This is a genomic window from Psychrobacter sp. Ps6, from assembly GCF_022129235.1.
Lineage (GTDB): Bacteria > Pseudomonadota > Gammaproteobacteria > Pseudomonadales > Moraxellaceae > Psychrobacter.
Genome location: NZ_JADQAI010000004.1, coordinates 230687 through 288357, shown reverse-complemented (window position 1 = coordinate 288357; position 57671 = coordinate 230687). Strand labels below are relative to the sequence as shown.

The following is a 57671-nucleotide window of genomic DNA, read 5'->3' as shown; positions in this document are numbered from 1 at the left end:
GCGTACTTTCCTATACTCGTATAAACCTGTACTTATATAAATAGATACCACCGAGTCATTTATATTTTATTATTTCTACAAAATAATGGATATGGTAAAGCTTAAACTATTTTGATTAGCATGGACGCTATAAGGAATATGACATGGAATCTGACACACTATTTGATTACGTCATCGTCGGCGGTGGGTCTGCAGGTTGTGTATTGGCGAGCCGCCTCACCGAGAACCCAAACATCAGCGTTTGCCTATTAGAATACGGCGGCGATGGTAAGGATCTTGCGATACGCGTGCCTGCTGGACTGATTCTGTTAGTTCCTGGCAAGCCGCTCAAATTGAATAACTGGTGCTTTCATACTACCCCTCAGACGCATCTCAATAATCGTCGCGGTTTTCAGCCACGCGGGCAATGCTTGGGTGGCTCATCGGCAATCAATGCCATGGTGTATACGCGGGGCAGTAAGCTAGATTATGAGCGCTGGGTGGAACAAGGCTGCACCGGCTGGGGATTTGATGATGTGCTGCCTTACTTTATCAAAGCTGAAAACAATATTCACGGTAGTGATGCCTTGCATGGTGATAGTGGACCGCTGCATGTTAGCGACTTACTGAGTCCGCGAGACATCTCAAAAGCCTTTGTAGAAGCTGCCGTCGCCAATGGTCTCGACCATAACACCGATTTTAATAGCGAAAAACAAGACGGTGCAGGGTTATATCAAGTTACCCATTTTCATGGTGAAAAACAAGGCCAACGCTGCTCTGCTGCTGCGGCTTACTTGCACCCTGTGCAAAACCGTCCGAACCTCACCGTGATTACCCATGCGCAAGCCAACCGCGTCATTATCGAAGACCATCAAGCCACTGGTGTCATCTACGAAAAAGATGGTGTGAAGCATACCGTTCAGGCGCGTCATGAAGTCCTCTTATCAGGTGGTGCGTTTGGCTCGCCCAAAGTCCTGATGCTGTCTGGTATCGGACCGGCTGAGCATCTAAAGTCGCATGGCATTGATGTCGTGGTAGACGCACCTGACGTCGGTGGCAATCTACAAGATCATTTGGATGTCGTTTTTGATTACGAGGTCAATACCACTGATGTCATCGGCATCGGTCTGGCAGCCATGGCGACATTACCCAAGAGCATTCGGCAGTGGAGAAAAGACGGTACAGGGATACTATCTACCAATTATGCAGAAGCGGGTGCCTTCTTTAGTGTGGGCGACGCGCCAAAAGAGTGGCCAAATACCCAGTTGCATTTCGTCATCTCGCGCGTGATAGAGCATGGTCGCGATTTGAGACGTGGCTATGCCATTTCTTGCCACAGCTGCTACCTGCGTCCTGAGAGCCGCGGCACCGTGAGACTAGGCTCAGCTGATCCTTCTGACGCCGTACTGATTGATCCCAACTACCTCTCACATCCAAAAGACGTCGAGCATATGGTGGCAGGTGCCGAGCGTACTCGCGCTATTATGCAAGAGTCCGCACTCGCCAAGTACATCACCGAAGACTACCCCGCCCCTTATATCGAAAAAGACGGCATGCTCGGTTATATCCGCAATAAGTCAGACACTATTTATCACCCCGTGGGCACTTGCCGTATGGGTGCGGATGATAAGTCAGTGGTTGATTTAGAATTAAAAGTACGCGGTGTGAGTGGGTTACGGGTTATTGACGCTTCAATCATACCGACACTCATTAGTGCCAATACCAATGCGCCAACCATCATGATTGCTGAAAAAATAGCAGATCTTATTAAGGCAAAACACAGTGATGCTGAGGTAGTCACTACGTAGATTATGTATCCTCTCAATATCTCATAACCTCAATTTCTCATAAATTGACATACACAAAATGTAACCAATTTATTTCTGATTGTTTTTATTGAGTAAAATTATAATTAAGGATTAATACATTATTGCGTCTCATTCCTATTGGTATCACAGGGATAGAATGAAACAATGGTTGATATTATTGATCAAAATAATATCAAAACGAGCAGAAACCCATGTTTTTTATAAAAATTAGTTCAAATATTTCTTGCATTACGGCTATTTATGAGAGTATATTCGAACAACTATTCATATCGTTATGTTTTTAACTACATCAATTAAAGTTATATCAACTTTAATTTTGTATTTTTTTGTAAAAATATATCGTTAGAATAAATACTCAAAGTCAGTTTAGTGCTTGCTCATTATATTTCTCGCACATTGTATTCATGGTCGAATACAAACTAGGTAAATATATGAGTGACTACCTATCATTACATGGGACGTAATAATGCAAAAATCACTCTTTAAACTTACGATGTTGGCCACGCTTATCTTGGGTGTAAGCGCCTGTAGCGGCGACAACAAAACCACTGATGAATCTGCTGTCAGCTCAGATGCCAAAGCTGCCAAGACCTTGCTTTATTGTTCAGAAGGTAGCCCTGCTGGTTTCGATCCAGCACAGTACACCGCAGGTACAGATTTTGATGCGAGCGCCTACCCTATTTATAACGGTTTGGTACAATTTAAAAGAGACGGTACTGAGATTCAGCCAGGACTGGCTGAAAGCTGGGATATTAGCGAAGATGGCAAGACTTACACCTTTAATCTACGTAAAGGTGTCAAGTTCGGTAAAACCGATTATTTCACGCCAAGCCGTGACTTTAACGCAGACGACCTTATTTTTACCCTAGAACGTCTTACCAACCCAGACTATGAATTCAACAAAGCCTATCCCGCTGAGTTCCCGTATTCAGTTGGCATGGGACTGCCTGATATTATTTCTAACATTGAAAAAGTTGACGATTACACGGTAAAAGTTACTCTAAGCGAGACCAACGCACCATTTTTACAGAACTTAGCGATGCCGTTTGCTTATATCAATTCTGCTGAATATGCAGACAAATTGATGGCTTCTGGTAATGCCGCTGACCTTAATACCAAACCAGTTGGTACTGGTCCTTTCGTCTTCACTTCTTATCAAAAAGACGCGCAAATTCGTTATACCAAAAACCCAGACTATTGGGACAAAGATAACATCTACATCGATAACCTCGTATTTGTTATCACCAAGGATTCAGCGGTTCGTGCGCAAAAAGTTCAAGCGGGTGAATGTCATGTATCGGCATATCCAAAACCTGCCGAAATTGAATCGGTCAAAAAATCTGGTAAAGCCACCGTTCTTGATCAACCAGGTTTTAACGTCGGCTATGTAGGCTACAACGTCGAAAAACCGAAGCTTAGTGATCTTAAAGTCCGTCAAGCGTTAGATATGGCGATTAATAAAGACGCGATTATCAATGCCGTCTATCAAAGCGAAGGTCTTAAAGCAACCAACCCAATGCCTCCAACGCAGTGGGGGTATGATAAATCGCTTAAAGATGCGCCTTATGATGTCGAAAAAGCAAAAGCGCTGATTAAAGAAGCAGGTGCTGATAACATGAGCATCGACCTGTGGTATATGCCTGTCCAACGTCCGTACAACCCCAATGCCAAGCTAATGGCTGAAATGCTGCAAGCCGATTGGGCGAAGATTGGCGTTAATACCAAACTGGTAACCTATGAGTGGGGCGAGTATTTAAAACGCGCTGCCAAAGGTGAGCCTGATGTGATCTTGGCAGGTTGGACTGGCGACAATGGTGATCCAGATAACTGGCTAGGTTCATTATTGTCTTGCGACGCTGTCGGTGGTAACAACTACTCACGCTGGTGTAATAAAGACTTTGATAATTTAGTCATGAAGGCGCGTCAGGTGACCAATCAAGATGAGCGTGTGGATGACTACATACAAGCTCAGCAAATATTCAAAGAGCAACTGCCTTGGACGACAATGGCGCATTCGGTAGTCACCGTATTCACTGCACCAAACGTTGTGGATTTCAAAATCAGTCCACTTGGTGCTGTACGCTTCGATGGCGTGAAGGTCGAATAGCCTTAGCTAATTAAGTCCGGTACGACATGCACTATTATTTAATTTGTATTCGGCTGGCTCAGAATCTCTGTTCCAGCCGTATTTATATGCGTTAAATACTTTTCATTTAAGTGCTCATTATTTAAGTATTTGTCATTTAATTGCCTTTCACTCAAGTGCCTTATGACTTAAATGCATGGTCACGGACGACTTCATTCATCGCTACCACTCCACTCATTGAATCACAACTACTGAGCAGCCCATGCTACTTTATATTCTGCGCCGTATTGCCATTCTCATTCCTGTCTATCTTGGCCTCACGCTATCGACCTTTACGTTGATTCGTCTCGTACCGGGCGATGCTGTCGAGATCATGATGGGTGAGCGTATGGTCGATCCAGAGCTACATGCCCGCGCCTTAGAAAGACTCGGATTAGATAAACCACTCGTTGTCCAATATTGGGACTATTTGACGGGTATATTGACCGGTAATTTTGGTCAATCTTTTCGTACTCGTTCTCCCGTATTACAAGACTTTTTTGCTCACTTCGTACCAACCTTAGAGTTGGCGTTGTGCGCGATTGTCATTGCTAGTGTCATTGGTGTGAGCTTAGGTATTTTTGCCGCCTTACGCCGTGGTACTTGGATTGACTATACCCTGATGTCAGGAGCGCTGGCAGGATACTCAATGCCGATCTATCTATTGGGACCTATCCTAACTGGTATATTCGCTCACTATCTTGGCCTTTTACCCGTTGCTGGGGTAATTTCTGTCGCACAGTTCTTAGATGTCCAGCCACTATACGGTTCATGGTTACTCGGCTCTCTCACATCAGGAGAACCGGGCGCATTCTGGAATGTGGTCAAACACTTTATCTTGCCTTCAATTGCCTTATCGACTATCCCACTCGCCATGATCGCGCGGATGACACGCTCTGCGATGCTGGAAGTGTTGGATGAAGACTATGTGCGTACTGCCAGAGCCAAAGGCTTATCGCCACGCCGCGTGATAATGATACACGTGATGCGTAATGCGTTGATTACCGTGGTCACTGTGGTTGGCTTGCAAATGGCGACGCTGCTTGCGGGCGCGATTATCACTGAAACTATCTTTAGCTGGCCAGGTGTTGGTAATTGGCTCCTCGATGGCTTTTTCACTCGTGATTACCCCATTGTGCAAAACGGTATTTTACTAGTCGCCACTGCCTTGATTTTGGTCAGTTTATTTATTGATATTTTGTATGGTCTGATCAATCCACGTATTCGACATACCTCTTAATGTCACATTGATAAATACTCATATTATAAATAGTGAGGATTGGCGCTGAAGTGATATTTTAGCAATGCTTAGTACTTTTTTAGGAACAAAATTCTAAAAACTGTCACTGCGCTAGCCACTATAGGAACTGCTCATGAAGCCTTCTGTTCTCCCCTCTGATGTCAAACTCATGGCCGCCACACCACCATCATCTTGGCAGCTATTTTTATCGACATTTTGTCGCAATAAAGGCGCAGTACTTGGTTTTATTGTATTGGCATTGATGGTCATCATTGCCATACTCGCGCCCACTATTGCACCCCACGACCCTTATGAATTGTTTACCGGCCAAGAGCAGTTGCCGCCAGCCTTTTTGAGTGGCGGCGATGCGATGTTTTGGTTGGGTACTGATGATGCTGGACGAGATACCTTGTCTCGGGTGATGTATGGCGCGCGTTATTCTTTATTTATCGGTCTGAGCGCAACCACCCTCGCGATGCTAGTCGGTATTTCATTAGGACTTAGTGCCGCATTTTGGCCCAAGGTTTGGGGCAAAGCGGTCATGCTGGTCAATGATATTTTGATGTCATACCCCAGCTTACTACTAGCGATTATCATTGCCGCTATCTTAGGGCCATCTATGACCAATACGATTATTACCATCGCTTTGGTCTGTACGCCGCCTTTTATTCGTCTGACTCGCGCCACCGCGATGGTCGAATTACAACGTGAATACTTTATCGCCTCGCAAGTGATGGGTGCTGGCGTACTGCGTTTATTATTTATTACCATTTTGCCTAACTGTATGGCACCGCTTATCGTACAGGCGACGATGATTTTCTCGTCTGCTATTTTAGAAGCAGGTGCGATTGGTTTCTTAGGCTTTGGTGTACAGCCACCTGATGCTGAATGGGGCGCGATGCTCGGTACGGCTCGTCAATATATCCAAAGTAACGTTTGGCTCGCTATTTGGCCAGGTGTCGCTATCTTCTTGGCTGCATTGTCGATTAACTTGACGGGTGATGGCCTGCGTGACGCGCTCGATCCCAAATTAAAGCAGGTGACCTAAGATGACTGATACCTTAATTAAAACGCCTACCACTCATACTTCTATGAATGGCGCATCAACAAAAGACGCGCCGTTGCTGTTGGATATCGAAAATCTGTCGGTTACTTTTGGTCAAGGAAAGCGTGCCTTTCGCGCTGTAGATGATGTATCTTTAAAAATCACACAAGGTGAAGTCATCGCCGTCGTGGGTGAATCCGGCTCAGGTAAGTCGGTCACTATGATGGCGCTGATGGGGCTACTGCCGCCGTCTGCCACCGTCCGTGCCAAGCGAGTGATGTTTGATAATAAAGACATGATCAGTATGCCTGCCAAAGAAAAACGCGGCATCATTGGCAAAGACATCTCTATGATCTTTCAAAACGCGATGTCTTGTCTCAATCCAAGCTTTACCGTTGAGATGCAGTTGGGCGAAGTACTGCGCAAGCATCTTGGTTTACGCGGTGCAGCAGTACAGGCACGTATATTAGAGCTGTTAGAGTTGGTCGAAATGCCTGACGCCAAAAACCGACTCAAGGTCTATCCGCATCAACTCTCAGGCGGTATGAGCCAGCGCGTTATGATTGCGATGGCGCTTGCTTGCGAGCCAAAACTGCTCATCGCCGATGAACCGACTACTGCACTTGATGTCACCGTACAAGCGCAGATTATGGATTTGCTCGGTCGATTGCAACGTGAAAAACAGATGGCAATGGTACTGATCACCCATGATTTGGGCCTCGTTGCACAAAACTCGCGTGATGTCGCGGTCATGTATGCTGGGCAAGTGGTTGAAACCAGTACCGTTCCAGAGATTTTCCAACATCCTGCACACCCTTATACAGAGGCGCTATTACAAGCCATTCCTGAGTTGGCTATTGGTCAAGATCGATTGAACAGCTTACCCGGTGTCGTACCAAGCCAATATGATCGCCCAAGCGGTTGCTTATTGTCTCCCCGTTGCCCGTACAAAGAGCCAACGTGTGATGTACCACCGCCTATTTTGGATACACCGAATGGTAAGGTACGCTGTATTCATGCTGATCCCTCTTCTCGCACCCCTATCTCTCACGCTGCTATTTTGGAGTCACAAGTATGAGTAATAAAGTGGTTTTAAAAGCAGACAATCTACACAAGCATTACCCAGTATCACAAGGACTGGGTAAACCAAAAGCGTATGTCAAAGCCCTAAACGGTATCTCATTCGAGCTTGAAGCTGGGAAGACGCTCGCAGTCGTTGGTGAGTCAGGCTGCGGCAAATCTACCCTTGCCCGCCAGTTGACGCTGATCGAAGCGCCTACGCAAGGCGAGCTGTTTATCAATGATGAAGGCACCACCGGCTATAGCAGAAAGGCGCTCAAAGACTTACGTACCGAAATTCAAATGGTCTTCCAAAACCCTTATGGTAGCTTAAACCCGCGTCATACTATCGCCTATCAACTGACGGAGCCGTTGGATATTCATACCAATCTGTCTAAAGAAGAAAAGCGTGACAAAATCAACGAGATGATGAGAAATGTTGGCCTACGTCCTGAACATGCTGGTCGTTTTCCACATATGTTTTCGGGTGGTCAGCGCCAGCGGATTGCCCTCGCCCGCGCGATGATGCTCAATCCAAAAATTGTCGTCGCTGATGAGCCGACCTCCGCGCTCGACGTATCTATTCAGGCGCAGGTCTTAAATCTGTTTATGGATTTGCAAGATGAATATCGTACTGCCTACGTTTTTATCTCACACAACTTATCAGTCGTACGTCATGTCGCTGATGATGTGATGGTGATGTATTTGGGTCAAGCGGTCGAGCACGGGCCGAAAGAAGCCATTTATAATGCGCCAAAGCATCCTTATACCATCGCATTACTGGCGGCTGCACCCACAGTAAATGGCCAAAAGAAAGATTTGACGCTACAAGGTGAGCTACCAAGCCCGCTTAATCCGCCAAGCGGCTGTGCTCTACATAAACGCTGCCCATATGCGACCTCGCAGTGCAGCGAAATCGAGCCACAACTGCGCGAATGGGACGGTCGATTGGTGGCTTGTCTGCGTTTGGAAGAGATATATGGTTAAGGTGACTAACGGCTAAGTAATATTCACCACACCTCGGCACTTAGGAAACTGCGCGCACCCATAAAAGGATTGTCCTTGGCGTGCGCCTTTTTTTGCGATGCGTTCAACCATCTCGCCGTTACATCTTGGGCAGATTGGCGCTTGATCGATATTAGCGTCATGGTCTGTCGCTTTAAGTATCGCAGGCTCATCCACCTGTGGCTCAAATTCTACAACCTCAAACGGCGTCATAAACACTTTATTGGCCATATCATGCGACATACTGTTATGCGGTGTGATTGTCTGCTGAGTATTTAAACTATCAATCGGTAACTCGCTAGATTCAATCTCAGTTTGACCAGACCATCCATGTACTTCCCTACTTTTTAGAGGAGTTCTTTTTACAGTTTCTTTAACTATTGGTTCAAGTGTAGGATTATCAGTATTCTTGCTTGGGTTACTATGCTTATCTTTTAGATAGGCTTTGTGCTGCCGATTGGTACGCCATGATTTGCTAAACCTATTGCTATTAATCTGCTCAACGATGGATGTAACCTCGTCTTCGGTGAGTAGCTTATCTTTTTTCTTCTTAACATAAGAGACCATACCACTCGTCAATACATGCTCGGGTAGCTCATCACGGGTTTTCAACTCGCACTCACCAATGAACGCAATCATCGAATGAAAATAGCTCAGCTCCAAGCCTAATAAATCTGCCAGCGTCTTAATGTGCAAGTAGTTTTGGCGCAATGGATTTTGGAATTTGAATTTACTTCCATTAGGAAAGGCTTGCGTCCACTGTCTTTGATTCTCGCTACCGTATATCCAGCCTTTATAGTTTTTGGTCTCAATCACGAAAATACCGTAAACAGAGACAATAATATGATCGATTTGCGTACTGCCACCATTAGCTAATGGCAAGGTAATACCGTTTAATCTATGGTAAACATCTTTTTCAAGCTTAAGCCACATGGCAACATTGATGACGGTTTCACCTAGGAAACCTTTAAAACTGGATTTTAGGGACATTGTAGATTTCTCGAGAAATAACTCATTAGGTTGATACCCGTTAAATGAAAATCTTTAGCCCATATAAAATAGCTATAAATACCATTACGCTAATTACAATCTTCATTAGATTAATTCGTCCACTTCCTCCTTCAAGTTCAATACTACTCAAAATACTTAGAGAGTCATTCAATTGCTCATTCCAATTACTCTGTTCTTTATCAACATGATATAAACCTGGCTTATATGGCTTCTCTAATTCTAATAAATATTTTTCCAACTCCTCCCACTGTTCGTTCGAATAACTTTGCATAGCTAACTTTATTATCTTTGCATCATTAGTTGCGTAGGATAAAGGAATAGGGTTGAAGTCTAGCCAATGTGCTAAATCGTCATTAGTTGAGGCAGTATAGAGCGCAACTGTTGGTACTCTATCGCCAACAGACACATTTTCTAATGAAGTACATTTCATTATTTTGACTACTGGGAAATGACCGTAACCTTTAGTTAAATTTGTATTAACTGCAATGAGAGTAGGATAAGTATCTACAACAATACCTCCATTTGAATCTCCACTTAGAAAATGCTCCTTTTTATTTACCCAGTAATAAAGGTTCATCACTACTGCAATAACAGTAACTAAGAAATACATAACATCGATGACCATCGTAGCTAATAATGAGCAAATTAGAAATAGTGTCAATAAGCTTACGAACATTTTATTATGACAAAACCATACCCATTTATTTAGCTCTGTATTACCGGGATTTGAAGCAATGCTATTGTCATCGACTGTATAATTATTGCTCATTTAATATCTCGCTCATCAAACTTGGTGTGCAACTAAAAAGAACTATTAGACTACTCTAACGGCTCTCTCATAAACTAAAAATTTAGTTTATGCTTAAATTACAGTAAACTCTTTATAGACATAACAATCTCAGATATATAGTTAGTCATAATAAGACTCTTTAATCATATCTGCGGTATATCTAGCATTCACTTTATTCAATAAACTAGTCGCAGTAGGAGCTCTATTATTAGATAATCCAAAATCTATAAATGTTGGCATATTAAACTTTAGTGGGACGCTTCCTTCATAGCTGTAAGTAATCTCTTGGTTGATTTTTCCATTTTGACTAACATCTACTAGAGTTTTAGTTAAGTATCCTGCATTATTATATTCAGCTTTATTAGTAACATTCTGAACGTTAGCTCTAAACCCTTCATATGTTTCCGTAGCACTAGTCGCTAAGCCTAAATTATTATAAGAAACTTCAATATCGATAACAGATGGTTCGTCATTAGTTGTCTTTCTAATAATATTTTTTTGATTATCATAGCTATAGGTAACAGCTCGAACACTTCCATAATCGATTGAGCTATCAACAACTTTTGTAACATTACCTTGATTATCGTAGCTGAGCTCTAAAGTATTACGCAATTCTCTAACATCATTATTAGTATTTTCATCAACTCTTACAAAAGATAGAGCAGACTTAGCTAGGTAATTATTAATATTAAAAGTTATATCTTCAACTCTGTCTATACTACCGTCGTTATATTCATCCGTCTCAATTTTTTCTAACTGATTAGAGCTATTATAAGTATATGTTCTTGTTGAATTATAGAAAAACCTCGAATCACTTGAATCCTTTTCTACTATCTGTTCGATATTACCGTTTGAATTATATTGATAAGTTACTGTTCTCTCAAAAATACTATCTCCATCAGAATTAGTATTGAACTCAGTTAGCTGACCTTTTTGATCATATACCCATACTTCGATACCATCACTTCGCTTATCGAGACCACGGGTTTGTTCGCGGCGAATTAGGCGATCTTTATTGTCGTAAGTAAACTGCGTTGAGGTATTAGCTCGATCAGGATTGCTAGATGATAGGTATTCTTGCTCAACCAGCTGATTTTTGCCATTAAAGTAAAAACTTTCAGTTGCATTTATATAGCCAAAACCGTCTCCTTTATAAGATTTAGTGCTGATGCCAGCAATAGTGGCATCCAAAGGTCTTGCGTCTTTTGCATTCACAACGCCGTCACCATCGATGTCATCGTCGCAGTCGTCAATGATTCCATCTTCGTCTAAGTCAGCCTGCCCTGAATTACTAGCAGTTTTATCTTTGCATTTATCGGTGGACGTAGGAGTATTAGGCTTAACAATGTCATCATTATTTTCACTTCCAGAGCCATCCCCAGAACCCCCACACGCAGCTAAAGAGATAGTAAAAAGAATAGTGAAAAGGGTTAAACCAAGGTTTTTATTTACGCGAGGATATGGCATATGAGTACTCACTCAAAGGAGCTGTTTAAAGGTTCGTGCTACGCATCAAACCATGAATATTTGTTACATAACAAAAACTTAAAATAACTTTTTACTACAAACTGAATTATAGATTCTTATAAAAATTAGTCAACATATTTTCATCTTTCCATCATAAAAAAAGAGCCACTAGATTTCTCTAATGGCTCTTTTTTAGACTTCAACTAAGTTAGGTTTATTACACCAAACTATTTACCGCTTCAACCACAGCATTAGTGGTAATACCAAACTCTTTATATAGATCGCTAGCTGGGGCAGATTCGCCATAAGTGGTCATACCGATGACTTTGCCATCTAGACCAACGAACTTATACCAGTAATCTACATGAGCGGCTTCTACTGCGACGCGGGCACGGATATTGGCAGGCAATACGGCTTCACGATAGCTAGCATCTTGCTCGACGAAAATCTCAGCACACGGCATAGACACCACACGGACGCCAACACCGTTTGCACTTAACGTCTCGTACGCTTCCATCGCTAGGCCAACTTCTGAACCAGTTGCGATGATGATGGCTTGTAGCTCGCCTTGCTCTTTTGCCAATACATAACCACCTTTGGTGATGTTCGCTACTTGCTCGCTATCGCGCGCTTGATGTGGCAAGCTTTGACGGCTAAAGATCAATGCTGATGGGTTGTTTTCTGATTTGATTGCTTCTACCCAAGCGCTGGCAGATTCAGTCGCATCACACGGACGCCATGTACGTAGATTCGGCGTGGTACGTAGGCTCGTCAATTGCTCAACTGGCTGATGCGTCGGGCCGTCTTCACCCAGACCGATAGAGTCATGCGTATAGACGTGGATGACGCGCTGCTTCATGAGTGCGCCCATGCGTACGGCGTTACGTGCGTATTCCATAAACATTAGGAAAGTCGCTACGTAAGGGATAAAGCCGCCATGTAGTGCGATACCATTGGCAATCGCGGTCATACCGAACTCGCGCACACCGTAATAGATATAGTTGCCGTCAGCGTCTTTTTCGATGCCTTTCGCGCCTTTGAATAGCGTAAGGTTCGAGCCAGCTAGATCCGCTGAACCGCCTAGCAATTCTGGCAATAACGGCTGCAAGCTGTTGATAGCATTTTGGCTAGCTTTACGACTAGCAACATCACCGCCCGCTTCTTGCGTTTGCTGAATATAAGCTTGCGCTTGGCTAGCAAAGTCAGCGGGCAACTCGCCATTTAGACGGCGTGATAGTTCTGCGGCAAGCTCTGGATAGGCTTTTTTATACGCTTCAAAGTCTGCATCCCAGTTCTTTTGCTGTACGTCGCCTTTGGCTTTAGCATCCCATGCTTCATAGATTTCGTCAGCTAATTCAAACGGTGCATGTTTCCAAGACAATGCATCACGCGTCAGGGCAATTTCGTCATCACCGAGTGGCGCGCCATGACTGGCTGCAAGACCTTGTTTGTTCGGGCTACCAGCACCGATGGTGGTTTTACAAATGATCAAGCTTGGCTTAGCAGTCTCTGCAATCGCTTGCTCAGTTGCTTGCGTGATCGCATCAGTATCGTGACCATCGACTTTGATAACTTGCCAGCCGTACGACTCAAAGCGCGCTTCGGTATCATCAGTGAACCAACCTTCGACATTACCATCGATTGAGATACCATTATCATCATAGAAGAATACCAATTTGCCCAGGCCTAATGTGCCAGCGAGTGAGCATACTTCATGACTGATACCTTCCATCAAGCAACCATCGCCTAAGAATGCATAGGTATGGTGATCAACGATATTATGACCGTCACGGTTGAACTGTGCGGCGAGCGTTTTTTCTGCAATCGCAAAACCAACGGCATTGGCAATACCTTGTCCTAGTGGACCAGTAGTCGTTTCTACACCAGGCGTGTAGCCAAGTTCAGGATGACCTGGGGTCTTTGAATGCAGCTGACGGAAACCTTTTAGGTCATCAACACTCACATCATAACCTGATAAATGTAACAATGAATAAATAAGCATCGAGCCGTGACCGTTTGACAGTACAAAGCGGTCACGGTTGTGCCAATTAGGATCTGCTGGATTGTGCTTCAAAAATTTGCGCCACAAAACTTCGGCAATATCAGCCATACCCATTGGCGCACCCGGATGTCCAGAGTTGGCTTTTTGAACCGCGTCAAACGACAGTACACGGATGGCATTGGCTAGTTTACGTTCGCTAATTGGAGCTGGCATAGAGTGTCCTAATATTCGAATGAGTCGTATAAAGATAAGAGGAGAGTTTACTCAAAGGATAATCCACCAAAAACGCGGCAGGCGTCCTCAGTGGATAGGCTATAAAATAAAAATGCAATTTTAACATATTTGCTATGAGCCTAGCCAAAAATGCGGTGACAAGACCGTTTATATTTAGCAATGACTCACATCAGTTTTGTTAAATAACAAATAGTGGCAAAACCAAATAGCATGCTGCCAGAAACTTAAACAACTGACAGCTCCCTATTGATGGATTACTTATACTACTGAGATTGTCTCAGCACCGCCCATAAACGGACGCAATACTTCTGGAATCGTGATGCTACCATCCGCGTTTTGATGGTTTTCCATCACGGCGAGCAGCGTACGACCCACGGCCAAACCTGAACCATTTAAAGTATGAGCTAAGCTGGTTTGTTTGCCATCTTTGACACGCGTACCCATACGGCGCGCTTGGAAATCACCACAGTTAGAGCAGCTAGAGATTTCACGGTACGTGTCTTGGCTTGGTAACCATACTTCGATGTCATAAGTTTTTTGTGCGGCGAAACCCATATCGCCCGTACATAGTTGTACTGTACGGTATGGCAACTCAAGCTGCTGCAAGATATATTCGGCCTGCCCTGTCATCGCCTCTAGCAAATCATCAGATTGCTCTGCGGTGCCAACATTGACCATTTCCACTTTTTCAAACTGATGCTGACGAATCAAGCCACGCGTATCACGCCCGTGCGAACCTGCTTCACTACGGAAACATGGCGTATGCGCGGTGAATTTTAGCGGTAGCTCTTTGATATCCAAACGTTCGCCGCGTACTAAATTAGTCATTGGCACTTCAGCGGTTGGGATGAGATAAAAATCCATCTCATCGTTATTCGTGTGATTGCTTAGCTTAAACAAATCATCTTCAAACTTAGGCAACTGACCCGTCCCTTTTAAGCTATCGCTATTGACGATATAAGGCACATAGGTCTCAAGATAACCATATTTCATCGTATGGGTGTTGAGCATAAATTGAATCAGTGCACGATGCAGCTGCGCCAATTGACCTTTTAGCACGTTAAAACGGCTACCAGTCAACTTGGTCGCGGCCTCAAAGTCGAGCATACCAAGCGTCTCACCGATATGAGTATGATCTTGAATCTCAAAATCAAACGTACGCGGCGTGCCCCATTTACGCACTTCTACGTTATCGTCTTCTGACGTACCCACTGGTACATCTGCCGCTGGAATATTTGGAATCTGTAGCGCCGCTTGAGTGAGTCGCTCTTGTAAGGTGCGTAGCTCGTCTTCCGCAGCTTTGATCTCACCGCTAACGCTTTGCATCTCAGCCAATAGCTCACTGGCATCTTCGCCTGATTTTTTTAGGGCACCGACTTGCTTAGCCCCGGTGTTACGGCGCGATTGCAACTCCTCTGTTTTGACTTGCAATGACTTACGCTCGGATTCAATCGACTGCCAAAACTCCATATCAAGCGTGTAGCCACGAGTGGCCAGCTGCTGTTGTAAATCGCTCAAATCGCCGCGTAAGAGTTTTGGATCTATCATAATCGTTGCCTGTAACACTAAGAGTGAATAAGAAGTTAAAACATTATTAGTATAATTATTGGTCAGCTTATACTTATTGCAAAGCTTGATAACTCAATAACTACCTTGCCATGCTGCCATATTTTTTATCAAACTATATGGGTGCCGCTATCATACCAAGACCCAGCAGATTTGACCATGCTTTGAGCCTTTTTGAGCGCTTTTAGCGTGATTTTGGGCTACTACTTTCATTATCCATAGCCAGTTATACTTACCCGAAATACATATCCTAAAGTTCAACTTACTTTAATAAGGCTCATCTACCTTTATTAAAGCCATTAATATCGCCGCTATCAGTGAACAGAACCGCTTATATGTTTCATTTAAGAGTACTTTTCGGTAAGATAAGCGCATACCTTTATTTACCTACAGCCAAGTAGTACATCACGACTTGGCTTTGGCGATGTAAACCCAACACTTTTAACACAAGCATCTGAGAAACCTTTATGGCCCTGTATCCTTACACGCTCCAACCTGTCGCCTTAAACCTGACTGAAGCTGAATTTCTTCAAGCCCAATATGAACTGTTTGCCAGTGCCAGCCCCTCTTTTGGTCTGTCGAGCTTTAAGACCAAAGAATGGATCATTATGGCTGTGGTTGTGGTACTTGCTGTTGCAGGACTGATCTTTGTAACAGGCTACTCAACCATCATTTTTTGGTTGATGCTCGTTGGTGTGGTGATTTATCTTTTGGCGCGTACTTTAGGCTTTAGATGGTATGTAAAAAGAGAGTTTGAAAAACAAATTGCTGATCAAGAGATGCCAGATGAAATGCGTCAAATGAAGCTTGGTGTACAAAAACATGGTCTAGTCATGGCGATGCCAAGCAACCAGCCTGAGATGATGAAAAACTCGCAAATGCGCGGTATGCAAATGCGTGCAGGTGCGACCCAGCAAGCGGTTATTCCGTGGACTGCTATCAAGAGCTGGGATGAGACTGACGACTATATCTTTATGATGTTTGAGATGAAAGGTCAGCAAGGTAGCCAAATCCTTCCGAAACGCTTGCAAGCGCAAAAATTCCCTATCGATACGGTACGTCAACATTTACAAGAAGTGGTTCCGGTTAAAGGCTTAAATCCTGAAAAATTGCAGCCGCCAGTATAACGGTTATCAGCTCTCTCTATTGTTTAGAAAATCGATAGAGAGACTCAATTATAGTTTTATAAAACCAATCGTAAAATTGCATTTATTATATTTAACTTATTAATGATAGTTTGCTATTATTATAAGCATAAAAGGAAGAGATAGAGCTTACACTGATATTAATAAAAGTTAAGATATTTTTATTTCTATATTAAGTAACTACTATTCATCTTTCTTCAATTTCGTATAACAACACTCACATTATAAGGACAACATTATGAGTAATACTAATAACGCTACTAACCAGATCGGTCTAGAAAAAGCTGACATGAGCGAAGTCATCGCTCAATTAAACAACCTGCTATCAACGTATCATGTGTTTTACTTAAACGTACGTGGCTATCACTGGAATGTAAAAGGTGAGCATTTCTTTACTTTGCATCCAAAGTTTGAGGAATTGTATACAGCGCTGCAGTTACAGATTGATGAGATCGCTGAGCGTATCTTGACTCTCGGTGGTACACCACTTCACGCTTATAGCGATTTTGTACAACACACGAGCATCAGCGAAGACAAAAACGTCAAAGATGGTACATCTTGCGTTAAAGGCGTAGTAACTGGTTTACAAGCCTTAATCGCAGAGCAGCGTCAAGTATCTTCATTAGCAGCAGAAAGCGATGATCAAGGTACCGCTGATCTGGTCGATGCATACGTACAAGAGCAAGAGAAACTGGTATGGATGTACAATGCCTTTTTGGGGTAATACTTTATTAAGCTGATTATATATCGCTTAAATTAAGCCAAATAACAGTAAAATTTAGAACCATAAAAAAGCACCCAGTTGGGTGCTTTTTTATGCTCAGCAATCTGTAACAGATTGATTTACTGTTGAATCCATTGACGCATCTTTTCACGCTCAGCAGGCGTTGCTTGTAGCCAAATCTGCATAAATGAATCTAAGGTATTGGTAGAGGTATTCACACTCGTAGTTTGCTTGATATTGGTCGTACCAACATTAGCATTGTTTGGCATTACTGCTGGTTGATCTAACGCAGCAATCGCACGTTGATTTTGTAGCTCGGCATCGCCCGCCCCACCAAACACACCCCCTAACGCCTTACCAAGTCCTGAAAACAGTCCACCTTGATTACCAGCCATACCCTGCTGACTTGCGATAACCGTGTTGTTCTGCTGGATAGCGAGTGTTGGCTGCTTAGCATAATCTTTAGCGGCTTCGTAATCTTCTGGCTGGTTCGGCATCGTCAAACGATACGTTTGGTTATCTGCCAATTCCGCCGTCACGCTGACGTTACCTGAACGCAGGTAATCATGCTCATCACGCTGCAAGTTATATAAGCGGTCATACTTAGCAGTGATAGCGTGTTGGCCCGGCTGGAGCGTGAACTTCTTGGTTAATGGCTGAAAAGCGCTCTGCTGAACTTCTTGTCCATTGATGGCAGTCACTTTGATATGGTCATCAACCAATAGCGTCACAGCGGCTTGTGACATCATAGAGACTGAGGTCGCACCCACAAACAACATACCAATAGTCAATTTTTTTAGCAAAGAAGCATTCGATTTCATAGGTTATTCCATTAATAGTGAAAGCAGGTTGGATAAAAAGTTCGTATTCTTACTGTTATTTGTATTTTTGCTGCTAAAAGTTTTACGATCAAAAGTTTTACGGCTAAAAATCAAGTGGCATCGTATGTTGGTCTTGATCCGTTATCTCGTTGTCTACTTGCGTCTCTTGGGCTATATCAGCCAGCTCTGCTGCGAGTGTTTGCTCATCAATGGTACGTAATGCATCACTTATCACCGCTTTTGATATATTACTGCGGCCAAGGTTAGAAAACATTGGCTGAATATAATTAAGCACTTCCATCATTGCACCGATACGATGCGGCCCTTCAGTCAATAAATGATTGATAATTCGATCATCAAACTGCCAGCCGCGCCGACGCAAAATGGATTGGAGCAATGCTTGACGGTCTGCTAAATCATGACCAGTAGGCACTTTAAAGGCTGGAGCTTGTGCCAAACGCGTCAATAAATCTCTGAGTTGAAACGGCAAGTCACCCGCTGGCTTATTGGCCGCAAATAAAAGCTGGCGCTGACCTTCGCGGCTACGGTTGATCAGATGAAACAGCGCTTCTTGCCACTGGCTACTTTGCTCAAGCACTTCTAAATCATCGATAGCAATCAGATCAAAGTTCTCTAAAGAAGATAACACATGGACATCGGTATGGATTAATTCATTGAGTGACAGGCAAATTGCTGATTTGTCCATTTCAATAAATGACTCACAAATAGCGGAGAGCAAGTGAGACTTACCCGTCGCAGGGCTACCAAACAGGTATAACTGACCAATCAGGCCGACATGTAATTGCCGCACTGCATCAATAATAGACATCCAACCGGGACCGGCAAAGTCGCTGAGACTTGCATCATGCTTAATGTCCAGATTGAGACTTAGCTGTGCTTCTGCCATGAATCATCAACTCGTGTTGCGTAGTGCAATATAAAAGTGCAGTAGAAAAGGAATAAATTGCTATTCAGTACTATCCATACTACCTGACAAAAATGTGTGCAGTGGATATATAGCTTTTTTATGATGGATGAATTGCCTTAATCAGGCTAATCTTGATAAAAAAATATAGCAACGGCTGATACGATCAACACTGCGACTATATATAACATATTTGCAAAATGACTGACAAGTCTTTTACCTACTAAGCCTTATCAATCATTTGCTTTGTGCTTCCCATTTGTACGCTATCCGCTCACTATATTCAATAATAGAATATTTACTTCTTCTCAAACAATAGCAGTTGTTTACGACCTTTGTAAAAATCTGTCGTACGATAATACGCATATAGGTGGCGGAACAATACATTCAAGACAGCAGAGACTGGTAGCGCGATTAACATACCCACAAAACCTAATAGACTGGCGCCTGCTAATACCGCAAATATAACCCATAATGGTGATAAACCAATCTTATCACCTAATAGTAGCGGCTGCAGAATATAACCTTCTGCAGCTTGCCCGACCAAAAACGCCCCTACGACCAATAACAAATAGGTCCAATCCAATCCAAACTGAAACAAGCAGGCGATGATAGCAGCCACAAATCCAATGCCAAAACCCAAATAAGGCACAAAGCTAGCAATACCAGCCACCATACCGATGATAAGTCCAAGCTCTAGTCCAATAAGCTGCAGCTGTACTGCATAAATAGCACCCAGTAGCACCATCACCAACAACTGGCCTTTAATAAACGCCATTAAAGCCTGATCGCACTCTTTGGCGATGCCAATGACTTGTTTGCAGTATGCTCCCGGTATCGCCATCTTCCACGTCTGTAAACGCTGATCCCAATTGAACAAAAAATAAAACGTTAAAATTGGCACCAACACGATCAGTCCTGCACTATTAATAAAGTTCATACTTGAAGTCAGTACTTGGCTCATCATGGTACTGGCATCAGCAAACTTATAATTCGTTTGCATATATTCGACCAGCGTCTCAGAAAAATCCTTAGACTCTAAGACAGGTAATTGAAAACGAGTATTGCTGTTGAACCACTCGCGTACTACTTGGTTATACCAGCCAGATATCTTAGGTAGATACTCCCAAGCGGCTTGTAGCTGATGCCACAATGTCGGTACCAACCACCAGAGCAACAGCGCCATCCCTACAGTGATAGTAGAGTAAACAATAATAATTGCGATCCAACGTCTGAGATGTTTTGACAATCGCTTTACCAAAGGATTGAACAAATAAGCCAGCATAAAAGCAAATATAAACGGCACAATGACTGGTATCATCAAGTAGAGAAGGAACAGCGCCACAACCAAAGCGACGACGATAAATAAACGTCTGAAAAAAGGGTCGATTGGTTGGTTCATCATGATAAGTAATCCTATACGTAGGCTGATTTGAGATAGTGACAAAAATTGCGGTACTTGAGCCGTCAGGAGTCGTAAATTTAGCGTTTTATTATCGCAGAGTACAACAAAAAATCAGTCATTTTTTGTTTCTTAACCGCTTATTTACCACTTAATGCAAATCTTAGCCAAATATTGGCAAGTTGCTTTGCGAGTACGGTCTGTTTTTGGGTATAATGCGCGCACTATCTTTAAACTTTGCCTTTAAACTTTCTCTCGCTGATTTTAGCGTGAGTGACTCCCTTACTTTTTAATTCCAATTATCTATCCCCAACTGTGAGATGACTATGAGTGACAAGCCTTCTTTAAGCTACAAAGACGCCGGCGTTGATATCGATGCAGGCGATGCTTTGGTTCAGCGAATCAAGTCCGTTGCAAAAGCCACTACTCGTCCTGAAGTCGTGGGTGGACTTGGCGGTTTTGGTGCGTTATGCCGTATCCCAACAGGTTACAATTCGCCGTTATTAGTGTCTGGTACTGATGGTGTGGGCACCAAACTAAAATTGGCATTACAGCTCAATCGTCACGATACCATCGGTATTGACTTGGTCGCGATGTGCGTCAATGATTTGTTAGTTTGCGGTGCAGAGCCACTATTTTTCTTAGATTACTACGCAACAGGCAAGCTTGATGTTGATGTAGCTGCGACTGTAGTCACTGGTATTGGCGATGGTTGTAAACTAGCTAACTGTGCCTTGATCGGCGGCGAAACTGCTGAAATGCCAGGTATGTATCAAGACGACGATTATGACCTCGCTGGATTTTGTGTGGGCGTGGTTGAAGAAAGCGAGGTCGTGACTGGTGACAACGTTGCCGAAGGCGATGTCCTGATTGCACTGGCTTCAAGTGGCGCACACTCAAACGGCTACTCATTAGTACGTAAAGTGATCGAAGTTAGCGGTGTGGATGTTACGAGTAGCGATGAGCAACTAGATGGTCAGCCTATTCAAGACGCCTTGATGGCCCCTACTCGTATCTATGTTAAAGCCATCAAGGCATTACAAGATACCCTTGGTAGCTCAGCGCTTCATGCGATGTCACATATCACAGGTGGCGGTCTCACTGACAACTTGCCACGTGTGCTCCCTGATGACCTAGCCGCTAGCATCGATACGAGCAGCTGGCAGTTCTCAGAGTTATTCACTTGGTTACAAACTCAAGGCAACATTGAACAAAGTGAGATGTACCGTACCTTCAACTGCGGCGTTGGTTTTGTCATTGTGGTGCCTAAAGATAAAGCTGAAGCAGCGATCGAGACATTGACTGACGCTGGCGAAAATGCTTGGCAGCTGGGCGAAATGGTCAAACGTGAAGCCGATGCCGTGGTATACCGTTAATGTCAATTGATAAAACAAGCCAACCTATCAAACCGTTACGCATTGCGGTCCTGGTATCAGGAAGTGGTAGCAACCTACAAGTGCTCATAGATGCCATGCAAGCAGGTGCGCTACCGATTGAGATCGTTGGTGTCATTAGTAATCGCGAGGACGCTTATGCGTTGACACGTGCGACCGATGCAGCCATTCCGGTTGCTGTCTTGTCGCATGTTGCGAGTGGTAAACGCATGGGCATCAAAACCTTTGAAGCTCACGCCAACGAGCAACTTATCGCATGGCAACCTGATCTGATCGTTTTGGCTGGTTTTATGCGTGTGCTCAGTGGCTCATTTATCGATAATGCGCCTGCACCAATGATTAACTTGCATCCGTCTCTCCTGCCAGTTTATAAGGGGCTAGATACGCATCAGCGAGTACTACAAGCGGGTGATCGTCATCATGGCTGTAGTATTCACAAGGTGACAGCGGAGCTAGATGCAGGTCAGGTGCTGACTCAAGCGGTACTGAGTGTTGATATCAACGATACAGCAGAGAGTTTACAGTCACGGGTACAAAAGCTTGAGCACAAGCTTCTACCGTGGACAATATTGCTGCTGGCAAAAAACGTCTTGTCACTTGAGGTAGAGAGCACCTCCTCACAGGCTACAAGCTATTTGCCGACCCTGCCATTGCAGCTGTTTATGACTTCATAGAATATGAGTAATGCCTAACATATAGACGGATAAAACCTTTGCTTGTTTGAGCCGTTCTTTATTGTGTAAAACACCAAAAAGCCCAGTTACTCGTAATGAGCAGCTGGGCTTTTCTTGTGTAGCGACCATTTATAAATAATAACTATAAATGGTCATTCATAACAGGTTTTGGTTTCTTAAAATACATGTACTGCTTTAATGTTTACAAACTCTTTGATACCAAATCCACCATGCTCGCGACCATAGCCTGAGTTCTTCACACCACCAAATGGTAATGCAGGATTGGCAAGACCATAACCATTGATATAGACCATACCAGTATCGAATTGCTCACTGGCTAGGCGAATCGCTTTTTCTTCATCTTTTGAGAAGATAGCGCCACCTAGACCATAACGGCTGTCGTTGGCAATGCGCATGGCATCGTCTTGGTCTTTGGCACGAATGAGCGAAGCTACTGGACCGAACAGCTCGTCGTCATAAGCAGGCTGACCTTTCTCAACGTTTTCTAAAATAGTCGCTGGATAATAACTGCTTTTACCTTCTGGTAGTTGACCACCAACGGCGATCGTCGCGCCTTTTTTCAAGCTTTCTTCTACTTGCTCATGCAGTTTTTCTTGCAAATCTTTGCGCGCTAATGGACCGATGTCTGAGCTGTCATCCATTGGATCGCCAGATTTTGTACCTTCAAACTTCTCTACGATACGCTTACGGAATTCATCATAGACGCTATCAACGACAATAAAGCGTTTCGCTGCTACACAAGTTTCACCGTTATTAATCAAACGGGCTTGTGTACAGGTCTCTACAGCGGTTTCGATGTCAGCGTCTTCTAGTACGATAAAGGCGTCATTTGAGCCAAGCTCTAGTACTGACTTTTTGATTGCTTTGGCCGCTTGTTGACCAACGATACGACCAGCATCATCACTACCTGTGAGTGTTACGCCGCGTACCTTGTCATTTTCGATCAATTTTTCTGATTGGTCATGATCAATCAAAATCGTACGGAACAAATCATCTGGCAATTCAGACTCATGGAATATTTTTTCAATCAATAAGCCAGAACCTGTGACGTTTGCTGCATGTTTAAGTAAAACGCTGTTACCTGCCATCAAGTTAGCAATGGCATAACGGAATACTTGATACGCTGGGAAGTTCCAAGGTTGCATACCATAGATAACGCCGATTGGCTGATAAGTCACGATACCTTTCTTCATGCTTTCGATATCTCGCTCATCATCTGCAAGCGCAGCGACACCATTTTCAGACGTATAGTCACAAATCGCTTTACAGAGATCGACTTCTTGCATGCTTTGACCATAGAGCTTACCGCGCTCTTCGGTCATAAGCTTAGATAGCTCTTCTTTATATTCCATCAGCTTGTCACCGATAGACTTGATGACACGACCACGTTCTTCGTGGCTCACAGTACGCCATTTTAAAAATGCATTGTGTGAGGCGTCAACAATCTTGTTAACTTCGTCGTTGCTCATGTAATCATAATTTTTAATGTCTTCGCCCGTTGCTGGGTTAACAGTAGTAATATCTGACATGTGGATGTCCTTATTATTTGATTTTATGTATTTAGTATTATTGTCACTTTTAATTGTTTGGTATTACGTCGATAGGATAATTCAACAAATGAATCGATAAATTATTTTCTATCTGCACCTATCATAACAAGGTATTTGGCGAAGAGTTTTACAATATATTGTGAAGTGTGTTGAAGATGTTAATAGTGTGACTGTCTTATTAAGAATAGCTAAATATTGAATAAGACTACATAGCAAGACTAAACAAAAAAACCAGCCTAGTGGCTGGTTTGGTTCGTTAAATACACCAAATATAGGTTAAACAATAACATTAAAAGTGAATTAATTACTTACTATAAGATACTTACTACTTTATAAAAATTCTCATTAGAACAAGTGATTAATGACAGGTATTTCTTGTGGTGGGTTTTCTTCCTCAGCCACCACTTGCCGTGCCACATGCATGATTAATTGACGCAACCAACGGTGAGCAGGATGGTGCTGTAGCAATGGTGACCATGCCATGGTCAGCTCAAACTCAGGAATAAAAAACGGCGGTTCTTCCATCATGATACTGTCGTTATTGGCCTGCATTCTTGCCACGCGGGTTGGCAATGTCGCTATCAAATCTTTATTCGCGGCAAGCATGGCTGGCATCTGATAGTGGCGGGTGAAGACACTAATTTGGCGTTTTTGGCCCAAACGTTGCAATGCCTGATCAATAGACCCTAGGCCGCCTGATTTTTCTGGATTAACCCCAAATCCCACGCCCATCCCTGTTTTAGATACCCATACGTGCTGTGCTTTTAGATAGTTTTTCAGATTAAAACGGTTGGCATAGGGACTTTCAGACGATAGCAAGCAACTAAACGTATCACGCCATACCAAAACCTGATGAAAGCTTTGTGGTATCTCATTAAAGCGATTGATCGCCAAATCAACACGCCCCTGCTCCATATCGCGATAAGAGACATCTGAGGGTGTCAAGAAATCTAAAATAACGTTGGGCGCTTCCGAACGTAGCGCTTTTACTAGCTTTGGCACCAAAGTCGCCTCAGCATAATCTGACGTCATAATACGAAAGACGCGTGACGTACTATAAGGACGGAATTCAGTGCGTGGCTCTAGTACTTGAGTCAAATCTGCAAGTATCTCACGGATGCGTGGCTGCAACTCAAGGGCGCGCTCAGTCGGTGTCATCCCTTCAGAGGAGCGCACTAATAACGGATCATTAAATAACTTACGCAAACGGCGCAAGATATTGCTCATGGCAGGCTGGGTGATACCAAGCTGCTCAGCTGCGCGAGTGACGTTTTTTTCTCGTAGCAACACATCTAGATGGACTAATAAATTTAAATCAACCCGCTGCAAATTCATATGTATTTCTCTTAGCTTTTAAAAGATAAGCACCACGGCACACTTGGTATTATCAGTGATGAAATGGTGATTTTCGATCTAGGACAGCATAATTTTGCGAATTTTTATTGGTTTTACCGCAAAAGACACTCAGCATAACTCAATTTCATCACCATAAGATACTGTTATAACTACATTATAACCTATAAAAATACTAAAGATAAGTATCATAAATTAGATAAATCTTGGTAAGGCAGTTATAGTGAATCCCATAAAGGATTTGCGGTACAGACCACAAACCTGAGTTTTATGAACGGGTTATCGTTCATAAAACAATATAGTTAAATAGCATAGTAACGGTTTATCTCGACAGTGAAACATTACCAAGTGTCAGTATAATTGTAACATCTCTTGTTGCTAATTATGACAACGCTGTTTATTAAATGCTCAAACACCTTTGATAGATATGGGTAAGCTGAATCAGCACTATAAATCAGCAATTATTTATCAACTGCTGAGTTCAGCAATCTTCTTGTATTCATGCACAGGTTTGTTTAGGGTAGAGAAGACCGTTACGAGATATTAATACCATTACTACCAAATTTATTGACAACACAAATTATTATTTTAACGCTCAATTTATTATTTTTTACACCCTACCAAGGAGACTATAGATGTCAACTGCATATAAATCAGCGATCGACCTAGTACGTGAATTAAAGCAAAAGCACGGCAACTGGCAGAACATTAGCGAGACTGATGCCGCACGTATGATGTCACAAAACCGTTTTAAAACGGGCTTGGATATCGCAAAGTATACTGCAAAAATCATGCGTCAAGACATGGAAGATTATGACAATGATACGTCTCAGTACACACAGTCTCTAGGTGCATGGCATGGTTTTGTGGCACAGCAAACTATGTATGCCAAGAAAAAATACTTCGGTACGACCTCTAAAACTTATATCTATCTTTCAGGTTGGATGGTAGCGGCGTTACGTTCTGAATTTGGCCCACTACCTGACCAATCTATGCACGAAAAAACATCAGTGCCTAAGCTAATCGAAGAAATCTACACGTTCTTGCGTCAAGCAGATGCTAAAGTATTGAACGACTACTTCCGTGAGCTAAACGCTGCTGAAGAAGCGGGCCAAGACACCTCAGCAATCTTAGAAAAAATCGAAAACTTTGATTCGCATGTTGTGCCAATCATTGCAGATATCGATGCAGGTTTCGGTAACGAAGAAGCGACTTACCTATTGACTAAGCAAATGATCGAAGCTGGCGCTTGTGCCATCCAGGTTGAGAACCAAGTATCTGATGCTAAGCAGTGTGGTCACCAAGCTGGTAAAGTCACCGTACCGCACGAAGACTTCATCTCTAAGCTAAATGCTATCCGTTATGCATTCTTAGAGCTTGGTGTTGAAGACGGCATTATCGTTGCTCGTACTGACTCTGAAGGCGCATCACTCACGCAAAAAATCCCAGTATCAAATGAGCCGGGCGATCTTGCTTCTAAATACATTGATTTCATCGAAATGGAAGAAGTATCTCTTGAAGATGCCAAAGAAAACGATAGCCTACTTAAGCACAACGGCAAACTAGTACGCCCAGTTCGTCTACCTAACGGCCTATATCAGTTCCGTGAAGAGACTAACATTGACCGCGTTGTACTTGACTGTGTCACTGCTCTAGAAAACGGTGCTGACCTACTATGGATCGAAACACCGACTCCAGACGTTGCACACATCAAATCAATGGTTGACCGTATTAAAGAGCAACAGCCTAAAGCGAAGCTTGTATACAACAACAGCCCATCGTTCAACTGGACGCTTAACTTCCGTAAGCAAGTTATCGCACAGTGGGAAACCGAGGGCAAAGACATCTCTGCATACAATAAAGATGACTTGATGAGTGCTGATTACGACGGTACTGAGCTTGATGCTGCAGCTGACGTAGCCGCTAAGAACTTCCAACGTGATGCGTCACGTGAAGCTGGTGTATTCCATCACTTAATCACGCTACCGACTTACCACACCACTGCTCTTAGCGTTCATGAACTTGCTAAAGGCTACTTCGGTGAAGAAGGCATGCTTGCTTATGCAGCTGGCGTACAACGTAAAGAAATCCGTGAAGGCATCTCTTGTGTTAAGCACCAAGCAATGGCTGGTTCTGACCTTGGCGATGACCACAAAGAAATCTTCTCAGGCGATAACGCACTGAAAGCTGGCGGCGGCAAGAACACGATGAACCAGTTCTAATAACTGACAGACTAGCAGTATTTATCAAAAAACCGCCCTACATCATATAGGGCGGTTTTTTATTGCGGTTTAAATAATCAGAGAATGGTAGACTAATAATTGTTTATCACAATCATTGATCAGAGCCATCAGTCAGAATTATTAGGAGCCAATATGCAAGAGATAGAGCTGAAGTTTTTGGTACCAGAGTCACGTCTAAAAGGTTTAATGCGTCAAGCAAAAGTTAAATCCTCACAAGTGACACCACTGGCTGCACACTATTACGATACCCCTGATCAGCAGCTTGCACAGGCAGGTATTGGTTTGCGTATTCGTAAAGAAGGCGATACTTGGGTACAAACCATCAAAGCTGGTGGTGATGGCATTGCTGCCCGTTTGGAGCACAACGCTTTGTTAGACGACAAACAAGTACAGGAAATGCTTGATAATAACGAGCTGATGCCTGATTTGACGATATATGCAAAAAATCCTATCGCCTCTGCGCTGGCTGACTTTAAACTCAAAAAGTTGTCAAAAAACCTAACACGACTGTATGTCACCGACGTCGAGCGCACCACACGATTGCTCACAGAAGATAATAGTGACGAAACTGATAGTTGTATCGAGATGGCTTACGATCATGGAGAAATTGTCCATGGTACTGACGACTCTCAGCGAAAAACCATTCAGGAGATAGAGTTCGAATTGGTGTCAGGAGATATAGATTTTTTATTTACGACAGCCAAAACATGGTGCAAACGCTACAAGCTGTGTCTATCTACCGTGACAAAAGCTGAGAACGGTGGCTTGCTCGTCAATGGACAGAACCACAGTCCAGCAGTTGGCGCTGACCTAAACCAACTGGATATGAACAAAGACAGTAGCATGCCCGCCTTTATACGAGCAGCCGTACATAACTGTCTATTACAGATATTACCAAATAGTAGTGCTATCGTCGCTGGAAGCATTGATCACGAGCATATTTTGCAAACACGCATCGGTATTGATCGTATGCAAGCTGCATTAACAGCATTTGCTGACTTTTCCGATGAAATCAACCCAGAATGGCTACCGATACTAAAGCAAACCTCGACGTTGCTTGACAATTATTACCAACTCGCTCATATCGAGGCCTATATCGAACCTGAGCTACAGGCACTCGGAGCCCCTGCTGTTGACTGGACAACAGATATCGAAGATATAAAGATCACACCGATCAATACGCTGCAAGCCAATGACTTTCAGCTCACCTTGCTAGAGCTGATTGCATTTACCATGAGTGACCCTAGTATTGAGCCTCAAACGGATAAACTTGCTCTCGACAAGCTAGCAAAAATTCTATCGAAACAGTATAAGAAGTGCATTAAAGCAGATAAAAAAACTGATGCAGTAAGTGATACCGAGATTGTGAGCAATGATGTAGATGTTGATACGGATATCTCTGAGGATAATCAGGATGAAGCGCTACTATGCGATCACCTAAAAGCGCTACGCTACATAAGTGAGTTCTCTGCGCCTTTGTTAAGTAAGAAAAAAGCCAAGAAGAAAACCAAGCGTTGGTTAAAGCGTCTGATAAAAGCGCAAATAGCGCTAGAGCAACGCAATGATGACAATCAATATCAACAGTTCTATGCCCTAAAATCAGCGAAGGATACCAATGCCCTATATGGTGCAGGTTGGTTTGCTGCCATGCTCACGGATGACCCAAGTTATATCGAAACACGTTTGGCCAAATTTAAAGACAGCTCAACATTCTGGTAAAACGTATTACTCGGTAAAGATACCTTGATAAAGATGCCTCGATAAAGATACATTGCTTAGTAAAAAGGACAGTTTTTATCAATAAAGCTGTCCTTTTTTATAGATACACCATTTTATTTTTCGCTTTAATCTTATTGTTCAATATTTACACCTTTCACTACCATCCTTAGCCGTCATCGGATTTTTTGGGCTCAAATACCGATAAATAAATATGCTTTAGAAATAATGAGTACAATTAATCTTAGTTAATCTGCAACGATCATTACTGGCATACCCTCTTCGACTTGCTCAAATAATTCCACGATATCTGTATTACGCATACGTATACAGCCATGTGAGAGTGGTATACCCATCGGCTCAGTATCTGGTGTGCCATGGATATAGATATAGCGCTCATAAGTATCACAGCCGCCTTGACTGTTGCTACCTTTATTCGAGCCTTCTTCCAAACCGCTCAACCAAAGAATACGGCTCAGTATCCAATCACGTTTAGGATGTAACGTGCCAAGAGCGGCATCATATACCTCGCCAGTTGGTACTCGCCCCACAAACACAGCATTCATAGGCTCGCTGCCGCCTATTTTTTTTGCAATACTATGCTGACCAAGTGGCGTGCAACCGCTATCTTGCTGACTACCGATGCCATTTTTTGCCGTAGAGACGGTGTATTCAGTGACCTCAGCTTGCTGCTTATGAATTGTTAATGTCTGCTTAGCAATGTTGATCACTAGATGCTTATTAAAAGTTTCATTATTCGTCATAAATGCTTCCCGCTATCAGTCATCCATAAGATAACTGTTAAGGTAATTGGTAAAACTGATTCAAAATTTCTATTATCAAGGGATTGTGTCAATGCTTTTGGCACCGTAATATAGAGGCACACTTTTTGATGCTAGCAGATTATGACGACTATTTCACCGACACGTGTGTCGATGTATGATTTTTTATATCATGATACCAAGCCTATGCTGCCACTTTTGGCTGATGCCGCACAGCTCTCATTGCCACAAGCGAGGCTCGCAATGGATGCCAGTCTACAAGCCATTGTGAGTGCGCTTCTTGCCTATCAGCAGCAACATCAAGGACAAGCACTCAGCAAAAGACTATTTGGACGTGCTGCTGTCAAAGAGTTACGACAATACAACTCCATGAATTTTGCGACTCTTAAGGCGACGTTATATCACCGAAACGATGCGGCAGACGCCGTTTTTAATAACAGCGCCCGTGTGATAAAAATCAGTGATCATATTGCTGAAGATATTCATGCAAAAACGCAGCAAGTTCAAATCTTACTCACCTCTTTATGCGTGATTGTCCTTCGAGAATTGGCTATCTTGGCAGAATACAGTCAACTCGATAGTGACGAGATGAATAAATGGTTCGCCCTACAGCCACAGTTTTTGTCCGCAGCACGCTTTAGCAATGAGCAAACGCAAGCAGTGCCTACTGTTGAATCAGAGCGTGCTAACAGTGAGCCGGCCACACTGACAGAGTCTATAGAAGACAAAGAACCTTTGGAAAATCATACAGATAGTACAGAGCTCAAGCTATTAAACGCTGAGCAGCTATCAAGCACCCCGCCACCTTTTGATAGCCACTGGTACGAGTTGACAGGGTTCGAGCCTAAAAACCATGAACCTGTACAAGACATGCAATTAGCAACGGGTAATTACCTAAAAGCCATTGGTCGCTCACCGGATAACTTGCCGCAGGGTCGTCATAACGACATGCTGGTATTTGAAGAGATGCACGCTATTGCTTTGCCACATCAGCGTTGGTTGCTGCAGCTGGCAAAAATCTCTGATATTTATCTTAGTCGAAATCGCCTGCGCATCAACTCTGAACCCGCCAATCCACCAAAGCCGCCTTTGGTAAGCTTAGGATTGATCGGTGGCAATAATGACAACACGCCAGCGACAACGAGCGAAAAGCCGATAGAATATGACGCTTCAACGCCGCTTTGGAAAAACCCTGTCATTCTTATTATTATGCTTGTCATTGGTGTACTGGGGGCGCTTGCTACGCTCAAATATCAATCGCAAAAATCTGATGGCGTCGTGCTTGCCACCGAAGAGATATTAGCACAAGATATCACTGATGAACGTCAGCAACAAGATGTCGCTATTGTGAGAATGGACGATGAAGAGTCTGATACGGCAGAGACAGCACAAGCTCAATAAAGACATGTGATTAATAAAGTGATGTTCAAAACAGAGTCTTGATAGAAACGCATCAGCCATAAAAAAAGAGGCGCTATTTATATAGGCCTCTTTTTTATTGCTGTTGAGCTAAATGTTTAATTAACTACGTACAATCGAAACGCTTATTTAGACAAATCACGACCACGGCTAGCTTCGATAGCCAAACGTAGACCATTTAGACGGATAAAACCTTCTGCGTCTTTTTGATCGTAAGCACCCGCATCATCTTCGAAAGTTGCGATTTTTTCGTCAAATAACGAATCATCTGACTTGCGACCGACGACGCTCACAGCACCTTTGTATAATTTTACACGTACGGTACCGTTGACGTATTCTTGTGATTTGTCAATCAATGCCTGTAGCATCATACGCTCAGGGCTGAACCAATAGCCGTTGTAGATGATTTTTGCATAGCGTGGCATGAGCTCATCTTTTAGATGGGCGGCTTCACGATCAAGCGTTAATGACTCGATACCGCGATGGGCTTTTAGCATAATCGTGCCAGCTGGCGTCTCGTAGCAACCACGTGACTTCATGCCAACATAACGGTTTTCGACGATATCTAAACGACCGATACCATGTTTGCCGCCGATTTCATTCAGCTTAATCATGACTTCATAAGGCTTTAGTGCTTCGCCATCGATAGCAACGATGTCACCTTTCTTGTATTCTAGTTCTAAATATTGCGCTTCATCAGGCGCGTCTTCTGGGCTGACAGACCAGCGCCACATATCTTCTTCTGCTTCAGTGTACGGCTCTTCTAGAACGCCACCTTCATAAGAGATATGTAGCAAGTTGGCATCCATTGAATAAGGAGATTTTTTCTTATTGCCCGCATAATCAATTGCGATGTCATGCTCTTCGGCATATTGCATCAAGCTTTCGCGGCTTGATAAATCCCACTCACGCCAAGGAGCGATCGTTACCACGTCTGGTGACAAAGCGACAGCACCTAGCTCAAAACGAACTTGGTCATTACCTTTACCAGTCGCGCCATGGCTAATGGCATCGGCATTGTGTTCTCTAGCAATCTCAACCAAACGCTTAGCGATTAGTGGACGGGCGATAGACGTACCGAGTAAATACTCACCTTCATAGATAGCATTGGCACGGAACATCGGGAATACGTAATCGCGGGCAAACTCTTCGCGCAAATCTTCGATATGGATGTGCTTGATACCCATTGCTTGAGCTTTGGCTCTTGCTGGCTCAACTTCTTCGCCTTGACCGATATCAGCGGTAAAGGTGATCACTTCCGCATCATAGGTTTCTTGCAGCCATTTAGCGATGATTGAGGTATCAAGACCACCTGAGTATGCCAATACGATTTTATTAATATTTTTTGGATCAAGTTGAGCCATGAAAAACTCCTGTTATGAGAATTTAGTTTTAGTAAACGCGCTAAGATCAAATCGAAAGCAAGTTAAAAAGAAATTACCTGCTCAGTGTACATCATATTTACTATAGGCAAAAGTCTAACTGCCATAAGGCGTGTGCTTTTGGCTTAAATCTTAAAAAGGGTTAAATAGTACTCAATGAATTATGTATAGATATTTCGCCTTATATTTAGTCAACTGGGCAAATCTGTTATGATAGTCGCACAGTATTATCCTCTTTTTTTCCTTTATTTGACGATATAGAGCGCTTTGACACTATGACTGATTCGATTAGAGAATTAACCATCCTTCAGCCAGATGATTGGCATATTCACTTGCGCGACGATCAGGCTTTGAGCACGACCGTACCGCACGCAGCAGGTAGTTTTAACCGTGTGATCTGTATGCCAAACCTTGTGCCGCCAGTCAAAAATGCACATGATGCACAGGCCTATCGCGCGCGTATCATGGAAAGTTTGGCAGCAAGCGATTTAAGTCTTGAGCGAAAATCAGCCTTTGATCCACGTATGACTCTGTACTTAACGGACAATACTACTGCCCAAGATATCGAGTTGGCCGCACAGTCAGGCATCGTACAAGCGGTCAAACTTTACCCTGCTGGAGCGACCACCAATTCTGCCGATGGTGTTACCAACATCAATGCCTGTGTCGATGTGTTTGAAGCACTAGAAAAGCACAATTTACCACTATTGATACATGGTGAAGTGACGCAAGACCATATAGATATCTTTGATCGCGAAAAGCGTTTCTTAGACGAAGTACTGGCACAAATCATCGTCAAATTCCCAACATTAAAAATCGTGGTAGAGCATATAACGACCAGTGATGCAGCGGATTTTGTATTGGCTCAAGGTAATCATGTTGCTGCTACTATTACGCCGCAGCATTTAATGTTTAACCGCAACCATCTATTGGTTGGTGGTATCAAACCGCACTTTTATTGTTTACCGATTTTAAAGCGTGAAAGCCATCAAAAAGTCCTGTTGGATGTGGCCACGAGTGGTAATCCGAAATTTTTCTTGGGTACCGACTCTGCGCCACATGCTACCGACAAGAAAGAAGCCGCTTGTGGCTGTGCTGGCTGCTATAGTGCAGCGACTGCCTTACCGTTATACGCAACCGCTTTTGATAGTGTGGGCAAAATAGACAAGCTAGAAGGGTTCGCCAGTCGTTTTGGTCCGCAATTTTATGGCCTACCTGTAAATGAGAGTACCATTACACTCGTCAACACCCCTATGCAAGTGCCAACTGACTACCCTTATTTTGATGACGCTTCTCTGACGCCGCTCATGGCAGGTGAAACACTGCCTTGGTCGCTTAAGGTTTAGTAGCCACACAGCCTAGCACTGACAAAGCAACTTATTATTTTTTCTATAATGCCAATGATACATTTGTACTAAACCTCCTTAGTGCAAAGGCGTTATCGATGTTATGAAATAATGATGTGCAATTCCATATACCAGCACGACTGATAAAAGTGATTGAACTTGATATGACCAATCAAAATACAGCAACCTTGCCTGACGCAGATGTCTCAAATTCTACAGATGATGACCTGAACGTAATCCCAAGTGCTGCTACTCAAGACAAGAGCGACGACGAACAAACACCCTTAAGTCTAAAAGACCGATTTCGTAAGTTTTTGCCTGTCGTTGTCGATGTTGAGACAGCGGGTTTTAATTCTCAAACTGATGCGCTATTAGAAATCGCCTGTATCCCTGTATTACTTGATGAGCATGGCGTATTTTATCCAGGTGAGGCATTCAATGCTCATATTGAGCCATTTGAGGGTGCAAATTTAGAGCCCAGTGCCCTTGCCTTTACTGGCATCGATCCTAACAACCCAATGCGCAAAGCCATTGCTGAAGATGAAAAAACGGCCCTTCGCCGTATCTTTAAAGGCTTAAAAGAAGTACGCCGCGAAGAAGAGTGCCGTCAATGTGTCCTGATTGGACACAACGCGCATTTCGATTTGGCATTTCTAAATGCAGCTGTGCTACGCACCAATAGTAAGAACCACAATCCTTTTCACAATTTTTCAGTGTTTGATACCGTGACTTTGTCTGCATTGGCATTCGGACAAACTGTACTAGCACGGGCATGTAAGGCAGCAGGACTCGAGTTTGATGGTAAAAATGCTCACTCAGCACTGTATGACACTCAAAAGACAGCCGAGCTGTTCTGTCACATACTTAATAATTATCCTATGCTCGCTAATGCAATGCACCATGAAGAGGCTAAAGAAGCATCAGCTGATAACGATAGTGAATAAGTCACATATCATATATTGCCAATCATACATAATAGTGCTATTTGTAATACTTGCTGACTTTGACATCTTGATTTGATAATCAATAGGGATATGATTGATATCACGATAAGCAGATGGAATTATTTTGTATGATAATAAATGTCATATTTTTGGACGGCTAATATGACTACTTATGATGAATGTCGTGCTTAAGCGATGCAGTTATATCCTATAGATAGTTCAAGTTGCTCACTCTGCCTTGATAGCGAATACTATCGAGGCCTAATAGGAGGGACTTTATTATGGATCCACAACTCAAGTTATGGGGAACCATCCTAGGCTATATGTTGCTCGCTTTAACTATTAGTGCTTGTACTTCCCTATGGATTCGGTATCATTTAAAGCGCAACGATCTCCATCCTCGCCGTGCAATTAAAAAAAGATATTTAATTTTAAAAAGACGTAGAAAAAGGCTTGACAGGAAACGCAGACGCTATTAAAATACGCACCACTTCAGCATAAATGGTGAAAGCAGTTGAAGTGATGTTACTAGTCCCCATCGTCTAGAGGCCTAGGACACCGCCCTTTCACGGCGGTAACGGGGGTTCGAATCCCCCTGGGGACGCCACTATTTGGCGTCACTTGTTAGCACTCAATAAGACTAACAATGGTACCACCAAAAAACCCACTCATAATATATTATGAGTGGGTTTTTTTATTTCTGCTCTTAACATCCAAACTATTCTTAATCTCCAAGCTATTTGTTTGAATAAAAAAGCCAGCATTAAATCAATGCTGGCTTTTTCTTGCTTGTCTGCTCAACTGGATATAATTAGTATTTAGCTCGATGAGCAATCGTATTAATATACTTAAAATTATAAGAGAGTTAACTCCTATGATGATATTATCTATCGATTACAGCATTAGCCATAGTAATGTGGCAGCTATCATCAGGCCGAGTACCGTCTGAATTAAAAAGAATGCCTGATGTTGACCAACGACCTTACTCAACGTCACGCCTAGAGTATTATACTTAATAGGTGCTGTATCGATGTTGCCTGTTCTATTCTGCTCTTCATAATACTCTTGCAAAATATCTAAGAATTTCTGCCACTCATTAGCATTCCAATCATAAGGCTTAAATGGCATCAGTTTTTTGAGCTCAGACTCTTTAGTCATCCAGCGCTCAAGTGTAATAGAGCGTAATGACCAACTGCCAAAACGGCGCTTTGTGATTTCCGAGAAGTCTAAGATTTCTAATTCTTTATGTCGATCATCTGTTAGCAATCGGTTTTTTAGATTTGTTAGTGCTTGTTCTGACCCTTCTACACATTGCAAAAAGTATCCATTGCCATAGCAAAGAATACCGGTAATGTTATCGGCGTGGTTACGCTCAACTGCGGTCTCTGAGATGTCATTAAGCGTGCTAGGACTTGAAAGACCAGTAGAAGTAATCCGGCTTATATATACAAGCTGGCAGAGATCTGTCGTTACTGGATTTGTCGAATCGTTGATTGTTGACAATCAGCTTCTCCCTATTATTAGGTAAATGTCGCTAAAACAATCATACTAACTTCAGAAAATATAGAGATAACATCACTAAATGTAATAACTTTCTCTGATATATTATTGATTTTATAAGTTTTTATATTAATTGTATTAAGTTAGTTACATCATAGGTTAGATTGGTCATCAAAGCAACCTCTTATTAATTAATAACCTTGCTTATATACAAAAAACATGTTTTAAATATATATTATATATTAAATTAATATATCTTAACTTCCATTGAGGCTCGAACTTTCCGTGAAATTGATGCGATATTGACAGTCATTACCTTGAGCTATCTGATATAAATACGAAGCAAATCTATAAATTTGATTAATGTGAGGATTGGATATTAAGAATTGCTGCCAGTAAAATGGCATCATCAGGATACGTAAGCTTGATGTTTTGTCGACTACCAGGTACCAAACGTATAGGTAGCTCTAAGTGTTCAAAAGCACTGGCTTCGTCTGTAATGCTAAGCTGATGTTCAGATACATAGCGTAGGACGCGTTTCAGCTGACCTAAACGAAAAACTTGCGGGGTTTGTGCTTGCCATATGTTGCTACGGTCAATAGTGCATTTCGCATAAGGAATAAGTCTATCTTCCTCAGTAGGTGTGGTTTGCTGATAGGATGTCTTCAACGTATCGGCCACCGGTGTCGCTAAAATAGCACCATAAGGCTCCATCATCGCCGCTTTGATAACTTGCTCGACATCCACACTCGGTACAGCGGGACGTGCCGCATCATGAATGAGTACCAAATCTGAATCATCGGCGCCTGACTGACTGATGGCCTCTACCCCTGCCTGTACTGATTGCCAACGCTCGGTCCCGCCAACTGCGTAATATATAGGAAGCTCAAACTCTAACTCCTGCGCTGTGCTATCGTCTGCTGCTACGACCAATAGACATTTATTAATATAATTGCTATGGCTAAGCCTAGCCACGCTGTGCTGCAATAACGTCTGACCTTCTAGCATTGTATATTGCTTGGCGATAGACGCACCAAAACGACTGCCGCGACCAGCTGCGACGATCATGGCATGTATATTAGGGGTTTTATTCATAGTGTGATACTCATGGTTGAACCCATGACGATATATTTACAGAGAGATAGTGAAAATGATAAGAATGACGGATAGCTTTATAATCAATGATAATGCTTGATATCACATCATACAGATCGATAGCTAAAGTTTAATAGCTACTATGTGTCGTTGGTGCAGTTGATACTTGGACAAAAGTTTCATTTGGTTTGATTAATCCCAAATCTAAGCGAGCGTGCTCTTCTACTGCCTCAAGTCCAGTTTTTAGATCTTGAACATCGGTACGTAATAGATTGTTTGCTGCCACTTGGTTGTCATTTAAGCGTTGTTGCTCTTCAATTTGAGCCGTCAACTTGTTATGTTCAAAATGGCCATTTTCTCCCAGCCAATACTGATATTGCAATCCCAAAAGCACTGCAACGGCTAAAGCAAGTAGTATAAATTGGCTAAAATATTTCATAAGGTGACAACGCCAAACAACATAGAAAGAATGAGATTAAAGTTTTAAGATGATTAGGCGATATACAAATGATTATATATCGCCTAGATTCAATGATAAGTTCGACTTTTAAGCTTATACTTTTTGACGCATATTACACGTTAAAAAGCCAAGTCTGTCTGTTAACCGCGTAGACCGATAAACTCTTCACGGCCACGGTAGCTTGCACGTACTTGCTGCTCGATGCGTAGTAATTGGTTGTACTTAGCAACGCGGTCTGAGCGGCATAGTGAACCGGTTTTGATCTGACCGGCAGCGGTACCAACTGCTAAATCTGCGATGGTGCTGTCTTCCGTTTCGCCTGAACGATGCGAGATGATGGTTGCGTAGCCATTTTTCTTCGCCATATAAATCGCATCTAGCGTTTCTGACAATGTACCGATTTGGTTGAATTTAATCAGAATTGCATTGGCAATATGCTTATCGATACCTTCTTGCAAGATTGTAGGATTGGTCACGAATAGATCATCACCGACCAACTGGACTTTATCGCCAATCTGCTCGGTCAGATACTTCCAACCATCCCAATCTGACTCATCAAGACCGTCTTCGATAGAGATAATCGGATATTGACGTGCTAGCCCAACGAGATAGTCTGAGAACCCTTGGCTATCAAAGGCTTTATTGCCTTCGCCTGCCAAGACGTATTGACCATTTTTATAAAATTCACTAGCCGCACAGTCTAGCGCAAGATGAATATCTTCGCCCGCTTTGTAGCCGACTTGTTCAATCGCTTGCATGATGACGGTGATGGCTTCTTCGTTGCTACGTAGATTTGGTGCAAAACCACCTTCATCACCAACGGCAGTGTTTAGCCCTTGTGATTTCAATACAGACTTTAAGCTGTGGAAAATCTCCGTTCCGGCACGCAGCGCTTCTGAAAAGCTGGTAAAGCCAACTGGCTCAATCATAAACTCTTGAATATCAACTGTGTTATCCGCGTGCTCGCCACCGTTTAAGATGTTCATCATTGGCACAGGCATGGTCAATGACGTCTGATTACGCAAGTTAGCAATATACTGATGCAATGGCAGATTCTGTGACTTGGCAGCCGCTTTGGCAGTAGCAAGTGACACTGCTAGCATAGCATTCGCACCAAGGCTTTCTTTGTTTTCTGTGCCGTCTAGCGCAATCATGGCATCATCAATGGCCTGCTGTTCAGTCACATCTTTATCAATCAAAGCACTACGAATCTGACTGTTGACGTTAGAAACGGCTTTTTTGACGCCCTTACCCATATAGCGAGATTTGTCGCCATCACGTAACTCAAGCGCTTCACGTGAACCTGTTGATGCGCCACTTGGCGCCGCAGCACGGCCGACAGTGCCATCAGCTAAGATCACATCAGCTTCGATAGTTGGGTTGCCGCGCGAGTCTAAAATTTCACGAGCGCGAATGTCTTTAATTGCGGTGACGTTGTTGGTTTCTTCAGCGTACATAATGTCTGTTAATTCCTTTGGTCATGCCAAGTTTGTGAGATAAATAACGGCAGCTAGCATACAAAAAAGATAAAGCAAAATATCATATAGCCAATACACCTAGAATCCCTTCAAGCCTTTCTGCCATATGACTATATTTGCATATGATGGAAAGCTTATTGAACAGATTAACGGTTGGCTATCGTGCTTGGCATCATAGCATATATTTTATCAAACTTCCCTTATCTTACACTGACTTGCGGTCATAAATATCATCATAGATAGGTATATCTCATATAATTGTTTGGTCTGCGTTGACAAAAAATCAGCGCTAATACAGCAATTATTATTTCACCAAACGCGTTTCATTGGTGTGCGGGGCAGATACCGTATTATCTAGCTCAACCTCTGTTTTAAAGCGTGTCAATCGTAGCGCATTCATCAAAACTGAGATAGAACTAAGCGCCATAGCAGCAGCCGCAATCATCGGATTCAAAAATCCAAACGCAGCAAGTGGAATACCAAGGCAGTTATAAATAAAGGCAAAAAACAAATTTTGCTTGATATTGCGTAGCGTTGCTTGAGCGATTTTTTGCGCGGCATCGATATGCATGAGCGACTCACCCATCAAACGGGCAGAAGCGCTGTGCTGCGCGACGTCAGTCCCTTCAAACATTGCAAAACTGGCATCAGCGGTGGCCATTGCTGGCGCATCATTGACACCATCTCCTGCCATCGCCACCTTATGACCAGCCGTCTGCAATAATGCAATTTGGCTAGCCTTATCACGTGGGCTCATCTTGCCATAAGCCTTATCAATGCCCAACTGCCCTGCCACATGGTCGACAACGGACTGCTTATCACCACTCATCAAGATCACATTGATACCAGCATCTTGTAGCGCAGTGATTGCTTTTGGCGTGTCCGCTTTCAAGTCATCAGCTAGTGCAAACGCGCCGAGTGGCTCATCATTAATACTAATCGCAACGGTACTGGCAATTTGCCATACTTTTGGCATAAATCTTGGCAACGTCAAGTTCGCAAACTCTGCCGTACCAACTTTTATCAGCCCAAGCCCTTCGATATTCGCTTGTATACCAGCACCTTTTATCACACTGACATCAGTCACGTTTAATAGAGACAATTGACGGTCTTTAGCAGTATTGATCAGAGCTGTTGCTAATGGATGACTGGCGTGCGCCTCGACACTGGCTGCAATTTGCAATACATCGTCAACGGCCAGTGACTTATCCACCATGACCTGATCGACGATAGTCGGCTTACCAATGGTCAGCGTGCCAGTTTTATCGAGCACTACTGTATCAATATTACCTGCCGCCTCGAGACTTTGCGCGTCTTTGAACCAAACACCGTGACGCGCAGCAACCCCCATACCTGCCATTATGGCTGCTGGCGTGGCCAAACCAAGCGCACAAGGACAAGCAATGACCAATACCGATACGGCGTGCATCAAGGCAGTATCGATCATGCCTGTCAGCCACCATGTTAGGCCAAAAGTAACCAAAGCAATGGTCACTACAATTGGCACAAACACTGCGGTCACTCTATCAGCCAGCCTCGCCAAGTTAGCTTTTGAGCCTTGCGCATCACTCAGGGCTTGTACCATATCACCAAGCTTGGTGTCACTACCCTTGGCACTCACACGATAGAGCAAGCTACCATTCTCCACCAAAGCACCTGCCAGTAATCCATCACCTACTTCTTTTTTGAGCGCTATTGACTCACCTGTTAAGTGACTCTCCACGCACCAGCCGCTACCATCTGTGACGATACCATCGGTCGCAACACGGCTGCCTTGCTTAGCACGTAAAATATCGCCTATTTGCACATCAGACAGTGCAATGTTATGAAAATCACCATTTGGCTGCTGCTGCTCGACTTCATCAGGCGTCAATGACAGTAATAAATCAATGCTGTTGAGGCTATGCTTCTTGGTACGTTCCTCCAAGTATTTACCAGTCCGCACAAAAGCAATAACCATCACCCCTGCTTCAAAATATACGGCTGGGCTATTACTAGCAACGTGTCCGCCCATGTGTCCACTTTGCAAGAGGCTACCCAAAGTGCCATCGCCGTGAGTGAGCCACAGATAAGTTGAATATGCCCATATCGTCACGGTACCAATCACCACCAGTACATCCATATTGGCAAGACCGCCTTTGATGGATGACCATGCGCTCTTATAAAATGGTAACGCAAAGCCGAACTGTACAACCGTTGCTAAAATAAACTGAATCCAAATGGGCGGCATCCACGCCATTCCAACCCCCACCAACATGCCTGCCATGCCCACCAAAAATGGCACCAAACACAACCATAAACCGATCAATCGCCATGGATATTGGGTGGCTGTGTCTTCATCTGTTTTTGCAAATAAACTGTCGCTGGCCTGTAGATTGGCAACAAAACCCGTCTTGTTTACCCATTCTGTGACCTGTTCTGGCGTCGTTTGCGTCGGATCATAATCTACATTTGCCGTCTCACCAGCAAAATTCACACTCACTTCATACACCGAAGGCTTTTTATTCAGCACCTTCTCAATCCGTGAACCACAGGCCTGACACGTCATGCCATCAATCGCCAATTGCAGATGCGCACGTTGCGGTGCAAGTGGCGTATTTGATTGAATGTCAGTCTCGACATCGTAGGATTCATCACTAGTGGTACGGGTAGTATCATTCATAAAAATAACTCTTTATAGCGTCTATATGTCCATAGAAGCCATAATAAAATATCAGTGGATTAACAAAAAAAATCAAATGAAACAAGTAAAACACGATAACAATCAGTACGAGTACGCTGTTTAGACTATCCAGTGATTATAGACAGACATATTGCAATATATTCAGGTAGCGCCTATTAGATGGTCACAACCATCATCTATTCAAGTAAGCCCCTATCATTTAGTAAATAGCAGCAAACTAGGACAGCCATGGACGTAATCTATAATCGGAATTTTTAATCATTAAAAAAACCAGCTGTCATGCTAGTAATAACATGATGGCTGGTTTTTTTAATAAATGATGCAATCTATGAATTAGCGACTGTTGCCTCAAATCCAGCATCATTAATAGCCGAAGCAATGGCCTCTGCACTGGTTTTGCTATCATCAAAGGTGACCGTCGCTAGATTATCAGCTAGATCAACGGTGATCGTATCTAAACCGTCAATGTGGGCAGTAGCAGTATGTACACTTGCCACGCATCCGCCACAAGTCATGCTATCGATTTGAATAATACGTGTTTGGCTTGCCATGGTTGGCTCCTTACTTTTATTAGTGAAAAGTAGCCTTGATAGCTGTTATTCAATATTTACTTTTCAAAATCTATCAAAGCGCCACCAAGTAAGCATAAGCCCTATCATCAGCGACAGCAAGACACTTTGGTTGTTGCTTTATTAACGAGATGCTATTAAAAAGACAGCAACTTATTAATAAAAACCTGAACGCTACTCATTGCTTATGTAGCATCCAGATCGTCCATATATCTTAGTCGTTATGATGCGGATTTTGCGGCGCATCGATAGGAAATGGCTGAGTCACATAATCAACCATACTAATCGCCGCTGTTAAGGCATGAATACTCGTATCCGTATCATCATAACTGACCGTTGCAACATCATGCACAGGATCTAGATCGATAGCGGTCACGCCTGAGATATTTTTAAGAGCGGTCATGACGCTATCTAGACCATCTTCATCGTCGATATTTTCTATACTGACTTTTGCCATCTGAATTGCCATTGCCTAATCCTCTTTCCACTCACCGTATCAATGCGTATCTAACACATCGAAGCCTTTGACCAAATCATCAATTTGCTTGAGCTGACGCAAAAAAGGCTCTAGCTGGCTCATGCGCAGCGCACATGGCCCATCACATTTCGCCGCTTCTGGATTTGGGTGCGCCTCTAAAAATAACCCTGCCAATCCTGTTGCCATACCTGCACGTGCCAGTGTGGTAATCTGCTCACGGCGGCCGCCTGCACTATCACTACGCGCGCCTGGCTGCTGCAAGCTATGTGTCACGTCAAAAAATACAGGGATATCCATCTGCTTCATGGTGTCAAAACCTAGCATATCGACGACCAGATTGTTATAACCAAAGGCGCTACCACGCTCACAAAGTATTAGCTTATCATTACCGCCTTCTAGGCACTTATTGACGATATGACGCATCTCATGAGGGGCTAAAAACTGCGCCTTTTTGATATTAATGATGGCATCTGTTTTTGCCATTGCATGGACTAAATCCGTCTGACGCGACAAAAAAGCAGGCAGCTGAATAATATCGACGACTTCAGCGACTGGTGCTGCTTGATGCGGCTCATGTACATCAGTGATAATCGGTACTTGGAATTTTTCTTTGATTTGTCCGAGCCAGTCAATCCCTTGCGCAAGTCCAGGCCCTCGGTATGAATGCAGGCTTGAGCGATTGGCTTTATCAAAACTCGCTTTAAACACATAGCCGATACCCAAGCGCTCACATATCTCAACGTATTGCTCAGCAATCTCAAACGCCAACTCTTTAGATTCTAAGACGTTCATCCCACCAAATAATACAAAGGGTTGATCATTACCAATGTTGATCGTCTCGTTATTAGGCGTGTTAAGTGCAATGTGTGATTGCGCCGTTAATAGGTTTTCCATTTAGCCGTTACCTCTTATCTTGTTATGAATATGCCTGCCCCCTATTGTAACGGATAGCTTAATGAAAAAAAGTATGCAAGCGTAATTAGATAGCATCAATATCGATAATCATTGAGCAACTATTTGCATTGCTCAAAATTGAGCCAAAAAAAAGACCGATCCGAAGATCAGTCTTTTTTATAACAAACGCTTTCAATGTACACTACATTCTGAGAACTATTTTGCTTCGCTGTGGTTCTTCGCAGCTTTGACAAAGCTGTTAAATAGTGGATGACCGCCACGTGGCGAGCTAGTGAACTCTGGATGGAACTGTACCGCAACGAACCATGGATGCTCGCTAATCTCAACCGACTCTACCAAATGCTGTTTGGCAGAATAACCAGAGATGGTCATACCTGCTTGCTCTAATGGCTCAATATAACGGTTGTTCATCTCATAGCGATGACGATGGCGCTCAGTGATATTGTTAGCACCATAAATCTGACTTAGCTTGCTACCAGAAACCAATTCGGCTTGCTGTGCGCCTAGACGCATCGTGCCACCAAGGTCTGAGTCATCACTGCGAATCTGTAGCTCGCCGCGCTCATCTAACCATTCGGTGATAAGCCCGATGATAGGCTCAGCTGTCTTACGATCAAACTCAGAAGAGTTGGCATTGATATTAAGTACATTACGCGCATACTCAATCACAGCCAACTGCATACCAAGACAAATTCCTAAATATGGCACATTATTTTCACGAGCATAAGTGATGGCTTTTATCTTACCCATCGTACCGCGCTCACCAAAGCCACCTGGTACTAAGATAGCATTGGCATCGTTTAGGCGAGAAAATAACTGCTCATCACTCTCTAAAAGTTCAGCATCGATATAGTCAATCTTCACATCAACTTTATGCGTGATACCTGCATGCAGCAATGCTTCGTTGATAGATTTATAAGCATCTGGTAGCTCAACGTATTTGCCAACCATCGCAACAGTGACTGTTCCTTCAGGATTGAGCTGAGCTTCAACCACTTTATCCCAATCGCTCAAATCCGCTTCGGGCACGTCAAGACCAAAACGCTCACAGATGAGATCATCAAGGTCTTGCTCATGTAATGTGCGCGGTATTTGATAGATGCTTTGCGCATCTTCACACATAATGACCGCACGCTCTTCAACGTTAGTGAATAGCGCAATCTTACGACGGTTATCTTGTGAGATATGGTGATCAGAGCGGCAAATCAAGATATCAGGCTGTAGACCGATAGAACGCAGCTCTTTTACAGAATGCTGTGTTGGCTTGGTTTTGGTCTCACCGGCACTGGCAATATAAGGTACTAGAGTAAGATGCATCAGCATGGCTCTGTTACGGCCAAGCTCTACTTGCATCTGACGTACCGCTTCCATAAATGGAAGTGATTCGATGTCACCAACCGTACCGCCGATCTCGATAATCGCGATATCATAGCCTTCGCCACTGGCCAAAATTTTACTTTTGATTTCATCGGTAATATGCGGAATAACCTGTACCGTACCGCCCAGGTACTCACCGCGGCGTTCTTTATTTAAAACGTTCTGATAAATACGGCCGCTAGTAAAGTTATTACTTTTACTCATTTTTGAGTGACGTAAAAAACGCTCATAATAACCCAAATCCAAATCTGTCTCGGCACCATCTTCGGTGACGAACACCTCACCATGCTGAAACGGACTCATCGTACCTGGATCGACGTTGATGTACGGATCCATTTTGGTCATCGTGACAGTCACGCCACGTGCTTCTAAGACCGCTGCAAGAGAGGCTGCGGTGATACCTTTTCCTAGTGAGGACACTACCCCACCGGTCACGAATATAAACTTGGTCATAGTACTCTGTCGGTAATTGGTAAAGAAGGATTTTACTAAAAATACGCCATAAAATATAGGGCAAAAATGCAAACTATCTGAAACTCTTATTTTTTACGCTGATAATAAACATTTTTCTACTATTAAAACGCCATACAATAAAAAAACTCACCCCGAAGGATGAGTTTTTTAGATCAAATTCTAATATTTATATTAGAATCTGTATTCTAGGCCAGTACCGAGAGCGAATACTTCAGCATCACCAACAGTATCTACCATGTTGTTATTTAGATCTGCAGCTTGAGTGCTAACATTGTCAGCTTTGTTCAAACCAGCATAAGCATGCATGATGACGTTGTCTTTAAAGAAGTACTTACCGCCAACAACGATCTGATCTGAGTCTGAATTTTCGTTACCATCTAGGCTTTCAGTGTTGTTATATTGAACATAAACGTTTGCTGGGCGAGCAAAGTTGTTTAAATTCATACTCGCACTCAGAACCAAGCCTTTTTCGTCTTCTGAAGAGTAGTCAAAGTCAGCTTGTTGATATAGAGCACCTAGCGTTACTGGATAGGCCATATATTTACCTAAATCTACAGTAGCCGTACCACGGATAATCTCACCGCCACCCTTGCTGTTATTAATGTTTTGGTCTTTGTCATAAGCAAGACCTAGAGTATAACCAGTACCTTGATCAAAGGTCAACGCCGCGCCGTAACCATCATCATTATCGCTAGCACCATTGTCTTCGTTAGCATCAGAGCTATACATGACTGCTAGATTTAACGGTAGGTTGTTATATTTAGGTGCTTTCCAGACGATAGAGTTATTGATACGACCACTATCAGACATGTTTAGACCAGCAAGTTGTTGGTTGCTGTTAAGGTTGTTGCTACCTAAGTTGTCCCAGTAACCTTCGTTAACAATAACGTTGTTGATGTAATCTAGTGTCGATTGGTTACGACCAGCGCGAATTTCACCGAAGTCTTTGTTTACAACACCAAGGTAAGTATCACGGCTTTGGAAAGTACGATCTTCGCCGTCAACACGGACGCCATACTCTAACTGATAAACAACATCAGTGTTGGCAGTCATTGCTTCAGAGCCTTTTAGACCAATACGTGAGCTGTATGAGTTAATTTCTACGGTATCTTCATCACGATCAAAAGCATCATTAACGTTTGAATCAAATTCACCATTGACATAATCAGCACTTAAAAATGCTTTACCATAGACAGTTGGTGCTGCATTTGCTGCTGATACAGATAGGGCTGCGATTGCTGTAGCTAAAAGTAGTTTTTTCATGGGGTGTCTCCACTTTACAATTGTAGTAATGAGCAAGCTGTTATTAGCTGGCGCCCATAATGGTATCGTCACAAATCCTCAAAGATATAATGTGTAACTGGCTACCGAGATTAGTCAGAAACAAGTGTGGCGAATCTTTATTACAGTAAGATGAAAAAACAATAATTTACACGACTGGGATTAAGATCGTAACTGCCGTGTACTTTTTTGTCTTTATCAGTCCGTTGCGTAACATCCGTTACCAAACTCATACTTCGAGTACAAGCATAACAACTTTGACATAATTTGCAACATATTTTTTCGCTTTTTCGATACACACAGTATCAAATGACACGTCGTCTATAAAATCCAAATAGCCACAAGAAAAAGCGCTATCTACTCAAGCAGATAGCGCTTTTATTGATTAATATCATTACTTATAGTATTAAAGTTTTTTAATAAGAACAAAAAAATAGCGCTACCTATTGATAAATAAATAGCGCTCATGAAGAATCGACTGGCGTATTTATGACATATTTAGCGTCACAAACGAGCAAGATTAGATACTATGCCTTAGGCTTCGGCATACACTAAAACACTTATTGCTCAGCCGGCCTCTCTAAGCATTGGCTTTTAAATCAAGACGTGCTTGATGCAACAATGGCTCAGTATAGCCACTAGGTTGCGCACGTCCCTTGAAGACCAAATCACAAGCTGCTTTAAATGCATAAGAGTTATCAAAGTTATCTGCCATTGGCTGGTAATCACTATCACCTGCATTTTGCTCATCGACGACTTTTGCCATACGTTTCATCGTATCCATCACTTGCTGCTCACTTACCACGTTGTGATGCAACCAATTGGCGATATGCTGGCTAGAGATGCGTAAGGTAGCACGATCTTCCATCAAGCCGACATCGTTGATATCAGGTACTTTAGAACAGCCAACGCCTTGGTCTACCCAGCGTACCACATACCCCAAGATACCTTGAGCATTGTTTTCAAGCTCTTGCTGCTTCTCTTCTTCGGTCCAATTGGTGTTCTTTGCTAATGGAATGGTCAAAATATCATCTAAGCTCGCACGCTCACGCGATTTTAGCGTGTCTTGTACATCGGCTACGCTAACTTGATGATAGTGTATGCTGTGCAAGGTAGCACCCGTTGGTGATGGTACCCAAGCCGTACTGGCACCAGATTTAGGATGAGCCGCTTTGGTGTCCATCATCTCCTTCATTTCATCAGGTTTGGCCCACATGCCTTTACCAATTTGAGCATGACCTTGCAAACCAGTCTCTAGACCGATATCGACGTTCCACTGCTCGTAAGCGGGTTGCCATGCTTGCGACTTCATCTCGCCTTTTGGCACAAATGGACCAGCATTCATACTGGTATGCATCTCATCACCAGTACGATCTAGGAAACCTGTGTTAATGAAGATAACGCGCTCTTTTGCTTGGCGAATCGCTTCTTTTAGATTGACCGTCATACGGCGTTCTTCGTCCATGATACCGATTTTGAGCGTATTGCGTTCTAGACCCAGCAAGTCTTCTGATGCATTGAATAAATCATTAGCCATTTTGACTTCTTCAGGGCCATGCATTTTTGGCTTAACAATATACATTGAGCCTTGGCGTGAATTTGATAGCTCGTTTTTGCCTTTGATATCATTGAGTGACAATAATGGCGTGATTAAACCATCCATTAACCCTTCAAATATTTGCTCTTGACCATTGCCTAAATCAACCAAAATTGCGGGGTTCTGCATGAGATGACCCACGTTACGAATCAGCAATAGCGAACGTCCCGGTAAAATTAGTTTGCCGCCATCAGGTGTATTATATTCACGATCTGGGTTTTGTTTGCGAGTACGGGTTTTGCCACCTTTTTCAAAAGTCTCTTGTAAATCGCTATTCATCAAACCGAGCCAATTGCGATAGACTTCCACTTTTTCTTCTGCATCTACAGCAGCGACCGAATCTTCACAATCTTGAATTGCAGTCATGGCTGACTCAAGTAGCACGTCTTTGATATTTGCTGGGTCATCTTTGCCAACTGGATGATTGCTATCGATCTGAATCTCGGCATGCAAGCCATTGTTCTTTAATAGAACTCCCGTAGGCGCTTCAGCGTTACCAACGAAACCAATAAATTTACTGGTGTCTTGTAGCGCGGTAGTGCTATCGCCTTGTACAACCTCAAGCTGACCATCGGCAATCTTGAAGCCAGTCACATCATTATATGACCCTGATACGAGCGTGAAATGCTCATCTAGGAACGCTTTAGCATAGGCCACAACCGCAGCGCCGCGAGTTGGATTATAACTACCAGTCGCTTCTTGACCGTTATCATCACTGATTACGTCAGTGCCATATAAAGCATCATATAGACTACCCCAACGTGCATTGGTCGCGTTAAGTGCATAACGAGCATTACGTACTGGTACGACCAGCTGCGGACCTGCGATATGAGCAATTTCGTCATCGACGTTTTTCGTACTGACCGTAAAGTCATCACCTTCTGGCAGCAGATAACCAATCTCTTGCAAGAACGCCTTATAGGCTGGATAATCGATTTCGCCATTTTTTGCAGGGTTATCTAAATGCCACTGATCAATCTGTGCTTGAATCTTGTCTCGAGTTTCTAGCAATGCTTTATTACGTGGCGTAAACTCCTTGATAACCTTCTCAAAACCTGACCAATAACTGTCTGAATCAACACCAACTTTTGGCAGCACTTCGTTTTCAATAAAGTCATACAACTGTTGGTCGATGGCAAGGATGCCTTTTTGAATGCGATTGGCGTTAGAAGACTGGCCCATGTTGTTATCCTTATCTATTGGTGAGTATTGGTAATACTAAATTGCTACAGCGACTATTTAAGACTCGATATTTTTATCAACAATTATTCATAAAATAAAAGATATCATTGCTACATATGGTATTTGATGCTGATAAATAATTATTTGTTAAAGAGGTTTTTATCATTCCTCAAATAGACTGTATAAACCTTCTGTTTTGATACGAGAATTGCCATTGGTATAATGCTTGCCATTATCTACTAAGTGCTATTGATAGCAAGGCACTGTGGCTAAAGAGCAAAATCTCATCCTACTATCAAATAATAAAATAAACAAGCAAACGCCATTTAGCAAATAAATATTGGGATTGTATAATAATGATATCGTATAAGATATAAGCCTTACAGACCATGAATACTATCTAGAAATTAATGAACGCTCAGTTGAGACTAAACTGTAAGTAATCATTACCATCTATAGTTAGATTTAAATACTACCCATTATTTAGGCAACTTACTTAGCCGTATTAACTGTAATCCATTATTTTGAAAGCATCTATAAATTAGCTGCTTTAAACTCTCATTTATAAAAAAGCCCTTTTAGATTATGACTATAAACCAGCCCGACCTCTCATCCTTACAATCATCAGCGCATGGTACTGATCACTACGATATGTATAATGATAATCTTGCAAAAGAAGCGTCCCTTTCACCAGTAAATGTCGTTAACGAAAGCAGTATGGACGTAGAGGAAGATAGCGTCGATATTACGCATCTACGTACTCCTATAAAGGTAGATCTATCCCCTGTTTATAATTTTTTGGGTGCGCGCACGACGCAAGCTTGGGTAGATGCCGCTATCGAGAACTTACCACTGATCATTCAGGATCATGCCAACTGCGAAAAGAAAGCCGCAGGCACCGCGATGAATTTGATATTTCGTTATGAGTTCTCTTATGATTTACAACGTAAATTGGCACAGCTTATACGTGAGGAGATGCTGCATTACGAGCAAGTGCTAGGCATCATGAATGAGCGCGGTCAGGACTGGAAGTATCTGAGTGCGGGTCGCTATGCAAAGGGCATGTTGAAGCATAAGCGCACTTATGAGCCAGCAGCGATGGTAGATGTATTGATAATCGGTGCATTTATCGAAGCGCGCTCTTGTGAGCGTTTTGCAGCGTTGGCTGAAGTCATTGATGATGAGCGCTTGGCAAAATACTATCGTTATCTGCTAAAGTCAGAGAGCCGCCATTTTGAGGATTACCTTGCGCTTGCCCAGTCATTATCAGATGACAATATCGATGAGCGCGTTGCGTTTTTTAAAGAAGTAGAAGCTGAATTAATAGATAGTCCAGACGCTGAGCTACGCTTTCATAGTGGCACGCCTGCCTGAGATCCACTTTTGACTGATATACGTTTATAACTGATATACGCTTATAGTTCATTATAACGATAAAAGGCACTACAATTGTCAGAGCATACGACTCAGACAATTGCAGTGCCTTTATATTGATACTTAGAAAAAAATACTAAGAATGTCAGTACTCAGATATTAATAAGCATCATTGTGTTTATTGTTTTACTTATTATCTTCCATCAATGAGCTATCGTACTGTTTATCACTCTTAGCCACATTATGTGGATCGTGATCTCCAGCTGCTTTGTCTGCGGCCGCTGGATTTACTTTTTGTAGAGCGTCATCTGGTACGATACCATTATTATCATCTGCATCTTTTAGACGATACTCGTCAGTGACGGGCTTTTCGTTTGGCATATTTGTCTTACTCCCTATTATTATAACTATCCATCCAATGTTATAAGCGTCTTCAACTATTATCTAAATAATGTAAATATCAGTCAATAATTACGCAAATATCATAGCTCTTTGCTCAATTCTCTATTTCGATCTAGTCTTTGTCATCAGGATTTAAGGTTCGAGTCTGAGCATTGTCAACATTGGCATAGCGATTCATATTATTGATATTTTCGCTATCTGGAGCCTCACTACCAACGGTCTCTTCATTGATGTTGTCATCAAAGCCATTACCCGGTTGATCACGGCGATCTGGTTGGCGCGCTGGGTTATCGTTTTTATTAACATGCTCAGACGTGACTACCCCCTCTTCAAAAGTATCCGTGCCTTTGTTTTCAGTGATATTTTCTTCCAACTCATCATGGTTGTTGACCGTTTGAGAGCCATCAACTGTCTCATGAATATCAGTTCCTGCCGTTATACTTTCATTTAAAGCGAGATCTCTGGTTTCCATTATCTTATCCTTATCGTTATTATAATTATTACTCAGATCATTAAGAGATTAGCATAGCGTTGCTATCAACGGTTAATTGTCTTCTTGACTTAAATCATAAGCATTTAGGTCTGAGACATTTTTACCGCCTGCAGGTAAATTCTCTTCTTTACGCGGATCAGCATATATCTCATCAGTTTCTTGTGAGTCTTGTTCAGGGCCATCTATCTGCGGCTCGTGCTTGCGCCCTTCATAGCTTCCCCTAGGATTTTCTGGTGCAACTGCTGCTGGATCATCCACAATTACTTGTTCTTCAGTGGTTGTCTTTTCTGGAGTGGACATAGCGTCTTCCTTGCATTTTTATTTGTTATTGCTACCTGACTGGATACTTGAACTGATCTTTCTAAAAATGCTAGATCAGCTATTACTTGTCAGTACGTAATTCGTCGTCAATAAAAGGGGTACGCTCTTCTGGATTAAGGGACTCAGGAGCGTCGGCTGTCTTTTTGTCTTCTAAGTTCTTTTCGATTTCCTGACCATCTGCTTGCTCAGCCGCTTTTTTGATATCTGAATTGTCGTTGTCAGTAGTACTCATAATGCATTCCTTGTTTTTATTGTTTATTTACCTTAAAGGTTCTGTAGCGCTGTATGAATATGTGTTCAAGCATTCTTGGACAAAAGAGTTATCAAGCTTTTGATACAACATATTAAAATGCGCCTGAACTGGTATCAATTATAGGTAAGATATTGTGAGCTGCACCAGTGTGCTGCCGTATCAATATGTGAATAAATGTGAGGTTGCAAGACAGTTTGTAACTTTTACAGCGCATTACCCAAAAAAACCAAGCATTGATATGTACCATTGCTTGGTTAAATAGTGTTTGGCTAAGTAGTGTTTGGTCAAATGATAAAGATAGGCCTTAATTAATCAGTTAGCTAGACTCTTCAACACCATTAATTACTTTTAGTAAATGCTCTTGTGCAATGTGTGGCGTCTCACCTGCTGCTGGCTGAAGCTGCTGCCAAACGCCTGTGCCATCCAGTGTCCATGCTTGTGTATTGTCTTGTAGATAGTTGAGTAGCCCATCCTGATAGATTTGTTTAAACAGCTTTTTGTTTTCAATCGGGAACGCGACTTCGACGCGATGGAACAGATTACGATCCATCCAGTCTGCACTGCCACAATACAAACGCTCATCACCGTCATTATAGAAATAATAAATACGGGTATGCTCCAAAAACCGACCAATGAGTGAGCGTACAGTGATGTTCTCAGATAAGCCTTTGACTTGCGGACGCAGACAACACATAGAACGCAGGATTAGCTCGATTTTGACGCCTGCCTGCGACGCATCATACAATTTGTCAATCAGACGACGCTCAGTGAGCGCATTAGCTTTGACGATAATATGAGCGCGCTTACCTGCTTTAGCATGAGCAATCTCATCATCGATAAAGCTCATCAATTTTTCGTGCAAAGTAAACGGCGCATGTAGCAGTTTCTTAAGATTGGCAGGCTTACCCATGCCTGTAAGCTCTTGAAATATCTTATGGACATCTTCTGAGATATCAGGATCGGCGCTAAACAAGCCATAATCGGTATAAACTTTGGCATTGGCAGCATGATAGTTACCTGTACCTAAATGTATATAACGGCGGATTCGATCCTCTTCACGGCGGACGATGAGCATGAGCTTGGCATGGGTTTTGTAGCCAACAATACCGTACACCACGACTGCGCCTGCTTCTTGCAAGTAGTTAGCGACGGCAATATTAGAGGCTTCGTCAAAACGTGCACGCAACTCGATGACAGCCGTGACTTCTTTGCCATTACGAGCGGCGGCGGCCAGTGCCTTAACAATCTCTGAGTTGGTACCTGAGCGGTATAGTGTTTGCTTAATTGCCAACACTTTGGGGTCGCTAGCTGCCTGCCAAAGCAAATTGATAATGGGAGAAAATGCATGAAACGGATGATGCACGAGCACATCGCTTTTGCGCATGGCAGCAAACATACTGGTCGATTTGTCTGACTTGTCCATCTCTCGGCGAAATGCTTTGGGTATGGCGTGGGTAAATGGCTGATAACGCAGCGCTGGGATATTAAAATCAAACAGCAGGCGCGTCAGATTGACGGGGCCATTGACACGATATAGCTGATTGTCATGCAGTTCAAACTCATTGAGCAAGTACTCACTGATATGCGTCGGACAATCAGTTGTCACCTCAAGACGTACCTTATCACCGAAACGGCGGTTTTCAAGCTCACCTTCTAGCGCTTTGGCAATATCTTCCACATCATCTGCCAAATCCAGATCCGCATTACGCGTCAGTCTGAACTGATGACAACCCGTCACACTCATACCAGGGAACAGCTCACCGATATGCTCATGAATGATAGCGGATAGCATCACATGATGCTCTTTACCACCCGTCAGCTCATCTGGCAGACGAATCACACGCGGCAGACTGCGCGGCGCTGGCACAATCGCCAAGTTGATGTCGCGGCCAAAAGCGTCTTTACCTTCTAGTGTGGCGATAAAGTTCAAGCTTTTATTCACCAAACGCGGGAATGGATGCGCAGGATCAATGCTAATCGGCGTCAATACTGGCACGACCTGCTCAGTAAAGTAACGCTTCATCCATGCGGACTGCTCGGCATTGAGCTCATCACGTTTTAGATAGCGGATATCTTCGAGTGCAAGGGCGGGTAAGATATCCTCATTCAGAATGCGATACTGCTCATTAATGGCGTCGTGAGTGATCACAGAGATCTCGTTTAACACCTCGCTTGGACGCATACCATGCGCACTGGTCGATACATCACCGATATTGAGCTTTTGCATGATGCCTGCAACACGAATCTCAAAAAACTCATCAAGGTTGGACGAAAATATAATCAGAAAAAATAAACGCTCAAGCAGTGGATGTCGAGGGCTGGCTGCCTGCGCCAATACACGCAGATGGAACTGTAATAAAGACAGATCTCGATTGATATAGCTGCTGGGTGAATAGCTGCCGTCTTCTGAGCGTTGCCAGTCGATGTCGGCCAGATCATTATGGCTACTGCTTACGCTAATATCTTTATTAAAGTTTTCATTGTTATCTTCACTGACACTGTTAACGTCGATCATATCGTTAATATCACCACTGTTCTCATTATTATTTATCTCTACCACGTTACTACTCCTTTTGCGTTATCGATACGCCATCATCTTATATATCGTCTTAAAGGTTATTAACTATTATTCTTATTGTTAAGGCTTCTTTTAAAAGATTAAGACACTTGCGGTAATACCGCGTTTTTCATGCGTTTTTTGATAATACGTTGTTTGTTACGCAAGCCTCTGTCGCCTTGATTGTCTTCATAATACTTCGGATTGGTAAGCATCCCAATGAGGAGCGCTGACTCGTCTCGATTCAGATTGGCCGCAGATTTATCAAAATAATGATGCGCTGCGGCATCGATACCATAGATACCGTTACCAAACTCTGCCACATTAAGATAAGCGGTCAAGATACGTTGCTTGTCCCATAGCGTTTCTATCATGACAGTAATGACAGCCTCTTCCGCCTTACGCACATAAGAGCGATGCGAAGTCAAAAATAGGTTTTTTGCTAGCTGCTGCGTAATGGTTGAGCCACCAGCGGACATTTTGCCAGTTTCTTCATTTTTCTTTTGTGCCGCTTTGATGCCTTTAATATCAAAGCCATTGTGCTGACTAAACGTCGAGTCCTCACTCACGATTGCTGCTTGCTTGGCAGACTTGGCGATGGCATCGTACTCAGCCCATGTCTGCGTGACCGTGCCACCCGTTAGGCGATGCGTCAACATAAACATGCTGTTGTTAATTGGCTGCGTTTTCCAAATTAGTAGTAATCCGGTGACCAAAATATGGAATGCGACAACCAATAACATAATAGCTAATAACAGACGTTTGATAAACTTGCCAAAACTTGTCATGCGCGATATCCGAGTGATTAAAAAAGTAATAAGGTAATATAGGTCATCTGCTAATAACTAAAAACAGCAACTATGAACCAATGGTCCTAAAATAGCTGTCATTGCCTTTTATTAACAGGCAGTCATTAGTAACGACCGATAGCAGGTCATCTTACCTAATCTCACAATCGCTGTCATTATTTACACCATTTCTTTATGATGTAATAATAACCCAACTATTTTTTACTTTTTATCAAAACAGCCTAATAATCAGTATTTTTTGGCATACTTTAAGCTCAGAGACTCACCATGCATAATAATAGTATAGAAATATTACGAGCGCGTGTTATCGCAGCAAGCCCAAACCTCAATATCGATGAAAACAGCAATCAATGGTGGCTGCTTGGTACCTCTGGTTGTCATTTATGTGATATCGCTGAGCAAATACTTGCACAGTTTCAGTCGGTACAACCAATCACTTATCAAAATGTCGATATTGCAGACTTCGATGAGGCGCTTATGATGGATTTTGCTACGACTATTCCTGTCATTTTGACCCCATCACAGCGGTTAAACTATCCGTTTTCGGTAATGGATTTGCAGCAATTGCTTATGCAATAAGATCCACTCACCTATCCATCATTTGTAGTGAGAACGCTATGCTAAATCTAGAAAAAATGACCGATATTGAAGATCTGCGCCGTGTCGCTGAGCGCAAAGTGCCGCGCATGTTCTACGACTATGTCGATTCAGGCTCGTGGACTGAGACCACTTACCGTAATAATGAGACTGACTTTGACCGTATCAAGCTACGCCAGCGCGTATTGGTCGATATGGACAACCGCAGTCTAGCAACTCATATGATTGGTGAGCCAGTAAAGATGCCAGTCGCCATCGCCCCAACGGGGTTTACGGGCATGATGTGGGCCGATGGTGAGATACATGCGGCGCGCGCAGCAGAACAGTTTGGCGTGCCCTTCTCACTCTCGACCATGAGCATTTGCTCTATCGAAGATGTCGCCACTCATACCAGTAAGCCGTTTTGGTTTCAGCTCTATGTCATGCGCGATAAAGACTTCATGGCCAACCTCATTCGCCGTGCCAAAGAAGCCAATTGCTCAGCGCTTATTCTCACAGCAGATTTGCAAGTGCTCGGACAACGCCACAAAGATATCAAAAACGGTCTGTCCGCACCGCCTAAGCCTACTCTAACCAATATTCT

The 57671-nt window shown here is 43.0% G+C and carries 47 protein-coding genes and 1 tRNA gene (1 of these 48 cut by a window edge); 19 read left to right on the top strand and 29 right to left on the bottom strand.

The window, feature by feature from the left end:
* Window positions 1-143: 143 nt before the first annotated feature.
* The 6 genes from I3255_RS07095 to I3255_RS07070 all read left to right on the top strand — a co-directional run bounded on the left by I3255_RS07095 (window position 144) and on the right by I3255_RS07070 (window position 8264).
* Window positions 144-1787 (top strand): GMC family oxidoreductase N-terminal domain-containing protein, encoded by a 1644-nt coding sequence (locus I3255_RS07095; RefSeq protein ID WP_238038191.1) that lies wholly within the window; start codon window positions 144-146, stop codon window positions 1785-1787.
* A 487-nt stretch (window positions 1788-2274) separates the two neighbouring features.
* Window positions 2275-3915, top strand: a complete 1641-nt coding sequence (locus I3255_RS07090; protein WP_238038190.1) for an ABC transporter substrate-binding protein — start codon at window positions 2275-2277, stop codon at window positions 3913-3915.
* A gap of 241 nt (window positions 3916-4156) precedes the next feature.
* A complete protein-coding gene (locus I3255_RS07085) occupies window positions 4157-5173 on the top strand; it encodes an ABC transporter permease subunit (RefSeq protein ID WP_238038189.1) in 1017 nt (338 codons plus the stop codon).
* 133 nt (window positions 5174-5306) lie between these two features.
* On the top strand, window positions 5307-6221 hold the full coding sequence (locus I3255_RS07080) for an ABC transporter permease subunit (RefSeq protein WP_238038188.1): 915 nt from the start codon (window positions 5307-5309) through the stop codon (window positions 6219-6221).
* Between the two features lies 1 nt (window position 6222).
* On the top strand, window positions 6223-7296 hold the full coding sequence (locus I3255_RS07075; RefSeq protein WP_238038187.1) for an ABC transporter ATP-binding protein: 1074 nt from the start codon (window positions 6223-6225) through the stop codon (window positions 7294-7296).
* Entirely contained in the window at window positions 7293-8264 is a 972-nt protein-coding gene (locus tag I3255_RS07070; protein ID WP_238038186.1) for a peptide ABC transporter ATP-binding protein, read from the top strand. The genes I3255_RS07075 and I3255_RS07070 overlap by 4 nt, the downstream gene beginning before the upstream one ends.
* Before the next feature lie 12 nt (window positions 8265-8276).
* On the opposite strand, the gene I3255_RS07065 is transcribed toward I3255_RS07070, so the two are convergent.
* The 5 genes from I3255_RS07065 to serS form a co-directional block, all read right to left on the bottom strand.
* On the bottom strand, window positions 8277-9272 hold the full coding sequence (locus I3255_RS07065; protein WP_238038185.1) for an NERD domain-containing protein: 996 nt from the start codon (window positions 9270-9272) through the stop codon (window positions 8277-8279).
* A 40-nt stretch (window positions 9273-9312) separates the two neighbouring features.
* Window positions 9313-10062, bottom strand: a complete 750-nt coding sequence (locus tag I3255_RS07060) for a DUF3239 domain-containing protein (RefSeq protein WP_238038184.1) — start codon at window positions 10060-10062, stop codon at window positions 9313-9315.
* Window positions 10063-10203: 141 nt separating this feature from the next.
* Window positions 10204-11550, bottom strand: a complete 1347-nt coding sequence (locus tag I3255_RS07055) for a hypothetical protein (protein ID WP_238038183.1) — start codon at window positions 11548-11550, stop codon at window positions 10204-10206.
* A gap of 217 nt (window positions 11551-11767) precedes the next feature.
* Window positions 11768-13765, bottom strand: a complete 1998-nt coding sequence (tkt, locus tag I3255_RS07050) for a transketolase (RefSeq protein WP_238038182.1) — start codon at window positions 13763-13765, stop codon at window positions 11768-11770.
* 279 nt (window positions 13766-14044) lie between these two features.
* On the bottom strand, window positions 14045-15334 hold the full coding sequence (gene serS, locus I3255_RS07045; RefSeq protein WP_238038181.1) for a serine--tRNA ligase: 1290 nt from the start codon (window positions 15332-15334) through the stop codon (window positions 14045-14047).
* Between the two features lie 485 nt (window positions 15335-15819).
* Here serS and I3255_RS07040 point away from each other — a divergent pair, with 485 nt between their 5' ends.
* Complete coding sequence (locus tag I3255_RS07040) at window positions 15820-16479, top strand: YcxB family protein (RefSeq protein ID WP_238038180.1); 660 nt, start codon at window positions 15820-15822, stop codon at window positions 16477-16479.
* A gap of 256 nt (window positions 16480-16735) precedes the next feature.
* Complete coding sequence (locus tag I3255_RS07035; RefSeq protein WP_201599508.1) at window positions 16736-17221, top strand: Dps family protein; 486 nt, start codon at window positions 16736-16738, stop codon at window positions 17219-17221.
* A gap of 119 nt (window positions 17222-17340) precedes the next feature.
* On the opposite strand, the gene I3255_RS07030 is transcribed toward I3255_RS07035, so the two are convergent.
* The 3 genes from I3255_RS07030 to I3255_RS07020 all read right to left on the bottom strand — a co-directional run bounded on the left by I3255_RS07030 (window position 17341) and on the right by I3255_RS07020 (window position 20372).
* Window positions 17341-18042, bottom strand: coding sequence for a DUF2057 family protein (locus I3255_RS07030; protein WP_238038179.1), 702 nt, complete (start codon window positions 18040-18042; stop codon window positions 17341-17343).
* Between the two features lie 103 nt (window positions 18043-18145).
* Window positions 18146-18949, bottom strand: coding sequence for a DnaA regulatory inactivator Hda (hda, locus tag I3255_RS07025; protein WP_238038178.1), 804 nt, complete (start codon window positions 18947-18949; stop codon window positions 18146-18148).
* Window positions 18950-19265: 316 nt separating this feature from the next.
* Complete coding sequence (locus I3255_RS07020; RefSeq protein WP_238038177.1) at window positions 19266-20372, bottom strand: AI-2E family transporter; 1107 nt, start codon at window positions 20370-20372, stop codon at window positions 19266-19268.
* Window positions 20373-20695: 323 nt separating this feature from the next.
* Between I3255_RS07020 and purM the strand changes: the two genes are divergently transcribed.
* Complete coding sequence (gene purM / locus I3255_RS07015) at window positions 20696-21745, top strand: phosphoribosylformylglycinamidine cyclo-ligase (protein ID WP_238038176.1); 1050 nt, start codon at window positions 20696-20698, stop codon at window positions 21743-21745.
* The gene (gene purN, locus I3255_RS07010; RefSeq protein WP_238038175.1) at window positions 21745-22437 is read left to right on the top strand and encodes a phosphoribosylglycinamide formyltransferase; all 693 of its coding nucleotides are present in this window, start codon (window positions 21745-21747) and stop codon (window positions 22435-22437) included. Before purM ends, purN begins: the two co-directional genes overlap by 1 nt.
* Before the next feature lie 176 nt (window positions 22438-22613).
* Here purN and I3255_RS07005 read toward each other — a convergent pair whose 3' ends face one another.
* On the bottom strand, window positions 22614-23987 hold the full coding sequence (locus I3255_RS07005) for an NAD-dependent succinate-semialdehyde dehydrogenase (protein ID WP_238038174.1): 1374 nt from the start codon (window positions 23985-23987) through the stop codon (window positions 22614-22616).
* A gap of 366 nt (window positions 23988-24353) precedes the next feature.
* On the bottom strand, window positions 24354-25343 hold the full coding sequence (locus I3255_RS07000; protein WP_058025743.1) for a LysR family transcriptional regulator: 990 nt from the start codon (window positions 25341-25343) through the stop codon (window positions 24354-24356).
* A gap of 653 nt (window positions 25344-25996) precedes the next feature.
* Between I3255_RS07000 and I3255_RS06995 the strand changes: the two genes are divergently transcribed.
* Together I3255_RS06995 and I3255_RS06990 are read left to right on the top strand one after the other, a co-directional pair.
* Entirely contained in the window at window positions 25997-27583 is a 1587-nt protein-coding gene (locus I3255_RS06995; protein ID WP_238038173.1) for an isocitrate lyase, read from the top strand.
* Window positions 27584-27736: 153 nt separating this feature from the next.
* Window positions 27737-29323 carry a CYTH and CHAD domain-containing protein gene (locus I3255_RS06990; RefSeq protein ID WP_238038172.1) on the top strand — a complete coding sequence of 529 codons (1587 nt, stop codon included), beginning with the start codon at window positions 27737-27739 and terminating at the stop codon, window positions 29321-29323.
* Window positions 29324-29568: 245 nt separating this feature from the next.
* Here I3255_RS06990 and I3255_RS06985 read toward each other — a convergent pair whose 3' ends face one another.
* Window positions 29569-30084: a L,D-transpeptidase gene (locus I3255_RS06985; protein WP_238038171.1), complete on the bottom strand. Its 516-nt coding sequence runs from the start codon at window positions 30082-30084 to the stop codon at window positions 29569-29571.
* Window positions 30085-30225: 141 nt separating this feature from the next.
* On the opposite strand from I3255_RS06985, the gene I3255_RS06980 reads away from it, so the two are divergent.
* A complete protein-coding gene (locus tag I3255_RS06980; RefSeq protein ID WP_238038170.1) occupies window positions 30226-31503 on the top strand; it encodes a hypothetical protein in 1278 nt (425 codons plus the stop codon).
* Window positions 31504-31646: 143 nt separating this feature from the next.
* Here I3255_RS06980 and I3255_RS06975 read toward each other — a convergent pair whose 3' ends face one another.
* Window positions 31647-32885, bottom strand: coding sequence for an argininosuccinate synthase (locus I3255_RS06975; RefSeq protein WP_238038169.1), 1239 nt, complete (start codon window positions 32883-32885; stop codon window positions 31647-31649).
* Window positions 32886-33178: 293 nt separating this feature from the next.
* Here I3255_RS06975 and pyrC point away from each other — a divergent pair, with 293 nt between their 5' ends.
* The 3 genes from pyrC to I3255_RS06960 all read left to right on the top strand — a co-directional run bounded on the left by pyrC (window position 33179) and on the right by I3255_RS06960 (window position 35800).
* Window positions 33179-34249 (top strand): dihydroorotase, encoded by a 1071-nt coding sequence (gene pyrC / locus I3255_RS06970; RefSeq protein ID WP_238038168.1) that lies wholly within the window; start codon window positions 33179-33181, stop codon window positions 34247-34249.
* Between the two features lie 164 nt (window positions 34250-34413).
* The gene (gene rnt / locus I3255_RS06965; RefSeq protein ID WP_238038167.1) at window positions 34414-35193 is read left to right on the top strand and encodes a ribonuclease T; all 780 of its coding nucleotides are present in this window, start codon (window positions 34414-34416) and stop codon (window positions 35191-35193) included.
* A gap of 531 nt (window positions 35194-35724) precedes the next feature.
* A tRNA-Glu gene (locus tag I3255_RS06960) sits at window positions 35725-35800 on the top strand.
* Between the two features lie 287 nt (window positions 35801-36087).
* Here the strand turns inward: I3255_RS06960 and I3255_RS06955 are convergent.
* From I3255_RS06955 to I3255_RS06905, 11 genes are all read right to left on the bottom strand, one after another.
* A complete protein-coding gene (locus I3255_RS06955) occupies window positions 36088-36696 on the bottom strand; it encodes a BLUF domain-containing protein (protein ID WP_201599519.1) in 609 nt (202 codons plus the stop codon).
* Window positions 36697-37053: 357 nt separating this feature from the next.
* Window positions 37054-37788, bottom strand: a complete 735-nt coding sequence (ispD, locus tag I3255_RS06950) for a 2-C-methyl-D-erythritol 4-phosphate cytidylyltransferase (RefSeq protein ID WP_238038166.1) — start codon at window positions 37786-37788, stop codon at window positions 37054-37056.
* Window positions 37789-37918: 130 nt separating this feature from the next.
* The gene (locus I3255_RS06945; RefSeq protein ID WP_058024088.1) at window positions 37919-38227 is read right to left on the bottom strand and encodes a septum formation initiator family protein; all 309 of its coding nucleotides are present in this window, start codon (window positions 38225-38227) and stop codon (window positions 37919-37921) included.
* A 161-nt stretch (window positions 38228-38388) separates the two neighbouring features.
* The gene (gene eno / locus I3255_RS06940) at window positions 38389-39705 is read right to left on the bottom strand and encodes a phosphopyruvate hydratase (RefSeq protein ID WP_238038165.1); all 1317 of its coding nucleotides are present in this window, start codon (window positions 39703-39705) and stop codon (window positions 38389-38391) included.
* A gap of 325 nt (window positions 39706-40030) precedes the next feature.
* Window positions 40031-42388: a cation-translocating P-type ATPase gene (locus tag I3255_RS06935; protein ID WP_238038164.1), complete on the bottom strand. Its 2358-nt coding sequence runs from the start codon at window positions 42386-42388 to the stop codon at window positions 40031-40033.
* A gap of 347 nt (window positions 42389-42735) precedes the next feature.
* Window positions 42736-42960 carry a cation transporter gene (locus tag I3255_RS06930; RefSeq protein WP_238038163.1) on the bottom strand — a complete coding sequence of 75 codons (225 nt, stop codon included), beginning with the start codon at window positions 42958-42960 and terminating at the stop codon, window positions 42736-42738.
* 232 nt (window positions 42961-43192) lie between these two features.
* The gene (locus I3255_RS06925; protein WP_238038162.1) at window positions 43193-43447 is read right to left on the bottom strand and encodes a heavy-metal-associated domain-containing protein; all 255 of its coding nucleotides are present in this window, start codon (window positions 43445-43447) and stop codon (window positions 43193-43195) included.
* Between the two features lie 27 nt (window positions 43448-43474).
* Window positions 43475-44350 (bottom strand): 3-deoxy-8-phosphooctulonate synthase, encoded by an 876-nt coding sequence (gene kdsA / locus I3255_RS06920; RefSeq protein WP_238038161.1) that lies wholly within the window; start codon window positions 44348-44350, stop codon window positions 43475-43477.
* Window positions 44351-44566: 216 nt separating this feature from the next.
* On the bottom strand, window positions 44567-46201 hold the full coding sequence (locus I3255_RS06915) for a CTP synthase (protein WP_238038160.1): 1635 nt from the start codon (window positions 46199-46201) through the stop codon (window positions 44567-44569).
* A 192-nt stretch (window positions 46202-46393) separates the two neighbouring features.
* Entirely contained in the window at window positions 46394-47485 is a 1092-nt protein-coding gene (locus tag I3255_RS06910; protein ID WP_238038159.1) for a porin, read from the bottom strand.
* 598 nt (window positions 47486-48083) lie between these two features.
* Entirely contained in the window at window positions 48084-50282 is a 2199-nt protein-coding gene (locus tag I3255_RS06905; RefSeq protein ID WP_238038158.1) for a malate synthase G, read from the bottom strand.
* Window positions 50283-50999: 717 nt separating this feature from the next.
* Between I3255_RS06905 and I3255_RS06900 the strand changes: the two genes are divergently transcribed.
* On the top strand, window positions 51000-51656 hold the full coding sequence (locus tag I3255_RS06900) for a tRNA-(ms[2]io[6]A)-hydroxylase (protein WP_238038220.1): 657 nt from the start codon (window positions 51000-51002) through the stop codon (window positions 51654-51656).
* Between the two features lie 186 nt (window positions 51657-51842).
* On the opposite strand, the gene I3255_RS06895 is transcribed toward I3255_RS06900, so the two are convergent.
* From I3255_RS06895 to mtgA, 6 genes are all read right to left on the bottom strand, one after another.
* Complete coding sequence (locus tag I3255_RS06895) at window positions 51843-52037, bottom strand: hypothetical protein (RefSeq protein ID WP_238038157.1); 195 nt, start codon at window positions 52035-52037, stop codon at window positions 51843-51845.
* Between the two features lie 133 nt (window positions 52038-52170).
* Window positions 52171-52530 carry a hypothetical protein gene (locus I3255_RS06890; RefSeq protein ID WP_238038156.1) on the bottom strand — a complete coding sequence of 120 codons (360 nt, stop codon included), beginning with the start codon at window positions 52528-52530 and terminating at the stop codon, window positions 52171-52173.
* A gap of 72 nt (window positions 52531-52602) precedes the next feature.
* Window positions 52603-52851 (bottom strand): hypothetical protein, encoded by a 249-nt coding sequence (locus I3255_RS06885; protein ID WP_238038155.1) that lies wholly within the window; start codon window positions 52849-52851, stop codon window positions 52603-52605.
* A gap of 82 nt (window positions 52852-52933) precedes the next feature.
* Window positions 52934-53104: a hypothetical protein gene (locus I3255_RS06880; protein ID WP_238038154.1), complete on the bottom strand. Its 171-nt coding sequence runs from the start codon at window positions 53102-53104 to the stop codon at window positions 52934-52936.
* A 337-nt stretch (window positions 53105-53441) separates the two neighbouring features.
* Complete coding sequence (ppk1, locus tag I3255_RS06875; protein WP_238038153.1) at window positions 53442-55685, bottom strand: polyphosphate kinase 1; 2244 nt, start codon at window positions 55683-55685, stop codon at window positions 53442-53444.
* A 98-nt stretch (window positions 55686-55783) separates the two neighbouring features.
* On the bottom strand, window positions 55784-56470 hold the full coding sequence (gene mtgA / locus I3255_RS06870) for a monofunctional biosynthetic peptidoglycan transglycosylase (protein WP_238038152.1): 687 nt from the start codon (window positions 56468-56470) through the stop codon (window positions 55784-55786).
* Between the two features lie 288 nt (window positions 56471-56758).
* Here mtgA and I3255_RS06865 point away from each other — a divergent pair, with 288 nt between their 5' ends.
* Together I3255_RS06865 and I3255_RS06860 are read left to right on the top strand one after the other, a co-directional pair.
* The gene (locus I3255_RS06865; protein ID WP_238038151.1) at window positions 56759-57070 is read left to right on the top strand and encodes a glutaredoxin family protein; all 312 of its coding nucleotides are present in this window, start codon (window positions 56759-56761) and stop codon (window positions 57068-57070) included.
* 38 nt (window positions 57071-57108) lie between these two features.
* Window positions 57109-57671: the 5' portion of an alpha-hydroxy acid oxidase gene (locus I3255_RS06860; protein WP_238038150.1), read on the top strand. The gene runs 625 nt beyond the window's last position; the window shows 563 of its 1188 coding nt (coding positions 1-563); it begins with the start codon at window positions 57109-57111; the stop codon falls past the right edge of the window.

Coding starts and splice junctions, on each gene's coding strand:
- I3255_RS07095 (WP_238038191.1), top strand. CDS start 144: ATGGAATCTGACACACTATTTGATTACGTCATCGTCGGCGGTGGGTCT.
- I3255_RS07090 (WP_238038190.1), top strand. CDS start 2,275: ATGCAAAAATCACTCTTTAAACTTACGATGTTGGCCACGCTTATCTTG.
- I3255_RS07085 (WP_238038189.1), top strand. CDS start 4,157: ATGCTACTTTATATTCTGCGCCGTATTGCCATTCTCATTCCTGTCTAT.
- I3255_RS07080 (WP_238038188.1), top strand. CDS start 5,307: ATGAAGCCTTCTGTTCTCCCCTCTGATGTCAAACTCATGGCCGCCACA.
- I3255_RS07075 (WP_238038187.1), top strand. CDS start 6,223: ATGACTGATACCTTAATTAAAACGCCTACCACTCATACTTCTATGAAT.
- I3255_RS07070 (WP_238038186.1), top strand. CDS start 7,293: ATGAGTAATAAAGTGGTTTTAAAAGCAGACAATCTACACAAGCATTAC.
- I3255_RS07065 (WP_238038185.1), bottom strand. CDS start 9,272: ATGTCCCTAAAATCCAGTTTTAAAGGTTTCCTAGGTGAAACCGTCATC.
- I3255_RS07060 (WP_238038184.1), bottom strand. CDS start 10,062: ATGAGCAATAATTATACAGTCGATGACAATAGCATTGCTTCAAATCCC.
- I3255_RS07055 (WP_238038183.1), bottom strand. CDS start 11,550: ATGCCATATCCTCGCGTAAATAAAAACCTTGGTTTAACCCTTTTCACT.
- tkt (WP_238038182.1), bottom strand. CDS start 13,765: ATGCCAGCTCCAATTAGCGAACGTAAACTAGCCAATGCCATCCGTGTA.
- serS (WP_238038181.1), bottom strand. CDS start 15,334: ATGATAGATCCAAAACTCTTACGCGGCGATTTGAGCGATTTACAACAG.
- I3255_RS07040 (WP_238038180.1), top strand. CDS start 15,820: ATGGCCCTGTATCCTTACACGCTCCAACCTGTCGCCTTAAACCTGACT.
- I3255_RS07035 (WP_201599508.1), top strand. CDS start 16,736: ATGAGTAATACTAATAACGCTACTAACCAGATCGGTCTAGAAAAAGCT.
- I3255_RS07030 (WP_238038179.1), bottom strand. CDS start 18,042: ATGAAATCGAATGCTTCTTTGCTAAAAAAATTGACTATTGGTATGTTG.
- hda (WP_238038178.1), bottom strand. CDS start 18,949: ATGGCAGAAGCACAGCTAAGTCTCAATCTGGACATTAAGCATGATGCA.
- I3255_RS07020 (WP_238038177.1), bottom strand. CDS start 20,372: ATGATGAACCAACCAATCGACCCTTTTTTCAGACGTTTATTTATCGTC.
- purM (WP_238038176.1), top strand. CDS start 20,696: ATGAGTGACAAGCCTTCTTTAAGCTACAAAGACGCCGGCGTTGATATC.
- purN (WP_238038175.1), top strand. CDS start 21,745: ATGTCAATTGATAAAACAAGCCAACCTATCAAACCGTTACGCATTGCG.
- I3255_RS07005 (WP_238038174.1), bottom strand. CDS start 23,987: ATGTCAGATATTACTACTGTTAACCCAGCAACGGGCGAAGACATTAAA.
- I3255_RS07000 (WP_058025743.1), bottom strand. CDS start 25,343: ATGAATTTGCAGCGGGTTGATTTAAATTTATTAGTCCATCTAGATGTG.
- I3255_RS06995 (WP_238038173.1), top strand. CDS start 25,997: ATGTCAACTGCATATAAATCAGCGATCGACCTAGTACGTGAATTAAAG.
- I3255_RS06990 (WP_238038172.1), top strand. CDS start 27,737: ATGCAAGAGATAGAGCTGAAGTTTTTGGTACCAGAGTCACGTCTAAAA.
- I3255_RS06985 (WP_238038171.1), bottom strand. CDS start 30,084: ATGACGAATAATGAAACTTTTAATAAGCATCTAGTGATCAACATTGCT.
- I3255_RS06980 (WP_238038170.1), top strand. CDS start 30,226: ATGACGACTATTTCACCGACACGTGTGTCGATGTATGATTTTTTATAT.
- I3255_RS06975 (WP_238038169.1), bottom strand. CDS start 32,885: ATGGCTCAACTTGATCCAAAAAATATTAATAAAATCGTATTGGCATAC.
- pyrC (WP_238038168.1), top strand. CDS start 33,179: ATGACTGATTCGATTAGAGAATTAACCATCCTTCAGCCAGATGATTGG.
- rnt (WP_238038167.1), top strand. CDS start 34,414: ATGACCAATCAAAATACAGCAACCTTGCCTGACGCAGATGTCTCAAAT.
- ispD (WP_238038166.1), bottom strand. CDS start 37,788: ATGAATAAAACCCCTAATATACATGCCATGATCGTCGCAGCTGGTCGC.
- I3255_RS06945 (WP_058024088.1), bottom strand. CDS start 38,227: ATGAAATATTTTAGCCAATTTATACTACTTGCTTTAGCCGTTGCAGTG.
- eno (WP_238038165.1), bottom strand. CDS start 39,705: ATGTACGCTGAAGAAACCAACAACGTCACCGCAATTAAAGACATTCGC.
- I3255_RS06935 (WP_238038164.1), bottom strand. CDS start 42,388: ATGAATGATACTACCCGTACCACTAGTGATGAATCCTACGATGTCGAG.
- I3255_RS06930 (WP_238038163.1), bottom strand. CDS start 42,960: ATGGCAAGCCAAACACGTATTATTCAAATCGATAGCATGACTTGTGGC.
- I3255_RS06925 (WP_238038162.1), bottom strand. CDS start 43,447: ATGGCAATTCAGATGGCAAAAGTCAGTATAGAAAATATCGACGATGAA.
- kdsA (WP_238038161.1), bottom strand. CDS start 44,350: ATGGAAAACCTATTAACGGCGCAATCACACATTGCACTTAACACGCCT.
- I3255_RS06915 (WP_238038160.1), bottom strand. CDS start 46,201: ATGACCAAGTTTATATTCGTGACCGGTGGGGTAGTGTCCTCACTAGGA.
- I3255_RS06910 (WP_238038159.1), bottom strand. CDS start 47,485: ATGAAAAAACTACTTTTAGCTACAGCAATCGCAGCCCTATCTGTATCA.
- I3255_RS06905 (WP_238038158.1), bottom strand. CDS start 50,282: ATGGGCCAGTCTTCTAACGCCAATCGCATTCAAAAAGGCATCCTTGCC.
- I3255_RS06900 (WP_238038220.1), top strand. CDS start 51,000: ATGGACGTAGAGGAAGATAGCGTCGATATTACGCATCTACGTACTCCT.
- I3255_RS06895 (WP_238038157.1), bottom strand. CDS start 52,037: ATGCCAAACGAAAAGCCCGTCACTGACGAGTATCGTCTAAAAGATGCA.
- I3255_RS06890 (WP_238038156.1), bottom strand. CDS start 52,530: ATGGAAACCAGAGATCTCGCTTTAAATGAAAGTATAACGGCAGGAACT.
- I3255_RS06885 (WP_238038155.1), bottom strand. CDS start 52,851: ATGTCCACTCCAGAAAAGACAACCACTGAAGAACAAGTAATTGTGGAT.
- I3255_RS06880 (WP_238038154.1), bottom strand. CDS start 53,104: ATGAGTACTACTGACAACGACAATTCAGATATCAAAAAAGCGGCTGAG.
- mtgA (WP_238038152.1), bottom strand. CDS start 56,470: ATGACAAGTTTTGGCAAGTTTATCAAACGTCTGTTATTAGCTATTATG.
- I3255_RS06865 (WP_238038151.1), top strand. CDS start 56,759: ATGCATAATAATAGTATAGAAATATTACGAGCGCGTGTTATCGCAGCA.